The 54,839-nt window shown below is 65.2% G+C and carries 58 protein-coding genes (2 of these 58 only partly in view); 48 read left to right on the top strand and 10 right to left on the bottom strand.

All coding sequences use genetic code 11. The features are described 5' to 3' along the window. Window positions 1–165: the start of a methyl-accepting chemotaxis protein gene (locus I6F31_RS07150; protein ID WP_225146414.1), read on the bottom strand. It extends 1,584 nt beyond the left edge of the window; the window shows 165 of its 1,749 coding nt (coding positions 1–165); its start codon is at window positions 163–165; its stop codon lies off the left edge, out of view. 216 nt (window positions 166–381) lie between these two features. Between I6F31_RS07150 and I6F31_RS07145 the strand changes: the two genes are divergently transcribed. The 8 genes from I6F31_RS07145 (at window position 382) to I6F31_RS07110 (ending at window position 6,017) form a co-directional block, all read left to right on the top strand. Continuing rightward, window positions 382–1,128, top strand: a complete 747-nt coding sequence (locus tag I6F31_RS07145; protein ID WP_225146415.1) for a YebC/PmpR family DNA-binding transcriptional regulator — start codon at window positions 382–384, stop codon at window positions 1,126–1,128. Between the two features lie 124 nt (window positions 1,129–1,252). After that, window positions 1,253–1,780, top strand: a complete 528-nt coding sequence (ruvC, locus tag I6F31_RS07140; RefSeq protein WP_057028112.1) for a crossover junction endodeoxyribonuclease RuvC — start codon at window positions 1,253–1,255, stop codon at window positions 1,778–1,780. Next, a complete protein-coding gene (ruvA, locus tag I6F31_RS07135) occupies window positions 1,777–2,394 on the top strand; it encodes a Holliday junction branch migration protein RuvA (protein ID WP_035998377.1) in 618 nt (205 codons plus the stop codon). Before ruvC ends, ruvA begins: the two co-directional genes overlap by 4 nt. Continuing rightward, window positions 2,391–2,855 carry a hypothetical protein gene (locus I6F31_RS07130; protein WP_035998380.1) on the top strand — a complete coding sequence of 155 codons (465 nt, stop codon included), beginning with the start codon at window positions 2,391–2,393 and terminating at the stop codon, window positions 2,853–2,855. Before ruvA ends, I6F31_RS07130 begins: the two co-directional genes overlap by 4 nt. Then, window positions 2,852–3,904: a Holliday junction branch migration DNA helicase RuvB gene (ruvB, locus tag I6F31_RS07125; protein WP_035998383.1), complete on the top strand. Its 1,053-nt coding sequence runs from the start codon at window positions 2,852–2,854 to the stop codon at window positions 3,902–3,904. Before I6F31_RS07130 ends, ruvB begins: the two co-directional genes overlap by 4 nt. A gap of 128 nt (window positions 3,905–4,032) precedes the next feature. Continuing rightward, on the top strand, window positions 4,033–4,953 hold the full coding sequence (locus tag I6F31_RS07120; RefSeq protein ID WP_225146416.1) for a metallophosphoesterase: 921 nt from the start codon (window positions 4,033–4,035) through the stop codon (window positions 4,951–4,953). 68 nt (window positions 4,954–5,021) lie between these two features. Further along, window positions 5,022–5,471, top strand: coding sequence for a tol-pal system-associated acyl-CoA thioesterase (gene ybgC / locus I6F31_RS07115; protein ID WP_197960645.1), 450 nt, complete (start codon window positions 5,022–5,024; stop codon window positions 5,469–5,471). Between the two features lie 78 nt (window positions 5,472–5,549). After that, a complete protein-coding gene (locus I6F31_RS07110) occupies window positions 5,550–6,017 on the top strand; it encodes a nuclear transport factor 2 family protein (RefSeq protein WP_036021747.1) in 468 nt (155 codons plus the stop codon). Between the two features lie 194 nt (window positions 6,018–6,211). Here the strand turns inward: I6F31_RS07110 and I6F31_RS07105 are convergent, their stop codons facing one another. Both I6F31_RS07105 and I6F31_RS07100 read right to left on the bottom strand, forming a co-directional pair. After that, window positions 6,212–6,919: a type 1 glutamine amidotransferase gene (locus I6F31_RS07105; protein ID WP_225146417.1), complete on the bottom strand. Its 708-nt coding sequence runs from the start codon at window positions 6,917–6,919 to the stop codon at window positions 6,212–6,214. Between the two features lie 28 nt (window positions 6,920–6,947). Then, on the bottom strand, window positions 6,948–7,874 hold the full coding sequence (locus tag I6F31_RS07100; protein ID WP_225146418.1) for a LysR family transcriptional regulator: 927 nt from the start codon (window positions 7,872–7,874) through the stop codon (window positions 6,948–6,950). A 151-nt stretch (window positions 7,875–8,025) separates the two neighbouring features. On the opposite strand from I6F31_RS07100, the gene I6F31_RS07095 reads away from it, so the two are divergent. Genes I6F31_RS07095 through I6F31_RS07060 form a run of 8 tightly spaced genes read left to right on the top strand, consistent with a single transcriptional unit; the run spans window position 8,026 to window position 16,118 of the window. Beyond that, window positions 8,026–8,982, top strand: coding sequence for an N-carbamoyl-D-amino-acid hydrolase (locus I6F31_RS07095; protein WP_225146419.1), 957 nt, complete (start codon window positions 8,026–8,028; stop codon window positions 8,980–8,982). A 37-nt stretch (window positions 8,983–9,019) separates the two neighbouring features. Next, window positions 9,020–9,847, top strand: coding sequence for an ABC transporter substrate-binding protein (locus I6F31_RS07090; protein ID WP_225146420.1), 828 nt, complete (start codon window positions 9,020–9,022; stop codon window positions 9,845–9,847). Next, window positions 9,844–10,701, top strand: a complete 858-nt coding sequence (locus I6F31_RS07085) for an amino acid ABC transporter permease (protein ID WP_036041414.1) — start codon at window positions 9,844–9,846, stop codon at window positions 10,699–10,701. The genes I6F31_RS07090 and I6F31_RS07085 overlap by 4 nt, the downstream gene beginning before the upstream one ends. Further along, complete coding sequence (locus I6F31_RS07080; protein ID WP_057028105.1) at window positions 10,698–11,462, top strand: amino acid ABC transporter ATP-binding protein; 765 nt, start codon at window positions 10,698–10,700, stop codon at window positions 11,460–11,462. The genes I6F31_RS07085 and I6F31_RS07080 overlap by 4 nt, the downstream gene beginning before the upstream one ends. 16 nt (window positions 11,463–11,478) lie before the next feature. After that, the gene (locus I6F31_RS07075) at window positions 11,479–12,294 is read left to right on the top strand and encodes an ABC transporter substrate-binding protein (RefSeq protein WP_035998422.1); all 816 of its coding nucleotides are present in this window, start codon (window positions 11,479–11,481) and stop codon (window positions 12,292–12,294) included. Then, complete coding sequence (locus I6F31_RS07070) at window positions 12,281–13,165, top strand: polysaccharide deacetylase (RefSeq protein ID WP_225146421.1); 885 nt, start codon at window positions 12,281–12,283, stop codon at window positions 13,163–13,165. Before I6F31_RS07075 ends, I6F31_RS07070 begins: the two co-directional genes overlap by 14 nt. Then, complete coding sequence (locus I6F31_RS07065) at window positions 13,165–14,748, top strand: ABC transporter substrate-binding protein (protein ID WP_225146422.1); 1,584 nt, start codon at window positions 13,165–13,167, stop codon at window positions 14,746–14,748. Before I6F31_RS07070 ends, I6F31_RS07065 begins: the two co-directional genes overlap by 1 nt. Next, on the top strand, window positions 14,745–16,118 hold the full coding sequence (locus I6F31_RS07060) for an amidohydrolase family protein (RefSeq protein WP_225146423.1): 1,374 nt from the start codon (window positions 14,745–14,747) through the stop codon (window positions 16,116–16,118). Before I6F31_RS07065 ends, I6F31_RS07060 begins: the two co-directional genes overlap by 4 nt. A 189-nt stretch (window positions 16,119–16,307) precedes the next feature. Here the strand turns inward: I6F31_RS07060 and I6F31_RS07055 are convergent, their stop codons facing one another. Next, window positions 16,308–17,207, bottom strand: coding sequence for a LysR substrate-binding domain-containing protein (locus I6F31_RS07055; protein ID WP_225146424.1), 900 nt, complete (start codon window positions 17,205–17,207; stop codon window positions 16,308–16,310). A gap of 277 nt (window positions 17,208–17,484) precedes the next feature. Here I6F31_RS07055 and I6F31_RS07050 point away from each other — a divergent pair, with 277 nt between their 5' ends. From I6F31_RS07050 to I6F31_RS07005, 10 genes are all read left to right on the top strand, one after another. Further along, window positions 17,485–18,519 carry an ABC transporter substrate-binding protein gene (locus tag I6F31_RS07050; RefSeq protein WP_225185193.1) on the top strand — a complete coding sequence of 345 codons (1,035 nt, stop codon included), beginning with the start codon at window positions 17,485–17,487 and terminating at the stop codon, window positions 18,517–18,519. 23 nt (window positions 18,520–18,542) lie between these two features. After that, window positions 18,543–19,583 (top strand): ABC transporter ATP-binding protein, encoded by a 1,041-nt coding sequence (locus I6F31_RS07045; RefSeq protein ID WP_035998437.1) that lies wholly within the window; start codon window positions 18,543–18,545, stop codon window positions 19,581–19,583. After that, window positions 19,580–20,455, top strand: coding sequence for an ABC transporter permease (locus tag I6F31_RS07040; protein ID WP_225185192.1), 876 nt, complete (start codon window positions 19,580–19,582; stop codon window positions 20,453–20,455). Before I6F31_RS07045 ends, I6F31_RS07040 begins: the two co-directional genes overlap by 4 nt. Continuing rightward, the gene (locus I6F31_RS07035) at window positions 20,452–21,258 is read left to right on the top strand and encodes an ABC transporter permease (RefSeq protein WP_035998443.1); all 807 of its coding nucleotides are present in this window, start codon (window positions 20,452–20,454) and stop codon (window positions 21,256–21,258) included. The genes I6F31_RS07040 and I6F31_RS07035 overlap by 4 nt, the downstream gene beginning before the upstream one ends. Before the next feature lie 8 nt (window positions 21,259–21,266). Further along, a complete protein-coding gene (locus I6F31_RS07030) occupies window positions 21,267–22,403 on the top strand; it encodes an FAD-dependent oxidoreductase (RefSeq protein ID WP_225185191.1) in 1,137 nt (378 codons plus the stop codon). A gap of 30 nt (window positions 22,404–22,433) precedes the next feature. After that, the gene (locus I6F31_RS07025; RefSeq protein WP_225185190.1) at window positions 22,434–22,730 is read left to right on the top strand and encodes a (2Fe-2S)-binding protein; all 297 of its coding nucleotides are present in this window, start codon (window positions 22,434–22,436) and stop codon (window positions 22,728–22,730) included. Further along, entirely contained in the window at window positions 22,727–24,145 is a 1,419-nt protein-coding gene (locus tag I6F31_RS07020) for an NAD(P)/FAD-dependent oxidoreductase (RefSeq protein WP_225185189.1), read from the top strand. Before I6F31_RS07025 ends, I6F31_RS07020 begins: the two co-directional genes overlap by 4 nt. Continuing rightward, window positions 24,142–25,263 carry an FAD-dependent oxidoreductase gene (locus tag I6F31_RS07015; RefSeq protein ID WP_036021805.1) on the top strand — a complete coding sequence of 374 codons (1,122 nt, stop codon included), beginning with the start codon at window positions 24,142–24,144 and terminating at the stop codon, window positions 25,261–25,263. The genes I6F31_RS07020 and I6F31_RS07015 overlap by 4 nt, the downstream gene beginning before the upstream one ends. Window positions 25,264–25,276: 13 nt before the next feature. Next, complete coding sequence (locus I6F31_RS07010) at window positions 25,277–25,624, top strand: RidA family protein (RefSeq protein WP_028138431.1); 348 nt, start codon at window positions 25,277–25,279, stop codon at window positions 25,622–25,624. 171 nt (window positions 25,625–25,795) lie between these two features. Continuing rightward, entirely contained in the window at window positions 25,796–27,409 is a 1,614-nt protein-coding gene (locus I6F31_RS07005; RefSeq protein ID WP_225185188.1) for an ABC-F family ATP-binding cassette domain-containing protein, read from the top strand. Window positions 27,410–27,601: 192 nt separating this feature from the next. Here the strand turns inward: I6F31_RS07005 and I6F31_RS07000 are convergent, their stop codons facing one another. Beyond that, on the bottom strand, window positions 27,602–28,936 hold the full coding sequence (locus tag I6F31_RS07000) for a dicarboxylate/amino acid:cation symporter (protein ID WP_225185187.1): 1,335 nt from the start codon (window positions 28,934–28,936) through the stop codon (window positions 27,602–27,604). A 126-nt stretch (window positions 28,937–29,062) separates the two neighbouring features. Between I6F31_RS07000 and I6F31_RS06995 the strand changes: the two genes are divergently transcribed. The 12 genes from I6F31_RS06995 to I6F31_RS06940 all read left to right on the top strand — a co-directional run bounded on the left by I6F31_RS06995 (window position 29,063) and on the right by I6F31_RS06940 (window position 44,222). Continuing rightward, entirely contained in the window at window positions 29,063–30,376 is a 1,314-nt protein-coding gene (locus I6F31_RS06995; RefSeq protein WP_035998458.1) for a solute carrier family 23 protein, read from the top strand. A gap of 70 nt (window positions 30,377–30,446) precedes the next feature. Then, the gene (locus I6F31_RS06990) at window positions 30,447–31,283 is read left to right on the top strand and encodes a glucose 1-dehydrogenase (protein WP_035998460.1); all 837 of its coding nucleotides are present in this window, start codon (window positions 30,447–30,449) and stop codon (window positions 31,281–31,283) included. A 131-nt stretch (window positions 31,284–31,414) separates the two neighbouring features. After that, a complete protein-coding gene (locus tag I6F31_RS06985; protein ID WP_225146431.1) occupies window positions 31,415–33,214 on the top strand; it encodes a cation:proton antiporter in 1,800 nt (599 codons plus the stop codon). Between the two features lie 74 nt (window positions 33,215–33,288). Beyond that, window positions 33,289–34,110: an NAD-dependent protein deacetylase gene (locus I6F31_RS06980; RefSeq protein WP_035998466.1), complete on the top strand. Its 822-nt coding sequence runs from the start codon at window positions 33,289–33,291 to the stop codon at window positions 34,108–34,110. Window positions 34,111–34,250: 140 nt separating this feature from the next. Then, window positions 34,251–36,335 carry a hydantoinase/oxoprolinase family protein gene (locus I6F31_RS06975; protein WP_225174951.1) on the top strand — a complete coding sequence of 695 codons (2,085 nt, stop codon included), beginning with the start codon at window positions 34,251–34,253 and terminating at the stop codon, window positions 36,333–36,335. Window positions 36,336–36,337: 2 nt separating this feature from the next. Next, window positions 36,338–37,996: a hydantoinase B/oxoprolinase family protein gene (locus tag I6F31_RS06970; RefSeq protein ID WP_225126338.1), complete on the top strand. Its 1,659-nt coding sequence runs from the start codon at window positions 36,338–36,340 to the stop codon at window positions 37,994–37,996. Between the two features lie 33 nt (window positions 37,997–38,029). Continuing rightward, a complete protein-coding gene (locus I6F31_RS06965; protein ID WP_225146433.1) occupies window positions 38,030–39,028 on the top strand; it encodes a TRAP transporter substrate-binding protein in 999 nt (332 codons plus the stop codon). A gap of 9 nt (window positions 39,029–39,037) precedes the next feature. Next, window positions 39,038–39,631 (top strand): TRAP transporter small permease, encoded by a 594-nt coding sequence (locus I6F31_RS06960; protein ID WP_225126335.1) that lies wholly within the window; start codon window positions 39,038–39,040, stop codon window positions 39,629–39,631. A gap of 31 nt (window positions 39,632–39,662) precedes the next feature. Further along, complete coding sequence (locus tag I6F31_RS06955) at window positions 39,663–40,967, top strand: TRAP transporter large permease subunit (RefSeq protein WP_225136364.1); 1,305 nt, start codon at window positions 39,663–39,665, stop codon at window positions 40,965–40,967. Between the two features lie 322 nt (window positions 40,968–41,289). Next, window positions 41,290–43,008: a PQQ-binding-like beta-propeller repeat protein gene (locus I6F31_RS06950; protein WP_035998486.1), complete on the top strand. Its 1,719-nt coding sequence runs from the start codon at window positions 41,290–41,292 to the stop codon at window positions 43,006–43,008. A 150-nt stretch (window positions 43,009–43,158) separates the two neighbouring features. Beyond that, on the top strand, window positions 43,159–43,437 hold the full coding sequence (locus I6F31_RS06945) for a cytochrome c (RefSeq protein ID WP_225185186.1): 279 nt from the start codon (window positions 43,159–43,161) through the stop codon (window positions 43,435–43,437). A 17-nt stretch (window positions 43,438–43,454) separates the two neighbouring features. After that, window positions 43,455–44,222, top strand: coding sequence for a transporter substrate-binding domain-containing protein (locus I6F31_RS06940; protein ID WP_035998489.1), 768 nt, complete (start codon window positions 43,455–43,457; stop codon window positions 44,220–44,222). Between the two features lie 36 nt (window positions 44,223–44,258). Here I6F31_RS06940 and I6F31_RS06935 read toward each other — a convergent pair whose 3' ends face one another. Further along, window positions 44,259–44,903, bottom strand: a complete 645-nt coding sequence (locus I6F31_RS06935) for a glutathione binding-like protein (RefSeq protein ID WP_036021833.1) — start codon at window positions 44,901–44,903, stop codon at window positions 44,259–44,261. 106 nt (window positions 44,904–45,009) lie between these two features. Between I6F31_RS06935 and I6F31_RS06930 the strand changes: the two genes are divergently transcribed. Beyond that, window positions 45,010–45,690: a TetR/AcrR family transcriptional regulator gene (locus I6F31_RS06930; protein ID WP_225185185.1), complete on the top strand. Its 681-nt coding sequence runs from the start codon at window positions 45,010–45,012 to the stop codon at window positions 45,688–45,690. Window positions 45,691–45,705: 15 nt separating this feature from the next. On the opposite strand, the gene I6F31_RS06925 is transcribed toward I6F31_RS06930, so the two are convergent. Continuing rightward, complete coding sequence (locus tag I6F31_RS06925; protein WP_225185184.1) at window positions 45,706–46,671, bottom strand: glyoxylate/hydroxypyruvate reductase A; 966 nt, start codon at window positions 46,669–46,671, stop codon at window positions 45,706–45,708. 140 nt (window positions 46,672–46,811) lie between these two features. On the opposite strand from I6F31_RS06925, the gene I6F31_RS06920 reads away from it, so the two are divergent. The 4 genes from I6F31_RS06920 (at window position 46,812) to I6F31_RS06905 (ending at window position 49,565) form a co-directional block, all read left to right on the top strand. After that, entirely contained in the window at window positions 46,812–47,180 is a 369-nt protein-coding gene (locus I6F31_RS06920) for a YciI family protein (RefSeq protein WP_035998498.1), read from the top strand. Then, window positions 47,177–48,463, top strand: coding sequence for an RNA polymerase sigma factor (locus I6F31_RS06915; RefSeq protein ID WP_035998501.1), 1,287 nt, complete (start codon window positions 47,177–47,179; stop codon window positions 48,461–48,463). The genes I6F31_RS06920 and I6F31_RS06915 overlap by 4 nt, the downstream gene beginning before the upstream one ends. Window positions 48,464–48,581: 118 nt before the next feature. After that, the gene (gene kdpF / locus I6F31_RS06910; protein WP_035998503.1) at window positions 48,582–49,121 is read left to right on the top strand and encodes a K(+)-transporting ATPase subunit F; all 540 of its coding nucleotides are present in this window, start codon (window positions 48,582–48,584) and stop codon (window positions 49,119–49,121) included. 30 nt (window positions 49,122–49,151) lie between these two features. Next, a complete protein-coding gene (locus tag I6F31_RS06905; RefSeq protein WP_035998505.1) occupies window positions 49,152–49,565 on the top strand; it encodes a VOC family protein in 414 nt (137 codons plus the stop codon). Window positions 49,566–49,762: 197 nt separating this feature from the next. Here I6F31_RS06905 and I6F31_RS06900 read toward each other — a convergent pair whose 3' ends face one another. The 3 genes from I6F31_RS06900 to I6F31_RS06890 all read right to left on the bottom strand — a co-directional run bounded on the left by I6F31_RS06900 (window position 49,763) and on the right by I6F31_RS06890 (window position 51,861). Continuing rightward, entirely contained in the window at window positions 49,763–50,113 is a 351-nt protein-coding gene (locus I6F31_RS06900) for a hypothetical protein (protein ID WP_036041329.1), read from the bottom strand. A 395-nt stretch (window positions 50,114–50,508) separates the two neighbouring features. Then, the gene (locus I6F31_RS06895) at window positions 50,509–50,946 is read right to left on the bottom strand and encodes a hypothetical protein (RefSeq protein WP_225185183.1); all 438 of its coding nucleotides are present in this window, start codon (window positions 50,944–50,946) and stop codon (window positions 50,509–50,511) included. Between the two features lie 126 nt (window positions 50,947–51,072). Then, complete coding sequence (locus I6F31_RS06890; RefSeq protein ID WP_225139266.1) at window positions 51,073–51,861, bottom strand: SDR family oxidoreductase; 789 nt, start codon at window positions 51,859–51,861, stop codon at window positions 51,073–51,075. Window positions 51,862–52,125: 264 nt separating this feature from the next. Here I6F31_RS06890 and I6F31_RS06885 point away from each other — a divergent pair, with 264 nt between their 5' ends. The 5 genes from I6F31_RS06885 to I6F31_RS06865 form a co-directional block, all read left to right on the top strand. Next, complete coding sequence (locus I6F31_RS06885) at window positions 52,126–52,530, top strand: YciI family protein (RefSeq protein ID WP_035998515.1); 405 nt, start codon at window positions 52,126–52,128, stop codon at window positions 52,528–52,530. A gap of 48 nt (window positions 52,531–52,578) precedes the next feature. Then, window positions 52,579–52,944, top strand: a complete 366-nt coding sequence (locus tag I6F31_RS06880) for a YciI family protein (protein ID WP_036021849.1) — start codon at window positions 52,579–52,581, stop codon at window positions 52,942–52,944. A 212-nt stretch (window positions 52,945–53,156) separates the two neighbouring features. After that, window positions 53,157–53,897, top strand: coding sequence for a TetR/AcrR family transcriptional regulator (locus I6F31_RS06875; protein ID WP_225149241.1), 741 nt, complete (start codon window positions 53,157–53,159; stop codon window positions 53,895–53,897). A gap of 121 nt (window positions 53,898–54,018) precedes the next feature. Beyond that, on the top strand, window positions 54,019–54,510 hold the full coding sequence (locus tag I6F31_RS06870; protein WP_036041312.1) for a DUF2852 domain-containing protein: 492 nt from the start codon (window positions 54,019–54,021) through the stop codon (window positions 54,508–54,510). Between the two features lie 254 nt (window positions 54,511–54,764). Further along, a protein-coding gene (locus I6F31_RS06865; protein ID WP_057028074.1) for a hypothetical protein crosses the window boundary here: on the top strand, window positions 54,765–54,839 show its 5' end (the start). It continues 183 nt past the right edge of the window; the window shows 75 of its 258 coding nt (coding positions 1–75); it begins with the start codon at window positions 54,765–54,767; its stop codon lies off the right edge, out of view.

Genomic DNA, 54,839 nt, shown 5'->3' with positions numbered 1-54,839 from the left:
GATCATGGCGCCGAGCTCGAGTTCCAGCAATTCCAGGATTTCCCGGGCCGAATCACTTTCGGCGGTCGGGGCGGGTGCGGCAGGAGCCGCCGGCTGCGCAGCCTCCGGGGCTGCCGCGGGCGCGGCCGTGTCCGGCAGACGCTTCCGAAATAATCCGAACGCCATCGGGTCTCTCTTGTCGGGGGACGGTCGGGCGCTATTTTCGCACTCCGGAATGAAATCAGGGTTAACGGTGCCCATCTAGGCAGGCGCCGTTACGGCGGCTACCTTTACAGTGCTACCTCAGGCGCAGCCGAGCCCTTTGATTCCGGTGGGTTGGCGGCCTATAAGGCCGCGCTTCCCACGCTCATCTTTGGCTGACGATTTCTCAAGAGACCACGCATGGCCGGACATTCCCAATTCAAGAACATCATGCACCGCAAGGGGCGGCAGGATGCCCAGAAGTCGAAACTGTTCGGCAAGCTGGCGCGGGAAATCACCGTCGCTGCCAAGCTGGGCACCCCCGACCCCGCCATGAACCCGCGCCTGCGCGCCGCCGTGATCGCTGCGCGCCAGGAGAACATGCCGAAGGACAATATCGAGCGCGCCATCAAGAAGGCGCTCGGCAGCGACGGCGAGAACTATGACGAGATCCGCTACGAGGGCTACGGCCCCGGCGGCGTCGCCGTCATCGTCGAGGCACTGACCGACAATCGCAACCGCGCCGCCTCCGACATCCGCTCCTTCTTCACCAAGTCCGGCGGCAATCTCGGCGAAACCGGCTCAGTCTCCTTCATGTTCGACCGCACCGGCATCATCGAATACGACCGCAGCGTCGCCTCGGACGATGCGGTGCTGGATGCCGCAATCGAAGCCGGCGCCGACGACGTCGTGTCCGGCGAGAGCGGCCACGAGATCTACGCCTCCACCGAAAGCTATCGCGACGTCGCCAAGGCGCTGGAAGCCAAGTTCGGCGAGCCGCGCAAGGCTGCGCTGATCTGGAAGCCGCAGAACACGGTTGCGGTCGACGACGAGACCGGCGAGAAGCTCCTGAAGCTGATGGACCTGCTCAACGAGCACGACGACGTCCAGAACGTCTACGCCAATTTCGAGGTGTCGGACGCGCTTGTTGCGAAGATGGGCGGATAGGCCGCTCTCGTGTCCCGGACGCGCTGCAGCGTGAAACGCTGCGGCGCTGGGCCGGGACCCATTCCCCTGTTACTTCCGTTCTGTTTCTGTTTCGCATCCCGCAGCCAGCCGCTATCACTGGCGCATGACCGCGCTCCCGATTCGTGGCCCCGTTCGCATCATCGGCATCGACCCCGGCCTGCGCCGCACCGGCTGGGGCGTGATCGAGGCCGAGGGCAATCGCTTGGCCTACGTCGCCTGCGGCTCGGTGGAACCGCCGGACGATTTGCCGCTGGCGAGCCGCCTGCTCGCGATCCATGAGGGGCTCGCTTCCGTCTTGTCCGATCACCGGCCGGTGGAAGCGGCGGTGGAGCAGACCTTCGTCAACAAGGACGGCGTTGCGACGCTGAAGCTCGGCCAGGCCCGCGGCGTCGCCATGCTGGCGCCGGCAATGTTCGGCATCTCTGTCGCCGAATACGCGCCGAACCAGGTCAAGAAGACGGTGGTCGGCGCCGGCCACGCCGACAAGCAACAGATCGCGATGATGCTGAAGATCCTGCTGCCGAAGGCCGAGCCGCCGTCCGCGGACGCAGCCGACGCGCTCGCCATCGCCATCACCCACGCCCATCACCGCCAGAGCACCGCTCTCAGGCTGAAGGTGGTGGGGATATGATCGGCAAGCTCAAGGGCTTGATCGATTCCTACGGCGAGGATTTCGTCATCCTCGACGTTGGCGGCGTCGGCTATCAGGTACATTGCTCCTCGCGCACCTTGCAGCATCTGCCCTCGCCGGGTGAGGCCGCTGTGCTGTCGATCGAGACCTATGTCCGCGAGGACCAGATCAAGCTGTTCGGCTTCCGCACCGATCAGGAGCGCGAATGGTTTCGCCTGCTCCAGACCGTGCAGGGCGTCGGCGCCAAGGTCGCGCTGGCCGTGCTCGGCACGCTGTCGCCGGCCGATCTCGCCAATGCCATCGCGCTGCGCGACAAGGCCGCGGTGGCGCGAACGCCCGGTGTCGGCCCGAAGGTCGCCGAGCGGATCGTCACCGAATTGAAGGACAAGGCGCCGGCCTTTGCCAATGTCGATCCCGCCGTCGTGCATCTCGCCGGCGCCGTCGACGACCAGCGCGCGCCGCGCCCCGTCGCGGATGCGATCTCTGCGCTGGTCAATCTCGGCTACGGCCAGCCGCAGGCCGCCGCGGCGATTGCATCGGCCTCGCGCAGCGCGGGTGAGGGCGCCGAGACGGCGCAGCTGATTCGATTGGGTTTGAAGGAACTGGCCAAGTGAACAACGGCCAGCGCCTCTCCGAGTGGGGTCAAGGTGCGGCACGCCAGCATTTGCGGCGCCTCGGCCGTATGTTCGTCGTCGTCTTCTGCGGAACACTTTTTGCCGGGTATCTTGCAATGCTGGCGTTCTCGGCATCAGGTTGTTTTCTTAGTCGTGTCATTCGATGCTTTTCGGTCTCGCGCGACCTGATCGGGTTCAGCTGGTTTGCCGTGAAAGGCTTGTTCTTGCCTGCGGCCGTTGTGGCCTTGATGGTTGCAATCTTCCTGCAAATCCGAGGCTCCGTTGTCTGGTGGGACGTTCTCGTTGCAAGCTTGCTTTCGGCGCTGGTGATTGGCTCTGTTGGAAGAGCACTGAGTGAACCGGCTGAGGCATTTGTCTTGCTTGTGGTAAGTTTGATCTTCTTTGCAGGTGCTCAAGCTGCCCTTCTTATCGACAAGCGACTGTGCAGGACTTCCGCATGACCACTCCCCCCCGCATGGTCTCGCCGGAGCGCCGCAGCGACGATGTCGGCGACACCGCGCTGCGGCCGCAATCGCTGTCCGACTTCGTCGGTCAGGCGCAGGCGCGCAAGAATCTCTCGATCTTCATCGAAGCGGCGCGCAAGCGCGGCGAGGCGCTGGATCACGTGCTGTTCGTCGGTCCCCCCGGCCTCGGCAAGACCACGCTGGCGCAGATCGTGGCGAAGGAGCTCGGCGTCGGTTTCCGCGCCACCTCGGGGCCCGTGATCGCCAAGGCCGGCGATCTTGCCGCCCTCTTGACCAATCTCGAAGAGCGCGACGTGCTCTTCATCGACGAGATCCATCGCCTCAGCCCCGCGGTGGAAGAGGTGCTCTATCCCGCGATGGAGGACTTTCAGCTCGACCTCATCATCGGCGAGGGCCCCGCGGCGCGCTCGGTCAAGATCGAGCTGTCGAAATTCACACTGGTCGGCGCCACCACGCGCGCCGGCCTTCTCACCAATCCCTTGCGCGACCGCTTTGGCATTCCGGTCCGGCTCAACTTCTACACGATCGAGGAGTTGGAGAGCATCGTCAGCCGCGGCGCGCGCGTGCTCAACGTCGGCATGAGCGCCGATGGCGCCAATGAGATCGCGCGCCGCGCCCGCGGCACGCCGCGCATCGCCGGCCGCCTGCTCCGCCGCGTGCGCGATTTCGCCTCGGCGGCCGATGCCGACAAGATCGACCGTAAGATTGCCGACCATGCGCTGAGCGCGCTCGAGGTCGATGCCGCAGGGCTGGACGCGATGGATCGGCGCTATCTCTCGACCATCGCGCTCAACTATGGCGGCGGACCGGTCGGCGTCGAGACCATGGCTGCGGCCTTGTCGGAGCCGCGCGACGCCATCGAGGACATCATCGAGCCCTATCTGATCCAGTGCGGCTATCTGCAGCGCACGCCGCGCGGCCGCCTGCTGACCTCGCACGCCTTCCGCCATCTCGGTCTCGCCGAGCCCTCGCGCGATGCGGCGGCGCAGTTCGGCCTGTTCGGCACGGATGACAGCGACGAGTGATCTGCCGAACCTCGCGCTGTTCCGGCTTGATGAATTTCCGTTAACCTCGTGCAGACGATCTGCACGAACGCACCCCAATTCCGCTCCAATCGGATATCATCAAGGCGCCGCATCATCATCGGGCTTCCATGATCACGCGCCGTCATCTTATCCGTTCCATTGGCGGTCTGTCCGCCCTCGGCGTCTCGACCGCAGCCTACGGCGTCGGTGTCGAGCCGGTGCTGCGCCTTCGCGTCACGCGCTATCATCCGATGCCGCGGCAGTGGCCGGCGGATTTTCCGCTGAAGATTGCCGCCATCGCTGACATCCATGCCTGCGATCCCTGGATGTCGCTGGAGCGCATCGAGGGCATCGTCGACCGGACCAACGCGCTGAACGCCGATCTCATCGTGCTGCTCGGCGACTATGTCGCCGGCCTTCACCACGTCACGCGCTTCATTCCGTCGAGCGAATGGGCAAGGGTATTGGGGCGCCTGAAGGCGCCCCTCGGCGTTCATGCCGTTATGGGCAACCACGACTATTGGGATGACAGAACCGTGCAGCGGGCCGGGCACGGGACGACCATCGCACATCGGGCGCTGGAGACGGCCGGCATTCCCGTCTACGAGAACGATGCTGTGCGTCTTACCAAGGACGGCCGTCCGTTCTGGCTTGCCGGCCTCGGCGATCAACTGGCCTTCCTGCCGGCGCGGCGCTTCCGGAGCATGGCGCACTTCGGTGCCGACGATCTCAACGCCACGCTGGCCAAGATCACCGACGATGCGCCGGTCATTCTGCTCGCGCACGAGCCCAATGTCGCTCCGCTCGTGCCCGCGCGCGTCGCGCTGCAATTGTCCGGCCATACCCATGGCGGCCAGGTTCGCCTGCTCGGCTGGTCGCCGGCCGTCGCGCCCAAGAACGGTCTGCGGCTCGCCTATGGCCATTTCCGCCTGAAATGCGATCTCATCGTCTCCGGCGGCCTCGGTTGCAGCATCATGCCGCTCCGCTTCGGCGTGCCGCCTGAGATCGTCGAGGTGACGCTGGGAAGGTCAGGACCGGTCGTGTCCTAACACGCTTGCGCGTCCGGCTGTTTTTGCGCAAAACGTGCCGGTTACCGACCAGCGAAGAGGCTCCGGACGTGACAGCTCATCTCGACGGCGAGATCCGCGACGGCCGCCACCACATGCAGGTCCGGGTCTATTACGAGGACACGGATTTTTCCGGCATCGTCTATCATGCCAATTACCTGCGCTACATGGAGCGCGGACGCACCAATCATCTCAGGCTGATGGGTGCCGAGCAGCAGGTGCTGTTCGAGCAGACCGAGACGGACGGCGCGGGCTTCGCCTTCGTGGTGCGCTCGATGCATCTGGACTTCCTGAAGCCCGCGCGAATGGACGACGTGCTCGACGTCGTGACCTGGCCGGTCGCGGTGAAAGGGGCGTCAATCATGCTGGCGCAGGAGGTGCGGCGCGGTGATGACGTGCTGGTGAAAGCCGAGGTCCGCGTTGCCTTCATCAGCGGCGGCCGCGCCCAGCCGATCCCGAAATCGATCCGCCAACTGATGAAGGCCGATCTGGTTTCGTGATCGCTCGATAGCGGATCGCCTATCGACTCCGCCGATTGCGACGATACATTCGCGGTCCCGATCACCGATGAGGCCACCATGTCGCGCCCGCCGCTTCCACCCTTCACCCGCGAGACCGCCGCGCAAAAGGCCCGGATGGCCGAGGACGCCTGGAATTCACGCGATCCGGTGCGGGTCTCGCTCGCCTATACCGAGGACAGCCGCTGGCGCAACCGTTCGGAAGTGTTTCAGGGCCGCGAGGCCATCGTCGCCTTCCTCACCCGCAAATGGGAGAAGGAGCAGGATTACCGCCTGATCAAGGACCTCTGGGCCTTCGACGGCAGCCGCATCGCGGTGCGCTTCCAGTACGAATGGCACGATGCAAGCGGCCAGTGGTACCGCTCCTACGGCAACGAGCAATGGGAGTTCGACGAGCACGGCCTGATGAAGCGGCGCGAGGCCTCGATCAACGACATCGCCATTGCGGAGAAGGATCGCCGGTTTCACTGGGCGGCGCCGGGCCCGCGGCCGGCCGATGTGCCGGGGCTGGGAAGCGAGCCGTTCTGAAATTAACAAAGCGACCGCTGCTTCACCCTCTCCCCTTGCGGGAGAGGGTGGCTCGCCGCATAGCGGCGAGACGGGTGAGGGGTCTCTCTCCTCACGAGCAGTCCGGCGAATGGATAGAACCCCTCATCCGGCGCTTCGCGCCACCATCTCCCGCAAGGGGAGAAGGGAAGACGAGTGCGTCTCGAGCTTCGTAGTCAGGTGCGCTTAGCCAGAAACCGCGTAATCGCCCCGCCGAGCTTCGCATTATCCATCGGCTCCGCCAGCGACGCCCTCGCCGTGGCAACGACATCCTCAGGTGCCTTGCCATCGCGCAGATCGCAGCACACTTGCGCGAACCCGACATCGAATTCCGGATGCGGCTGCACTGTCAGCGTCGCGCCATTGGCATAGAGCAGGCCGGCATGCGGGGTGAATTCGGAGGAGAGGATCGTCAGCGCATCGCTTGGCGGCTCGATCACCTGGTCCTGATGCGAGGCGGCGACCGCGACCGCTTCACCGTCGATGACGCCGTTCTCCGGCAGCACCTGATAGACATGCCGGCCGATGCCCCAGCCCTGTTCTGATTTGCGCACGGTGCCGCCGAGCGCCTGCGCGATCAGCTGGTGGCCAAAGCAGACACCGACCATCGGTGTCTTGTTGGCGTAAGCCGTTCGCACGAAATCTTCCAGCGGCGCGATCCAGTCGAGCCCGTCATAGACCCCGGCCGCCGCGCCGGTAATGAGGATGGCCTCGAGCTTGCTCGGATCGGGCAGCGCATCGCCGCTGGGGATGCTGACGACCTCGATCGTCGCGGCCGGCTCCTCGGCGCGGATCATGCGCGCGAACATGTCCGGAAATGAACCGTGGCGCTCGCGGTATTTTTGCGGCACCTCTCCGGTCTCGATGATGGTGATGCGTGCCATGGGCCTCCCGGTCAAAAGGTTGCGAAGCTCAGCCGCTTTCTGCCCCATGTTGCTGGTGCGGCGCTGCCCGCTCGAGCAGAGCGCTCTCCTTGCGGATCTCGTTGAGAAAGGCCTTGGCCAGACGCGACAGCGGCTCGGCTTCAGACCATAGCATATAGGCGATCGCCTGCGTCGTCGGCGAGAACGGACGGACGACGAGGCCGCTGCCGCCGTTCTGCCGCGGCGAGAAAGGATCGACCACCGCCGCGCCGACGCCGGCGGCGGCCAGCACGCAGGCCGTGTTGCAGTAGCGCACCTCGATCGTCGGCCGGAACGGCGCGCCGGCGCGGGCAAAGCTGTCGCGCACGGCTTCGCCGAGCCGCGTGCCGCGTTCGAGCCCGATGAAGGGTAGGCCGGAGAGATCGGAAGCGGAGATCATCGGCCGGTCGGCGAGTGGATGCTGTGGCGGCAGCACGCAGACCATCTCGCCGGTGTGCACCACCTCATGCGCGATGCCGGGATGATGCGTGAGGCCGAGCGCGAAGCCGAGCTCGGCGACGCGGCTCAGCACACCCTCGATGATGCCCTCGTAGCGCCGTACGTCGAAGAACACCCGCGTCTCCGGGCGGCGTCGCAGGAAGCCCGACAACGCGGACGGAATGATGCTGTAGGCGAGCGGCGGCGTCGCCACGATGGCGAGATGCCCGGACCGGTTCTCGCGCAAATCGCGCATGCGGTTCTCGAGCTTGGCGTGCAGCGCGAAGATCGCCTCGCTCTCCTTGTAGAGCGCCATCGCTTCGGCGGTTGGAAACAGCCGGTTGTTGACGCGCTCGAACAGCGCAAAGCCCGCCTGCGCCTCCATCGTCTTCAGCGCGTTGCTGACCGCCGGCTGCGACAGCGCCAGCTCGTCCGCCGCCGCCACCGTGGTGCGGTGGCGGATCACGGCGCGAAGGATCTCGAGCTGACGCAGGTTCATATCACTGCCGATTATAGTCAGGGCCAAAACATCATAGCAACGCGAATTGATTTTGCAGCAGTGCTTGCCCGTAATGGCAGCCGATTTGCACGTCGCATCAAAGGGTTCGTTCGCCCATTGAGGCAGCACTGCGCACAGATTGGAGGCAATCTTGGTTCGTGTCCTTCGCGCCGCCGCCGCTCAGATGGGGCCGACGCAAAAAGCCGATACGCGCGAGCACACGTTGTCGCGGATGCTCGACATGCTGGAGGAGGCGGCCGGTCGGGGTGCGAGTCTTGTGGTGTTTCCGGAGCTCGCCTTCACCACCTTCTTCCCGCGCTGGCTGCTCGAAGGCGAGGCCCTCGACCGGTATTTCGAGCGCAGCATGCCGAACCCCCAGGTGGCAAAGCTATTCGATCGCGCACGTGCGCTCCGCGTCGGCTTCTATGTCGGCTATGCCGAGCTGACGCCGGAGGGGCGGCGCTACAATTGCTCCATCCTGGTCGATCGCGACGGCGAGGTTCTCGGCCGCTATCGCAAGGTGCATCTGCCGGGCTCGGTCGAGCCGCGTCCGGGCGCGCGCTACCAGCAACTCGAGAAGCGCTACTTCGAATATGGCGACCTCGGCTTTCCCGCCTTCCGCGCCGGCTCGTCCTGGGCCCATGCCATCATGGGCATGATGATCTGCAATGATCGTCGTTGGCCGGAATCCTGGCGCGTGCTCGGTCTGCAAGGCGTCGAGCTCGTCTGCATCGGCTACAATTCGGCGGCCTACGATCCCAACGGCGGCACGACCGAAGACGGAGCCTTGCGCACCTTCCACTCGACGCTGGTGACGCAGGCCAACGCCTACATGAACGCGACCTGGGCGATTTCGGTGGCGAAGGCGGGCGAGGAGGACGGGTCCGGCCTGATCGGCGGCTCCTGCATCGTCGATCCCAACGGCCGCATCGTCGCGCAGGCTCAGACGCTGGCCGACGAGGTGATCGTCGCTGACATCGATCTCGACCTCTGCCGCCAGGGCAAGGACAAGATGTTCAACTTCGCCGCCCACCGGCGGCCCGAGCAATACAGGGTGATCACCGAGCGTGCCGGCATCATCGAGCCGGCCGTTCTCGACGCAGATTGACCAACGGCCGGTCGCAGCATTGGCAAAAGGAGCTGACATGACACGCCTCTCGTATTTGCTTGCCTGCGCAGCGCTGGCCGCGGCGACGTCGGCGCGAGCCGCCGAGCTGCCGGCGGAGATCAAGCAGGCCGGCACGCTGAAGCTCACGGTCAACTCCACCTACGCGCCGATGGAATATCGCGATCCCGCAACCAACGAGCTGGTCGGGCTCGACATCGATCTGGCGAAAGAGCTCGCCAAGCGGCTTGGCGACCTCAAGATTGTCTGGAGCGAGACGCCGTTCGCCGAGCTGATCCCCTCGCTCCAGACCAAGCGCGCCGACTTCATCATTTCCGGCATCTCTGATCGTGCCTCGCGGCGCGAGACCGCGGATTTCGTCGATTACCTCGCAACCGGACCGCAGTTCTTCGTGACGGCGGACAGCGCGGCCAAGGACGCCACCGATCTCTGCGGCAAGAAGGTCGGCACCACCCGCAGCACCAGCTTCCCGGTCGAGATCGAGAAGTGGAGCAAGCAGAATTGCGAGCCGGCCGGCAAGCCCGCGATCCAGTACGTTCCGGGCGAGAATTCCATCGACGTCCGCAACCAGCTCAAGCAGGGCCGCATCGACGCCGCCGTGCAGGGCAGCGAGACGTTGCCTTATGCGCAGCAACAGGAGCCCGGCAAGTATCGCATCGTCGGCGAGCCCTTTGCCAGGGGCTATCAGGGCATCATGTTCCGCAAGGACGATGCCGCCTTGCGCGAAGTCGTGACCGAGAAACTCGCGGCGATGATCGCTGACGGCTCGTACAAGGCCATTCTCGACAAATGGGGCCTAGGGACAAATGCAGTCGCCCAGCCCATGCTGAACGCGGCGCCGCAATGAAGCCCGCGCCGGCACTCGCGCAAGGATTTCCCGACCTGTCAGGCCTGCGGATCGCGCGCGAGCCGCACTGGTTTCGCTGGATCAGCGCGGCCCTGATCGTCCTCGTGCTGGCGGCGATCGCGCGCGCCTTTGCGAACGGCCAGATCGAATGGTCCTATGTCAGCCGCTTCCTGACCGCAAAGGTCATCCTCGAAGGCATCGTCAACACCATGGTGATGGCGGTGCTGGCGATGATGCTCGGCATCTTCCTCGGCATCGTCGTCGCGATCATGCGGCTGTCGCCCAATCCGGTGCTGAAGTCGGTCGCCGCCGGCTACACATGGCTGTTTCGCGGCACGCCACTGATCTTGCAGCTGCTGCTGTGGTTCAACCTCGCGCTGGTGTTTCCGACCATCGGTATCCCCGGCCTGTGGTCTGCACGCGCCGTCGATGTCATGACGCCGTTCCTTGCCGCGCTGCTCGGGCTCGGCATCAACCAGGGCGCCTACACCTCCGAAGTCATGCGCGCCGGCATGCTGTCGGTCGATATCGGGCAATATGAAGCGGCGCAGGCGATCGGCATGGGACGGCTGCGCGCGTTGCGCCGGATCGTGCTGCCGCAGGCGATGCGCGTGGTGATCCCGCCGCTCGGCAACGAGTTCATCGGCATGGTGAAGGCGACTTCGCTCGCCAGCGTGATCCAGTATCCGGAGCTGCTGCACAATGCCGAGAACATTTACTACGCCAACTCGCGCGTGATCGAGCTCCTGATCGTCGCGGGGCTCTGGTACCTGCTCGCGGTCTCGATCCTGACACCGCTCCAGATGTTGCTCGAACGCCGCTTTGCGCGCGGCACATTGCGGCTGGCGCGATGACAAAGCCGCTCGTCGCGATCCGCTCCGTAGCCAAGAACTTTGGAGAGTTTCAGGCTCTCAAGAACGTCTCGCTCGACGTCTGGCCCGGCGAGGTGATGTGCCTGATCGGCGCCTCCGGCTCCGGCAAGACCACGCTGCTCCGCTGCATCAATCAGCTCGCCACGATCGATGCCGGCGGCATCTGGCTCGACGGCGAACTGCTCGGAGTGCGCGAGCAAGGCGGGAAGCTCCATCGCCTCAGCGAGCGCGAGATCGGGCGGCAGCGGCTCAAGACAGGCATGGTGTTCCAGCGCTTCAACCTGTTTCCGCACAAGACCGCGCTGGAGAACATCACGGAAGGCCCGACCCAGGTGCAGGGGCGGAAGCCGGATGAGGTGCGCGCCGAGGCGACCGAGCTGCTTCGGCGCGTCGGATTGTCGGCCAAGGCCGACTGGTATCCGGCGCAGCTCTCCGGCGGCCAGCAGCAGCGCGTCGCGATCGCGCGGGCGCTCGCCATGAAGCCGATGCTGATGTTGTTCGACGAGCCCACCAGCGCACTCGATCCCGAGCTGGTCGGCGAGGTGCTCGCGGTCATGAAGGAGCTGGCGCGAAGCGGCATGACCATGATGGTGGTGACGCACGAGCTCGGCTTCGCCCGCGAGGTCGCCGACCGCGTCGTCTACATGGACCAGGGCGCGATCGTCGAGCAGGGCCGGGCCTCCGACGTGTTGGGCGCGCCGCGCGAGGAGCGCACCAAGGCATTTCTTTCGGCAGTGATCTGACATTGGGGGTATGGTGATGAAGAGATTCTTGCTTGCGGCGGCGTTCCTGGGCGCCATGAGCGTGTCGGCAATGGCGGCCGAACTGCCGCCTGAGATCGTAAAGCGCGGCAGCATCAAGGTCGCGGTGGTGCCGAACTATCCGCCGATGGAGTTCCGCGATCCCGCCACCAACGCGCTCTCCGGCTTCGACGTCGATCTTGGCGAGGCGATCGGCCGCAAGCTCGGCGTCAAGATCGAATGGACCGAGACCAGCTTTGCCGAGTTCATGCCCTCGATCTCGACGGGGCGGGTGGATGCGATCCTGTCCGGTTTCACCGACTATGCGAGCCGGCACGAGGTCGCGACCTTCGTCGATTATTTGCGCAGCGGCCCGCAGTTCTTCGTGCAGGCGTCACGCAAGGCGGAATTCAAGGATGCGACGTCGCTGTGCGGCAAGAAGGTCGGCGCCAGCCGACGCACCATGTTCCCGGCCCAGATTGCGGCGTGGAGCGAGAAGAATTGCGGCAGCTCTCCGATCCAGTTCGTCGGCACCGACGGCTCGGCCGATGCACGCACCCAGCTGAGGCAAGGCCGCATCGATGCCGCCGCCCAGGGCAACGAGACGCTGCCCTACATCATGGACCTCGAGCCCAACACCTATGCGACCGTGGGCGCGCCCATCGCACAGCAATTTACCGGCATTGCTCTGCCGGTGAAGGAGAAGGCATTGCAGCAGGCAATGCTGGAGGCGGTCGACGCGCTGATCGCGGACGGCACCTACAAGACGCTGTTGGCGAAGTGGAAATTGAGCGACAACGCAATCGAGAAGGCGACCATCAATGCTGGACAGTAAGGCACTCCAGAGCATTCCGCTCGTTCCGGCCAACACCGCGGATCCCGCGCCCGAATATCCGTGGCCGAAGCCGTACACATCCGCGATGTTCCTGTCGTTCGACGTGGACGCCGAGAGTGCCTGGACCAGCAAGGACGCAGGTCATGCGCAGCGGCTCATCACCATGAGCTATGGCGGCTATGAGGCGCGCGTCGGCACGCCGAAACTCCTGGAGTTGCTCGACCAGCTCGATCTCAAGGCGACGTTCTTCGTCACGGGGTGGTCGGTCGATGCGCATCCGGCGATGGCGGAGTCCATCCTCAAGGCCGGTCACGAGATCGGCCATCACGGCTATCACCATCTGCTGCCAGATCCCGGCGATCCCTGGATCGAGGAGGAGCTGGAGCGCGGCTTCGAGGCGCTGAAGCGCCGGCTCGGCGTCAAGCCGACCGGCTATCGCGCGCCCTATGGCGAGTTCACGGAGGAGCTGCGCGTCGCGCTGGTGCGGCACGGCATCGTCTACACGTCTTCGTTCCGCGACGACGTCAGGCCCTATCGCCATCGCCTCGCCGACGGCAAGCCCGGCACGATCGAGCTGCCGGTGACCGCGAGCTATGACGACTGGATGCACGGCCTGTCCGCGCGCTTCAGTCCGCGCTCGATCTTTCCGAAGGAGCACGTGCTCTCGATGTGGAAGGACGAGCTGGATGAGGTCCGCGACTGGGGCGCGATGGTGACGACGGTGCTGCACCCCCAATGCAGCGGCCGCCCGATGCGGCTGCGCCTGCTGCGCGAATTCCTGACCTACGCAAAATCGTGCCCTGATGTCTGGATCACCACTGGCGAGAACATCGCGGAGAACTTCCTGCGCCACGAAGCGGGTCACCGCTAATGTCGATCTCCCGCCGTTCGCTCCTCAAGGCCGGCGCGGCGCTGCCGGCGCTGTCGCTGCCGGGCATCGTCCGCGCTGAATCGCAATCCACGCTGCGCTTCATCCCCGTCATCGATCTCGCCTTCGTCGATCCCATCTATTCGACGGCACAGGTGTCGCGAAACCACGGCTTCATGGTCTACGACACGCTGTACGGCATGAGCTCCTCGCTCCAGGTCTCGCCGCAGATGCTGTCGGGCCACGCCATCTCCGCCGACCAGCTGCAGTGGGACCTCACGCTTCGTGATGGTCTGTTCTGGCACGACGGCGAGCGTGTGCTCGCCCGCGATTGCGTTGCCAGCATCCGCCGCTGGGCCGCGCGCGACGGCTTTGGCGGCGAGCTGATGGAGGCGACCGCCGAGCTCTCGGCTGCCAACGACCGCACCATCCGTTTCCGTCTGAAGCGTCCTTTTCCGCTGCTGCCGCAGGCGCTCGGCAAGGCCGCGATCAATGCCTGCTTCATGATGCCGGAGCGGCTGGCGAGCCAGGATCCGTTCAAGCCGCTCACCGAGGTGATCGGCAGCGGCCCGTTCCGCTATCTCGCCGACGAGCGCGTACAGGGCGCGCGCAACGCCTATGCCAAATTCGAGCGCTATCAGCCGCGCACCGACGGCAAGCCGGACTGGACCGCGGGGCCGAAGATCGTGCACTACGATCGCGTGGTCTGGACGACGACGCCCGATGCCGGCACCGGCGTCGCCGCGCTCCAGACCGGCGAGCAGGATTGGCAGGAGACTACGCCGCACGATCTGCTTCCGGTGATCAAGGCGGCCGGCGATATCGAGACGCGCATCCTCGATCCCCGAGGCTACGCCTGCATGCTGCGCCTCAACCACCTGCAGCCGCCGTTCGACAATCCCGCCATCCGCCGCGCGCTCCTGGGTGCGATCGACCAGTCCGCATTCATGACCGCCGTCGCCGGCACCGATCCGGCGTTCCAGGTCTCACCGGTCGGCTATTTCGCACCCGGCACCCCGATGGCAAATGAGGTCGGCCTCGACGTGTTCCGCGGCCCGCGCGACTACGCCAAGGTGAAGGCCGACCTGAAAGCCGCGGGCTACAACGGCGAGAAGATCGTGCTGCTCGTTCCGACCAACTCGCTGGCGCAAAAGCCGCTTGGCGAGATCGCGGTGGACTCGTTGCGCAAGGCCGGCATGAACGTCGAATATGCCGGCCTCGATTTCGCCGTGGTGCTGCAGCGCCAGCTGAAGAAGGATCCGCTTCCGCAGGGCGGCTGGAGCGCCGCGGTCGGCAACTGGCAGGGCATCGACTGGCTCAACCCGGCCGGCAACACCAACATTCGCGGCGAAGGCAAGGTCGCCGGCTGGTACGCGAGCACGAAGATGGGCGAGTTGCGCAGCCAGTGGCTGGCGGCCTCCGAACTCGCCGAACAGCAGCGCATCTGCCGCGAAGTCCAGAGGGTGGCGTTCGAGGAAATCCCCTATATTCCGATCGGCCTCTACAAGCAGCCGACGGCCTATCGCAAGGCCATCACCGGCATTCTCGACGGCACCGCCGTGTTCTGGAACGTGCGCCCCGCATGAGCACCACAGCAATCTTCGGCAGCTATGTGCTGTCACGGAAAGACGGCGCGCAGGACGTGCTGCGCGACCGCTGGGTTCTGGTCGAAGGCAAGAAGATTGCAGCGATCACACGCGACAAGCCGCGCGCCGATCGGGTCTATGATCGTCCGGGCCGCTTCGTCCTGCCGGGCCTGCTCAACCTGCACAATCATTGCTTCTCGGAAGCGGTGGCGCGCAGCCACACCGAGGACGGCAATGGCCGCAAGAACAACCAGAGCATCGTCTACACGGTGCTGCTGCCGCTGACCAAGCGCGGCGCCGATATCCTGTCGGCGGAAGAGCGCCTTGCGGTGGCGCGGCTCGGCATCCTCCAGCTGCTCAAGGGCGGCGCCACCACGGTGATGGAGCCGTTCCGCAACTCGATCCCCGAGATGTTCGACGCGGCGGAAAAGATGGGCATCCGCTTCTACGGCGCGCCCTATCTGTTCTCGACCTCCGACGCCAAGGCCGGGCCTGACGGTGTGGTCCAATATTCCGGCGATGACGGCGCTGCGGATATGGCGGCGTGGGACGCGCTCTATCAGCGCTGGAATAATCGCGGCGACGGCCGCATCAGTCTTGCGATGAGCCCGCACGCCACCGACACCTGCGGCCCCGATCTCTTGAAAGCCTGCGCCACGCGGGCGCGCGAGCTCGGCGTTCCCATCACCACGCACATGGCGCAGAGCCGCGCCGAGGTCGAGACCATCGGCAAGCGCTATGGCGGCCGCACGCCGGCAGAATATCTGGACTGGCTCGGCCTGCTCGCGCCGGATCTGATGGCGGCGCACTGCATGTTCAGCAGCGATGACGATCTCAAGCTGATGGCCGCGCGCGGCATGACCGTCTTGAACTGCCCGCGCGTGTTCGCGCGTGCCGGCATCACCGCGGCGTTCAGCCGCTTCGCCGCGCACGGCGTGCGCACCGTGGTCGGCACCGACGGCTACAACATGGATCTGCTCGGCGAGCTCAATGCGGCGTCGCTGATCTCCAAGATCATTTCGGCGCGCCCTGACGTCGCGAACTCACCCGAGCTGATCGAGGCGAACACGACGGTCGCCGCCGACGTCATCAAGCGGCCCGATCTCGGCCGCATCGAGCCGGGCGCGACCGCAGATCTCACCGTCGTCGATCTCACCCATCCGCATCTGCAGCCGCTGTTCGACCCGCGCCGCGCGCTGATCGCACTCGCCAACCGCGCCAATATCGATCAGGTCATGGTCGATGGCCGCGTGCTGGTCGATGAGGGGCGCTATCTCGGCGCGGATGAAGCTGCGATCATTGCGGCGGGCACCGCCGCGATCGGCAAGATCTGGGATCTGCCGGAGGCGCAGGCCGCGTTCAGTGGTTGAGTGCCGCTGGTGCCACGAAGACGGTGCGCTCCCTCTCCCCGCTTGCGGGAGAGGGCAGGGGAGAGGGCTCTCTCCAATCGGGGACACTCCCCGTGTTGAGAGAACCCTCTCCCGGCGCTACGCGCCGACCTCTCCCGCAAGCGGGAGAGGTTGAAGCGAGCCTGTAGCTGCACTGTTCGAACCGAAGCCCTAATCCTCAAACTCCACCAGCGCCTTGCGCATGGTCTCGACCAGGTCCAGCGCCACCGGGGACGGGCTGCGCTGCGCCGGAAAGACCGCGGAGAATTCGAAATCGATGCGCGGCAGGAAGCGGCGCACGACGACGCCGCGCGTTGCAAATTCCTGCGCCGTGAAGGGATCGCAGATCGCGACGCCGAGGCCTGACGACACCATGCCGCACATGATTTCCGACAGCGTGGTCTCAACCCGCAGCACGCGGCGGACATCGTGGCGGTGGAAGACCTGGTCGACGAGATGCCGACTCGACGATCCCGCCGACAGCGAGATGAAGGTCTCGCCCTCGAAATCGCGCGGCTCCAGCACTTCCTTCTCCGCGAGGCGATGACCGGTCGGCAGCACTGCGACGCGCGCCGGCGCCGGCAGTCTCTGGCTCGGCAGACCGGAATGCGCGATCGGCACCTCGGCAAAGCCGACGTCACATTGATTGTTCAGCACCCAGTCGACCACGATCGGCGAGATGACACCGAAGAAGGCGAGGTTGAGGTTTGGCCGCTCCTTCAGGAAGTGACCGGTGAGCCGCGGCAGATAGCCGTTCGACAGCGCCGGCAGTGCTGCGATGCGTAGGGAGCCCGTGCGCCGGCCGCGGATTTCTTCCGCCGCCGCAGTGATGCGTTCCAGCCCGACGAAGGAGCGCTCGACTTCGGTATAGAGCGCCATCGCCGCGGCGGTCGGCACCAGGCCGGTGCCGCGCCGTTCGAACAGCTCCATTTTGAGCAGGGCCTGGAGGTCGCGCAGCAAGCGGCTGACGGCCGGCTGCGTCACCTTCATCAGCGCCGCCGCCTCGGTCACACTGCCGGTCAGCATCATCGCGCGGAAGGCCTCCACCTGCCGCGAATTGATCCGCGCCATTCCACCACCCAATCATAACATTTCGGCATGCAGAGGGTGCCATTATTCATTGGACGATGGAAGCTTGGGTCTGCGATCTTTTTCATCAGGACTGGAGACAGCCCGCTTTTTCGGCAGATTGGAGGTGTTCAACCCTCCAGATCGCGCCAAAACCCGCCGAATGGGGGCCGGAGCCCTGATCGGAGAGTGATTCGCGCGGAAGGAAATGCGGCAACGCGCTTCAGCCAGCGAGACTCGTCGGCACGTCACCTCATTCCGGTATTGGAGATCGGTCCACATGAAGACTCTTCGCCTTCTGACCGCGGTCAGCATCGCAGCGCTCATTGCCGTCCCCTCGGTCGCCTCGGCCCAGCAGAAAACGCTCTACGTCGCCGGCTATGGCGGCTCGTTTGAGAAGACCATCCGCGACGAGGTGATCCCGGCCTTCGAGAAGGAGAACGGCGTCAAGGTCGAATACGTCGCCGGCAATTCCACCGACACGCTGGCCAAGCTCCAGGCGCAGAAAGGCAACCAGCAGATCGACGTTGCCATCGTCGATGATGGCCCGATGTACCAGGCCATCCAGCTCGGCTTCTGCGGCAAGCTCGACGGCTTGCCCGCCGATCTCTACGACACTGCACGCTTCAAGGACGATCGCGCGGTTGCGATCGGCATCGTCGCCACCGGGCTGATGTACAACACGAAGGTGTTCAAGGAGAAAGGCTGGGCGCCGCCGACCTCGTGGAACGACCTGAAGGACACGAAATACGCAAAACAGCTCGTGATTCCACCGATCAACAACACCTACGGTCTCGAAGCGCTGGTGATGCTGTCGAAGATGAACGGCGGCGGCGAGACCAACGTCGAGTCCGGCTTCAAGATCTTCAAGGAGCAGATCAATCCGAACGTGCTGGCCTATGAGCCGTCGCCGGGCAAGATGACCGAGCTGTTCCAGTCCGGCCAGGCCGTGATCGCGGTATGGGGCACCGGCCGCGTGCAGAGCTTCGCCAATACCGGCTTCCCCGTCGACTTCGTCTACCCGAAGGAAGGCGCAGCGACGCTGCTGACCACGGCGTGCCCGATCAACAAGCCCAATGCTTCGCCGCTGGCTGCGAGCTTCGTCAAGATGCTGCTCGATCCGAAAACCCAGCTCGTGATGCTGAAGGACTACGGCTACGGCCCGGTGCTGAAATCGCTGGTGATCCCGCCCGAGCTCGGCAAGATGGCGCCGATCGGCGAGCGCGCGGCCAAGCTCTACAATCCGGACTGGACCGTGATCAACGAGAAGCGCGAGGAGTGGACCAAGCGCTGGAATCGCGAGGTCGAACGCTGATCGGTCGCCGCGGAGACAGCGTCATGGCCTATCTCGAGCTCGATCGGGTCGCAAAGCAGTTCGGCACGCAGACTGTGGTCGATGACTTCAGCCTGTCGGTGGGGAAGGGGGAGTTCATCTCCTTCCTCGGCCCGTCCGGCTGCGGCAAGACCACGACGCTGCAGATGATCGCGGGCTTCCTCGATCCGACGCGCGGCGCGATCCGCCTTGAGGGCAAGGACCTGACCGCGATCCATCCGGCAAAGCGCGGCCTCGGCATCGTGTTCCAGAGCTACGCGCTGTTTCCGCACATGACCGCGGCGGAGAACGTCGCCTTCGGCCTGGAGATGCGTGGCGTGCCGCGCGCTGAAAGGTCCGAACGCGTCCGCGCCGCACTCGCGATGGTGGGCCTCGCCGGATACGAGGATCGCCATCCGCGCCGCATGTCCGGCGGCCAGCAGCAGCGCGTGGCACTGGCGCGTGCGCTGGTGATCAAGCCCAGCGTGCTGCTGCTCGACGAGCCGCTGTCGAACCTCGACGCCAAGCTGCGCGAGGAGATGCAGATCGAGCTGCGCCAGATCCAGCGCACCGTCGGCACCACCACGATCCTGGTCACGCATGACCAGAACGAGGCGATGTCGCTGTCGGATCGCATCGTGGTCATGAGCCAGGGCAAGATCGAGCAGATCGGCACGCCACAAGAGACCTATGAAAGGCCGGCCTCGGCCTTCGTCTCGCAATTCCTCGGCAAGACCAACGATTTTGCCGGAACGATCGACCGGACCGTCGCGCCGACGCAGTTGGTGGCCGGCTCCTGGCGCGCACCGGCGCCGGCTGGGCTCGGCGGTCCCGTCACCGTCAGCGTTCGCCCCGAAAGAATCGGCTTTGGCGATACAGGGCTCAGCGCAAAAATCATCACGCGCATCTTCCAGGGCAATCACTGGCTGTTCCAGTGCGACAGTGAATGCGGCCCGGCGATCGTGATCCGCCAGAACGACGGCAAAGCGCAGCCGGCCGAAGGGGACGCGGTTCGCCTCACCTGGCGGCCCGAAGACATGAGCGTTCGCGTGAGGGCCGGCGCATGAGCATGGCGGCCGAGGAGCGCAGCCTGCGCGCGCCGTGGGTGCTGACCGCACCCGCCTTGATGCTGTTCGTCGGCGTGCTGCTGATTCCGCTGGCGATGACGGTAATGCTGTCATTCCACGATTGGGGCCAGTACAAGGGCATCGAGCCGGTCTTCATCTTCAAGAACTGGCACGAGATCGCGACCGATCCCTATTACGCCGAGATGTTCTGGCGGACCTTTCGCATCGCGATTCTGACCACGCTGCTCACCGCGCTGCTCGGCGCGCCCGAAGCCTATATCCTCAACCGCATGAGCAGCCGCTGGAAGAGTTTTTTCCTACTGGTCATTCTCGGGCCGCTCTTGATCTCAGTGGTGGCGCGAACGCTGGGCTGGGCCCTGCTGTTCGGTGGCAACAACGGCCTCGTCAACAAGCTGCTGATGTCGCTCGGGCTGATCGGCTCCCCCATTCCCTTCATGTTCACCGAAACAGGCGTGGTGATCGCGCTCGCGCATGTGATGATGCCGTTCATGGTGCTGTCGGTATGGGCCGCCCTCCAGCGGCTCGATCCGCAGATCGAGAATGCTGCGATGTCGCTCGGCGCGGGCCCTGCGACCATCATCCGCCGCATCATCATGCCCCAGATCATGCCGGGCGTGCTGTCGGGCGCCATCATCGTGTTCTCGCTCTCGGCCAGCGCCTTCGCAACGCCGGCGATCATCGGCGGCCGCCGGCTCAAGGTCGCGGCAACGCTCGCCTATGACGAATTCCTCAACACGCTGAACTGGCCGCTGGGCGCTGCGGTCGCAACGCTGCTGCTGGCCGCATTGGTGCTGATCGTCGTCGGCAGCAACGCACTGATCGAACGCCGCTATGCGGAGGTGTTCCGATGAGCCGGAACGGTCCGCTCGCGCTGATCTTTCACACCATCTTCGTCATCGTCATGGTGGCGCCGATCCTGGTGGTCTGCCTCGTCGCCTTCACGCCTGAGGGATACCTGTCGCTGCCGACCAACGGCTTCTCGCTGCGCTGGTTCAGGACCATTGCGAACTACCCCGAATTCATTCACGCCTTCTGGGTCAGCCTCGGCCTTGGCGCGTTGTCCTCCCTCGTGGCACTGCTGTTCGCGGTGCCGGCGGCGCTGGCGATCTCGCGCTATCGCTTCCGTGGTCGTGATGTGCTGGCGGCGCTGTTCCTGTCGCCGCTGATGATCCCGCATGTGGTGCTCGGCATCGCCTTCCTGCGCTTCTTCACTTCGGCCGGTCTCGGCGGTAGCTTCGCGGCGCTGATCGTCGCGCATGTCATCATCGTGTTCCCGTTCGCGCTGCGGCTGACGCTGGCGGCGGCGACCGGCATGGACCGCACGGTCGAGATGGCGGCGGTCTCGCTCGGCGCCGGCGGCTGGACGCTGTTCCGCCGCGTGACCTTGCCGCTGATCCTGCCCGGCGTGATTAGCGGTTGGGCGCTCGCCTTCATCCAGTCCTTCGACGATCTCACCATGACCGTCTTCCTTGCTGCGCCCGGGACCGAGACGTTGCCGGTCCGCATGTTCCTTTACATCCAGGACAACATCGATCCGCTCGTGACGTCGGTCTCGGCCTGCGTGATCGCAATCACCATGGCCGCCCTCATTTTGCTCGACCGCTTCTACGGGCTCGACCGTGTGCTCGCTGGCAAGGGCGATACGGGACGATAGGAGAACTCATGTCAGGAGATTACGACGTCGCCGTCGTCGGCGGCGGACTGCTCGGCTCCGCCATTGCCTGGGGCCTCGGCCGGCTCGGCAAGAAGGTCGCCGTGCTCGACGAAGGCGACATCACCAAGCGCGCCTCGCGCGCGAACTTCGCATTGGTGTGGGTGCAGAGCAAAGGGCTCGGCATGCCGGCCTATACGCGGTGGACCGTGCAGGCCTCGCAGGCGTGGGGCCGGCTGGCCTCCGAGCTGAAGCAGCAGACCGGCCTCGACGTCGCCCTGCAGCAGAACGGCGGTTTTCATCTCACGCTCGGCGAGGACGAATTCGGCCAGCGCACCGAGCTCGTCAAGCGCATGCACAACCAGGTCGGCGCGGCCGACTACAAGATGGAGATGCTGCGGCCGTCCGAGGTGAAGGAGGCGCTGCCGCTGATCGGCCCCGAGGTCTCCGGCGGCAGCTATTGTCCGCTCGACGGCCACGTCAATTCGCTGCGCACCTTCCGCGCCTTCCACACCGGCTTCATTGCGTTCGGCATCGACTATTTTCCGGAGCGTCCGGTCTCGGCGATCAGCAAGAGTGGGGGCGAATTTCGACTGATCACGCCGCAGGGCGAGCTGCGCGCCGCGAAGATCGTGCTCGCCGCCGGCAACGCCAACCAGACGCTGGCGCCGATGGTCGGCCTCTTTGCGCCGATGGGCCCGACTCGCGGCCAGGTCGTCGTGACCGAGCGCACCATGCCGTTCCTGCCGCATCCGCTGACCACGATCCGCCAGACCGACGAGGGCACGGTGATGATCGGCGACAGCAAGGAGGACGAGCTCGATGATCGCACGCTGAAGCCGTCGATCAGCGGCGTCATGGCCGATCGCGCGCAGCGCATGTTTCCGCATCTGGCGCGGCTCAACGTGGTCAGGAGCTGGTCCGGAATCCGCGTCATGCCGCAGGACGGCTTTCCGATCTACGATCAGTCGGAGACGCATCCCGGTGCCTTCGTCGCCTGCTGCCATTCCGGCGTGACGCTCGCCTCCAACCACGCCTTCGAGATCGCGCGCATGGTGGCGCAGGGCGCGCTCGAGCCGGAGCTGGTCGGCGCGTTCTCGGCCAGCCGCTTTGGCGGCGCAGGTGCTGCCAACAGCCGCGGCTATTGAAGATTTTGAGAAGGAGCCAAGAGGCATCCCATGTTCAAGCGATCCGAACAGGACAAGCGGCCACAGGTGCAGATCTTCGTCGACGGCATCGCCGCCGCGGCGCGCCAGGGTGACACCGTTTCTGCCGCGCTGTTGGCCTCCGGCGTTGACGCACGGCGTTCCACCGCTGTCAGCGGCGCGCCGCGTCTGCCTTATTGCATGATGGGCGTGTGCTTCGACTGCCTCGTCACCATCGACGGCGTCGGCAACCGGCAAGGGTGCCTCGTCCCCGTCGCCGAGGGCATGCAGATCGAAATCCAGAAGGGCAAGCGGGAGATCGGAAAATGAGCGTGGCTCCCAAGCGCGGAAACTATGACGTCGTGGTGATCGGCGCCGGGCCCGCGGGCCTTGCTGCTGCCGCAACATCCGCCGAGGCCGGCCTCTCGACGCTGCTGCTCGACGAGAACATCGGCCCCGGTGGCCAGGTGTTTCGCGCCATCGCCTCGACGCCGGTTACCGAGCGCAATCAGCTCGGCGCCGATTATTGGGTCGGGGCCGATCTCGTGCAGTCGCTGCGCGCGAGCAATGCGGAGGTCATTCACCGCGCCACCGTCTGGAGCCTCGACCGCAATCTCGATATCGCCGTCTCGATCGGCGGCGCCTCGGCCTTCGTCAAGGCGAAACGCGTGATTCTCGCGACCGGTGCGCTGGAGCGGCCGTTCCCAATTCCCGGCTGGACGCTGCCGGGCGTGATGACCGCCGGCGCGGCGCAGACCATGCTGAAGTCCTCGGCCCTGGTGCCCGACGGACGCACGGTGATCGCAGGGCAGGGGCCGCTGCTCTGGCTGCTCGCCGCGCAGATACTGCGGCTTGGCGGCCGCATCGATCGCATCCTCGACACCACCCAGCGCGGCAATTATTTCGCCGCGCTCCCGCACGCTTTCGCCTTCCTCACCTCGCCCTATTTCGCCAAGGGCCTGTCGATGATGCGCGAGGTGAGGGCGAAGGTGCAGGTCGTCTCCGGCGTCACCGAGCTTGCGGCTTCCGGTGATGGCCAGCTTGCCAGCGTGAGCTACGTCGCCGGCGGCAAGCGCGAGACCATCGCTGCGGACCTGTTGCTGCTGCATCAGGGCGTCGTGCCCAACGTCAATCTGGCGATGTCAGCCGGCATCGAGCATCGCTGGGATGATCTGCAATTGTGCTGGTCGCCAGTGCTCGACGCGAGCGGCAATTCGTCGGTCGCCGGCATCGCGATCGCCGGTGACGGGGCCGGCATCGGCGGCGCGAGTGCAGCCGTGGTGCGCGGTCGCATTGCCGCGCGCGCCGCCGTCGAAGCACTGGCGCCCGCTTCTGCCGCAAAACTTCCCGCAATGGCGACGCTCCGTTCCGACCTCGCCAAGGCTGAGCGTGGTCGCCTGTTCCTCGACACGCTGTTCCGCCCAGCGCCGCAGTTCCGGATTCCTTCAGGCGATACCATCGTCTGTCGTTGCGAAGAGGTCACGGCAAAGGACGTTCTCGATTCCGTCGCGATCGGCGCGACCGGGCCGAATCAGCTCAAGGCCTATCGCCGCACCGGCATGGGCCCGTGCCAGGGCCGGCTCTGCGGCCTCACCGTCACCGAGCTGATGGCGGGGGCGCGCGGCAAGACCCCGCAGGAGATCGGTTACTACCGGCTGCGCGCGCCGGTGAAGCCGATCACGCTGGCCGAACTCGCCGCCGTTCCCAAGAGCGAGGCCGACGTCAAGGCTGTGGTGCGCGGATGAGCACAAATGTGGATGCGATCGTCATTGGCGGCGGCATCCACGGGTGCTCGACCACGCTGCATCTGTGTCTCGCCGGCCTGAAGCCGGTGCTGATCGAGAAGGACTATGCCGGCCGTCACGCCTCGGGCGTCAATGCCGGCGGCGTCCGGCAGCTCGCGCGGCACATTCCCGAGATTCCGCTGTCGATCCGCTCGATGGACATCTGGGAGAAGATCACGGATCTCGTCGACGACGATTGCAGCTTCGAGAGCTACGGCCAGGTGCTGGTCGCCGAGAACGAGGAAGAACTCGCCCTCTGCCGCGCGCGCGTCGCCGAGCTCAATGCGCTGGGCTTCACCCACGAGGAGCTGATCGACGCCGCCGAACTGCGCCGGCTGGTGCCGGCGGTGGCCGAGACCTGTCCCGGCGGTGTGGTTTCTCGGCGTGACGGTGCGGCCAATCCGGCGCAGACGACGACGGCGTTCCGCCGCAAGGCCGAGCAATTGGGCGCAACTGTGCGCGAAGGCGTAGCTGCCGGCAGCATCCGGCACCGTGACGGCCTCTGGCACGTCGATGCCGGGTCGGAGAGCTTTGCCGCGCCGGTGCTGGTGAATGCTGCCGGCGCCTGGGCCGGCAGGATCGCGGCTCATCTCGGCGAGCCCGTCCCGGTCGAAACCGTGGCGCCGATGCTGATGATCACCTCGCGCGTGCCGCACTTCATCGACCCCGTCGTGATCCTGCGTGGTCGAAAGCTGTCCTTCAAGCAGTTCAAGAACGGCACCGTGCTGATCGGCGGCGGCCATCTGGCGACGCCCTATCAGGATCGCAACGAGACGGTGCTGGACTGGAAGAGCCTTGCGACCAGTGCGCAGACCGTGTTCGAGCTGTTTCCGGTGATGCGCAGCGCCAACATCGTCCGTGCCTGGGCCGGCATTGAAGCCAAGATGAAGGACGACATTCCCGTGTTCGGGCCGAGCTCGCGTCACAAGGGCCTCTATCACCAGTTCGGCTTCTCGCTGCACGGTTTCCAGCTCGGCCCTGGCGCCGGCGCCGTGATGGCGGAACTGATCGTCAACGGCGGCACCCAGACCCGTATCGGCGAACTCGGCATCGACCGCTTCCACCCTTCCACGCTCTAAACAAGAGGATATCATGAGCATCACCCGCAGCATCCGCACGCCCATCATGCACCGCGCCGTCGAAGCCAATGGCTTCGTCTTCCTCGGCGGCACGATCGCCGACGACACCTCGGTCTCGATGGGCGAGCAGACCCGCAACATCCTCGGCAAGATCGCCGGCTATCTGAAAGAGGCGGGAACCGACAAGAGCCGCGTGGTCAGCGCCTCGATCTTCGTCACCGATCTCTCCAAGAAGAAAGAGATGGACGCGGCCTGGACCGAATTCTTCGGCGACAACCTGCCGACCCGCGCCACCGTCGGCGTCGCCGATCTCGGCGGCGGCGCGCTAATCGAGGTGGTGGTGACCGCGCTCAAGGGCTGATGGCGCACGGCGAGGAAGGACGACAGCGCCAATCACGCTGTTGTCTCCTCGAGCCGCGCCTTGATCTCGCCTTTTGATGGGACTAGTTAGAGAGTTCCTCAATCAGGATCTTCGCAGCCATGGATTTCTCCCCGACCGCAACGCCCATCCGCCTTGCTCACGGGGAATTCCATGCCTGCTTCAATCATCCTGTCGAACCTGTCGCTGTCCACGCCTGACGGGCGCTCTCTCTTCTCAAACCTCGATCTGACATTCGGCGCCGAGCGAACTGGTCTCGTCGGCCGTAACGGCGTTGGCAAGACGACGCTGCTTGCGTCGATGCTCGGCGAACATATTCCTCAGTCGGGACGCGTTCTGATCAACGGCACTATCGGCTTGTTGCGCCAGGACGTGCAGGTTCTTGCCGGCGCGACCGTGGCGGATCTGTTCGGCGTGCGGCCGGCGCTCGAGTTGATGCGCCGTGCCGAGCGGGGCGACGCCTCCGCCGACGAGGCCGCTGCGGTCGACTGGACGCTCGAGACGCGGCTTGAGGCCGCGTTGGCGCGCCTCGGGTTCGATCCGTCTCCCGATACGGCGCTGTCGTGCCTGTCCGGTGGCCAGATCACGCGGGTTCGTCTCGCCGCGCTGGTGTTCGCTGCGCCTGACTTCCTGCTGCTGGACGAGCCCACCAACAATCTCGACCAGGACGGACGCAAGGCCGTCACCGATCTGCTGGCGGCCTGGCGCGGCGGCGCGATTATCGTCAGCCACGACCGGACACTGCTCGACACCATGGATGCGATCGTCGAACTGACGTCGCTCGGCGCGACGCGATATGGTGGCAATTGGAGCAGCTTTCGAACGCAGAAGGCCATCGAGCTCGCGGCTGTGAGGCACGATCTCGCGCTTGCCGAGAACCGGCTGTCCGAGATCGACGGGAGGGCGCGGGAGGCCGCGGAGAAGAAAGCGCGCAAGGACAGCGGCGGCAGAAAGAAGCGCGCCAAGGGCGACATGCCGCGCATCCTGGCCGGCGCCCGCAAGGATCGCAGCGAGGACACCGGCGGCAAGAATGCGCAAATCGCCGAGCGGCAGCGCGCGGAAGCGCTTCAAGCCATCGACACGGCGCGCCGGCGCGTCGAGGTTCTTCAGCCGCTCTCGGTCAAATTGCCCGCAACCGACCTGCCGGCGGGGAGGGAGGTGCTTTGGCTTGACGGTGTCAGCGCTGGCTTTTGGCCGGAGCAGCCAGTCGTGCGCGACCTCTCATTTGCGGTGGTCGGGCCGGAGCGCGTCGCGCTGGTCGGGCCCAATGGCTCCGGCAAGACGACGCTGCTGAAGCTCATCGTGGGCGAGCTGCGTCCGCTTGCGGGCATCGTGCGGCTCAGGCCGGATTTCGCGTTGTTCGACCAGAAGGTCAGCCTGCTCGACCCGGCGCGCTCCATCCTGGACAATTTTCGGCGTCTCAATCCGAAGGCCGGTGCGAACGAGTGCCACGCCGCGCTGGCCCGGTTCATGTTTCGCGCCGATGCCGCCTTGCAAATCGCCGGGAGCCTGAGCGGCGGGCAAATCTTCCGCGCGGGCCTCGCTTGCGTGCTGGGCGGGCAGCCGCCGCCGTCGCTGCTGATCCTGGACGAGCCGACCAATCATCTCGACTTCGAGTCCATCGAAGCCGTCGAGGCCGGCTTGCGGGCCTATGACGGCGCACTGCTGGTCGTCAGCCATGACGAGGCGTTCCTGCAGGCGATCGGGATCACGCGGCGGATCGAAATTGCCGCCAATTTGCCGCGCATCGATGGCGGGATCGTCTGATCCCGCTTGGCGCTCTGGATCTGGCTGTGATTTTCAAAAGCCCGACGCCCTGCCCCCAGCGCGTCGGGCGGAAAAAAATGAGTATAAATCCGTGATCCCAACGCCATTGTTGTGACGCGGGCCGCATCGATTTTCTACTCCGGGAAACTACCGCATCGGAACCAGGCTTCGTCTGCCCACCGATTGCGCGGCCTAGGATGCCGCGCCTCCACCCGGCTCCAGCGCCTCGCCGATCTCCAGCGGATGCGCCATGGTCTCGTGCAGCGCGTCGCGGTCGAGCTCGCCTTCGGAGATGCTGATGACCACGCAGGCAACGCCATTGCCGATCAGGTTGGTGAGCGCGCGGCATTCACTCATGAACTTGTCGATGCCGACCAGGATCGCGATCGACTGGATCGGGATATCAGGCACGATCGACAGGGTCGCAGCGAGCGTGATGAAGCCGGCGCCGGTCACGCCCGAGGCCCCCTTGGAGGTGATCATGGCGATGCCCAAAATGCCGAGCTCCTGCCAGATGGTCAGATGGGTGTTGGTCGCCTGCGCCAGGAACAGCGTCGCCAGCGTCATGTAGATGTTGGTCCCGTCGAGGTTGAAGCTGTAGCCGGTCGGGATGACGAGGCCGACCACGGAGCGTGAGGCGCCGAGATGCTCCATCTTCTGGATCATCTGCGGCAGCACGGTCTCGGAGGACGAGGTGCCGAGCACGATCAAGAGTTCGTCCTTGATATAGGCGATGAAGCGCAGGATCGAGAAGCCGGCGAGCCGGGCGATCGAACCCAGCACGATCAGCACGAACAGGATACTGGTCAGATAGAACGTGCCGATCAGCGCGGCGAGATTGAGCAGCGAGCCGAGGCCGTAGGCGCCGACGGTGAACGCCATGGCGCCGAAGGCGCCGATCGGCGCGACGCGCACGATGATGCGGATGATGCCGAAGAACATCTTCGCCGCCTTGTCGATCGCGTCCGCGATGGGCTCGCCGGCCTTGCCGAGAAAGGCGATGGCGAAGCCGGAGAGAATCGAGATCAGCAGCACCTGCAAGAGGTCGCCGCGCGCGATCGCCCCGAGATAGCTGTCGGGAATGATCGCCATCAGGTGGGCGACGATGCCCTCTTCCTTGGCCTTGGCGACGTAGGTCGCCACCGAATTCGGGTCGATCGTGGCTGGATCGATGTTGAAGCCGTGCCCGGGCTGGAGAATCTCCCCGACCAGAAGGCCGACCGCGAGGGCCACGGTCGAGACCGTCTCGAAATAGATCAGCGATTTCAGCCCGACCCGGCCGACCCGCTTCAGATCGCCCATCGAGGAGATGCCGTGCACCACGGTGCAGAAGATCACGGGCGCGATCATCATCTTGATCAGCGCGATGAAGCCGTCGCCGAGCGGCTTCAAGGCCTTGCCGAGATCGGGATAGACATAGCCGATGAGCACGCCGAGTGCGATCGCGATCAGCACCTGGACGTAGAGGATCTTGTACCAGGGCTGGTGCCGGCGCTGGATGGCTGACGGGATCGCAATCTGTGTCATAATGTAGGCTCGGGAACGGATTGATCGTGGATGATTTGCATCATGTGATGGGCGCCGCAGAAGCGACAATCACATTTTTGTCTGTTGGCACGACCATCGGTCGTTGCGTCGAACTTGGGTGGGAACATGACGATCGCAACAGGCTCGGACGAGCAGAGCTATTTTCCACGTTGGAAGCTCAAGACCTCGGGCGTGATCATGCCGGAGGAGCGGCTGTCCTGGGGCCAGACCATCGTCTCGGGTCTTCAACATTGCGTCGCGATGTCCGGTGCGACGATCATCGCGCCGCTGTTGATGGGGTTCGATCCCAACGTTGCAGTTCTGTTCTCCGGCGTCGGCACGCTGATCTTCTTCGTCATCGTCGCCGGGCGCGTGCCGAGCTATCTCGGCTCGAGCTTCGCCTTCATCGCCGTCGTCATCGCCGCCACCGGCTATGCCGGGCAGGGGCCGAACCCGAACCTGTCGGTTGCGCTCGGCGGCATCGTCGGCGCCGGAGTGCTGTATGGCCTGATTTCGCTGGTCGTGATGTGGTCCGGTGTCGGCTGGATCGAGCGGCTGCTGCCGCCGGCCGTTACCGGCGCTGTCGTCGCCGCGATCGGTCTCAATCTCGCGCCGGTGGCGGTCAAGGCAGTGAGCGCCAATGCCTTCGACACCTGGATCGGGCTCGCCACCGTGCTGATCATCGGCGTGGTGGCCGTTGCAGCGCCAGGCCTGTGGCGCCGCCTGCCGATCATCCTCGGCGCTGTCGGCGGCTATCTCTTGTACCTGCTTTTCGCGAACGGCCTCGGTTTCAGCAAGCCCATCGATTTCACGCAATTGTCGGCCGCGCCGTGGCTCGGGCTGCCGAACTTCACTGCGCCGAGCTTCCATGCCGATGCGATCTTCCTCATCGCGCCGGTTGCGGTCATTCTCGTTGCCGAGAATCTCGGGCACATCAAGGCCGTTGGCGCCATGACCGGCCGAAGCCTCGATTCTTATCTTGGCCGCGCCCTATTCGCCGACAGCTTAGCTACCATCGTGGCAGCGTGCGGCGGTGGTACCGGCGTCACCACCTATGCCGAGAACATCGGCGTGATGGCGGCGACCAAGGTCTATTCGACCCTGCTGTTTGCGTTCGCAGCCTTGGTGTCGATCCTGCTCGGCTTCTCGCCGAAATTCGGCGCGCTCATCCTGTCCATCCCGGGTCCCGTCATCGGGGGGCTTTCGATCGTGCTGTTCGGATTGATCGCGGCGATGGCCGGACGAATCTGGGTCGAGAACAAGGTCGACTTCGCTAATCCTGCGAACCTCATCACGGTCGCGGTGGCGCTGATCGCAGGGGCCGGCGATCTCACGCTCAAATTCGGTGCATTCACGATCGGCGGCATCGGCACCGCGACCTTCGGCGCGATCATCCTCTATCAGATCTTGACCTCGCCGCGCGCGCAGCGAGCCGACTAGATCCCGGCATCTGCGAGGGATGGAACAAAACGCCGGTTCCATCCATGATGATGCATCCCGGAGAAAACACATGCCGCAAACCGAACGCTCGACCCCGTTTCCCTCGCGCCTCGTCGGCCAGTACGCGCTGGTGACCGGCGCCTCACAAGGCATCGGCCGTGCCGTCGCCATCCGGCTCGCCCAGGAAGGCGCGACCGTCGCCATCAATTATTTCGGCAGTCCCGAGGGGGCGGACGAGACGCTCGCGCTCGCACGAACCGCATCGAGCGATCGCGGCCACGGCAGGCTCGACCATATCGTCGTCAAGGCCGATATCGGCAATGAGCAGGACATCGCCGCGATGTTCGAGACGGTCCTGGCGCGTTTCAAGCGCCTCGACTGTCTCGTCAACAATGCTGGCTTCCAGCGGGAATCGCCGAGCGAGGCGCTCGACGTCGAAACCTATCGCCGCATCATCGACGTCAACCTGAACGGCGCCGTGCTGTGTGCGCAGAAGGCGCTGGCGCATTTCGTCGCGCGCGGGGCAGGCGGCAGCATCATCAACTGCTCCAGCGTCCACCAGATCATCCCCAAACCCGGCTATCTCGCTTACTCGATCAGCAAGGGCGGCATGGCCAATCTGACGCGCACGCTGGCGCTGGAATTCGCCGGCCAGCGCATCCGCGTCAATGCGGTTGGTCCCGGCGCGATCGACACGCCGATCAATGCGGCCTGGACCGGCGATCCGGAGAAGCGCGGCGTCGTCACCTCCCACATTCCGATGGGGCGCGTCGGCACGCCGGAAGAGATCGCCGCGGTGTTCGCCTTCCTCGCCTCGGACGACGCCAGCTACATCACCGGGCAGACTATCTATGCCTGCGGGGGCCTGACGCTGTTTCCAGAGTTTCGGGAGAACTGGGCAAGCTGAAAACCGGCTTGGGGTTGCGCGCGCCTCGCGTGGGATAGAGGGGCGCGACCGGTTGGGGATCTGCGGCGCCGTGTGCTATCGACCGTGGATGGCGCTGCCGCTATTGGCGGGCGCCGACACGTGAAGGGCCCGTGACCACAACCATCAACATCAATGCCTATAGTGACGCGCTGGTGGTGCTCGGGACTGCCGGCGTGGTGGTGCCAATGGTCCGGCATTGGGGCATCAATCCCGTGCTGGGCTATCTCGGGGCCGGCGCCATTCTCGGTCCGCTCGGGCTCGGCTCGCTCGTCAAGGACGTCCCGGTCCTGTACTGGTTCACCGTGACGGACGCCCAGAACGTCGAGGGTATCGCCAATCTCGGCATCGTGTTCCTGCTATTCCTGATCGGGCTCGAGCTGTCTTTCAGACGGCTCATGACGATGCGGCGTCTGGTGTTCGGGCTCGGCGGCCTGCAAGTCCTCGCGACGTCGGCCATGATTTTCGGCGTGGCGCTTCTCTTCGGGCAGAGCTCCGATACGGCCGTGATCCTCGGCGCGAGCCTTGCGCTGTCCTCGACGGCGATCGTGCTCGAGCTCCTGTCCGCCGAGAGGCGGCTTTCCACCTCGGCCGGGCGCGCCAGCTTCTCGGTGCTGCTGGCTCAAGACCTCGCAGTCGTCCCCATTCTGGTTTTCGTCTCGGTGCTCGGCGCGGGAAGCGGTGGCTCGGTCGTGGCGCACATCTCCAGTGCGGTCCTGAAGGCTGTGCTGGCGGTAGCCTTCCTCACTCTGGTCGGACGGCTGCTGATGCGTCCGCTCTTCCAGATGGTCGCAGGCACCCATTCGACGGAGTTGTTCGTTGCCGCGACCTTGTTCGTCATCGTCGGCGCAGGCCTTGCCGCCCACCAGGCTGGCCTGTCGATGGCGCTCGGAGCCTTCGTTGCAGGACTGATGCTGGCGGAAACCGAATATGGCAAGGCCATCGAGGCCACCGTCGAGCCGTTCAAGGGCCTGCTGCTGGGCATCTTCTTCTTCACAGTCGGGATGGCGATCGACGTCCGTGTGTTCCTGCGCGAGCCCGGCTGGCTGTTGGCCGCCGTCGTCGGCATTCTCGTCGGCAAGGCGATCGTGCTCATCATCCTGGGACGCCTCTTCAGGCTGTCATGGCCGGCGGCGATCGAGATCGGCTTCCTGCTGGGCCCCGTCGGCGAATTTGCCTTCGTCAGCATCGGAATGGCGGCGGCCGGAGGCATGATCGAGCCCCCCGTGTCGAGCTTTGCCGTCGCCGTCACCGCCGTGACGATGGCCCTGACGCCGCTTCTGGGCATGCTCGGGCGACGATTGGCCGCGAAGCTGAGCAGCGAACGCACGCCCGATCCCGAGCTCGCGGTCCGGCCGCCCGGCGACCGGGCGCAAGCCATCGTGGTCGGCTATGGCCGTGTTGGAAAGGTGGTCTGCTCCCTGCTGACCAGCCATGGCCTGAACTACATCGCGGTCGATCACGCGGCCGTCGACGTGGCGCGTGATCGCCGCGGCGGTCACAAGGTCTATTTTGGCGATGCGACAGAGCCGGGTTTCCTCGAAGCCTGCGGCTTGATGCAGACGACCGGCGTGATCATCACCATCCAGTCGCGGCCGGCGATCGATGCCGTCGTCGAGCGGATCCGGGCGGTGCGGCCGGACGTGCTGATCGTCTCGCGTGCGCGAGACGCCGATCATGCCCGGCACCTCTACGCGATCGGCGCAACCGATGCGGTGCCGGAAACCATCGAGGCGAGCCTGCAGCTCTCCGAAGCCGCACTGGTCGGCCTCGGCGTTGCAGTCGGGCATGCGATCGCCTCGGTGCACGAGAAGCGGGACGAGTTCAGGCTGACGCTGCAGCAGGCCGCGCGGATCGCGGGACAAGAGAAAGCTCGTCCGCTCGATCTCACGGGACGGCGGTCGCCGCGATAGCGGCTATGCGGCCGCCATGCGCCGGGATTGTCGTCATCTGGCAAAACGGGCCGGCGCGAACTACATCATGCGCCATGACGAATGCCCCTCCGGCAAAACCTCCGCTCCAGGATTTCATCGGCCGGCACGAACGCCTGTTCGTGCTGACGGGCGCCGGCTGCAGCACCAATTCCGGGATTCCCGACTATCGCGACAGCCAGGGCAATTGGAAGCGGACCCAGCCCGTCAACTTCCAGGCCTTCATGTCGGACGAGCAGACCCGCCGGCGCTATTGGGCGCGCAGCCTGATCGGCTGGCGGCGGTTCGGCCGGGCGAGGCCCAACGATGCGCATCGCGCGCTGGCCCGGCTCGAGGCGAACGGCCGGTGCGGGATGCTGCTGACCCAGAACGTCGACCGGCTGCATCAGTCGGCCGGCCATCGGCAGGTGATCGACCTGCACGGCCGGCTCGATCTGGTCCGCTGCATGGGCTGCGGGGCGAAGACGTCGCGCGAGGAGTTTCAGCACGCGCTCGGCCGCGCCAATGCGGCATGGCTGACGCTCGATGCCGCGGATGCACCCGACGGCGACGCCGATCTGGAGCACGAGGATTTTTCCTCCTTCGAGGTGCCACCTTGCCAAGCCTGCGGCGGCATCCTCAAGCCCGACGTGGTGTTCTTCGGTGAGAACGTGCCGCGCGAGGTGGTGGCCACGGCGCAGGATCATCTGGCAGAAGCCGATGCCATGCTGATCGTCGGCTCGTCACTGATGGTCTATTCCGGCTTCCGCTTCGTCCAAGCCGCCGCGCGGCGCAATATCCCCATCGCCGCGGTCAATCTCGGCCGCACGCGCGCCGACGATCTCCTGACGCTGAAGGTTGAGGAGCGCTGTGAAGCGGCGCTTGCATTCCTGCTCTGATCGCTCAGGCGCGAACACGCCTTGCCTATTGCATAGGTGCCGCGCAAAATAGCCGGGCACAGCGTTGCAGGCATGCCTCATGGCACGGGAATTGCTGTGCTTTTGGACCCGAACTTGACGATCAGCACGGAGAAATTGGAATGCTCGAGGGAGCCGAGGTGCGGCTTGCCGTTGATATCGGTGGCACGTTCACCGACATCGTGCTGGACGTGGGACAAGACCGCAAAACCCGCAAGGTGCTGACGACGCCGCAGCGGCCCGAGCAGGCGGTGCTGGGCGGCATGCGGCTCATTCTTGCCGATGCACGCGCGCATATCAGCGATATCGACGTCTTCATCCACGGCACTACGCTTGCGACCAACGCGATCATCGAGCGGCGCGGCGCCAAGACGGCGCTGATCGCAACCGAAGGCTTTCGCGACGTGCTCGATATCGGCACCGAGAGCCGCTACGACCAGTACGATCTCAGCATCGACAAGCCGAAGCCGCTGGCGCCGCGCGGCCTCCGCTTCACCGTGCCCGAGCGCATCGACGCCCACGGCGCCGTCCGCCTCCCGCTCGACGAGACGGCCGTGCGCGCGCTCGCGCCGAAATTGCGTGAACTCGGCGTCGAGAGCGTCGCGGTCGCCTTCCTACACTCCTACGCCAATCCCGAGCACGAGCGACGCGCAGCGGCGATCATGGCCGAGGAGATGCCCGGCATCTCCGTCACATTGTCTTCCGCCGTCTGTCCCGAAATTCGCGAGTATGAGCGCACATCGACTGCGGTCGCGAACGCCTATGTGCAACCCCTGATCGACGGTTATCTCGCCCGCATGGCCGACGCCCTGCAGGTCGAGCAGTTCCGCGGCGCGATCTACCTCGTCACGTCAGGCGGCGGCGTCACCTCGATCGAGACCGCGCGGCGCTTTCCAGTGCGTCTCGTCGAATCCGGTCCGGCCGGCGGCGCGATCTTCGCGGCGCAGATCGCGGCGAGGCTTGGCGAGAGCAAGGTGCTGTCCTTCGACATGGGCGGCACCACCGCAAAAATCTGCCTGATCGAGAAATACCAGCCCGAGACCTCGCGCGTGTTCGAGGTCGATCGCGCCGCGCGCTTCCTCAAGGGCTCCGGCCTGCCGGTGCGCATCCCCGTGATCGAGATGGTCGAGATCGGCGCCGGCGGCGGTTCGATCGCCCATGTCGACGCGATGAAGCGCGTCACCGTCGGCCCGGAGAGCGCCTCGTCGGAGCCGGGACCGGCCTGCTATGGCCGCGGCGGTCAGCGCCCCGCGGTGACGGATGCCGACGTTGCGCTCGGAATGATCGATCCTGACGCCTTTGCGGCCGGCACGATCAAGCTCGATCCGGAGCTGTCGAAACAGGCGCTGCTGCGCGATGTCGGTGCGCCGCTCGGCCTGTCGGCGGAAACAGCGGCTTATGCCGTGCACGAGGTGGTCTGCGAGAACATGGCGAGCGCCGCGCGCGTGCACGCTGTCGAGCGCGGCGCGGTGGTCGGCCAGCACACGCTGATCGCCTTCGGCGGCGCCGCGCCGCTGCATGCGGCGCGCGTTGCCGAGAAGATCGGCGTCTCCCGCGTGATCGTGCCCTCGAACGCCGGCGTCGGCTCGGCGGTCGGATTTCTGGCGGCTCCCATCGCGTATGAATTGGTGCGCAGCCGTCACGTCCGGCTCGATGATTTCGATACCGAGGCGGTCTCTGACTTGCTTCAGGAGATGGCGACCGAAGCGCGTGCGCTGGTCGAGCCTGGAGCTGCCGGCGCACCGGTGCGCGAGCGCCGCGCGGCCTTCATGCGCTATGTCGGCCAGGGCCACGAGATCACCGTCGAGCTGCCGAACCGGCCGCTGACGACGGCCGATCTCGCCGGTCTGCGGCAGCAGTTCGAGGCCGACTATTCGGCGATGTTCGAGCGACCGATCCCGGGCGCGGCGATCGAGGTGTTGAGCTGGTCGGTGCTCGCGACCACCGAGGCGCGCAATCCGCCCGCCGTCGCTTCCGTGGCGCGCCAGCCCGCGGCCAAGGCGTCCGGCAGCCGAAAATTCTTCGACGGCCGGGCCGGCGAAGTGATCGAGATCCCGCTCTATCGGCGCGAGGACATGGCGCCAGGGGCGACCATCGCAGGCCCCGCCGTGATCGCGGAAGACGAAACCTCGACCTTCGTCTCCACCAGTTTCGACGCCCATATCGACGGTGCCGGCAGCATCGTCATGGAACGAAAGGCGGCCTGATCATGAGCAAGGCAAATGGCGCGAGCCTGATCGACCTTCAGATCATGTGGCACCGGCTGATCGCCGTGGTCGAGGAGCAGGCGCAGGTGCTCTTGCGCACCGCCTTCAGCCCGATCGTGCGCGAATGCGGCGACCTCTCCGCCGGCGTGTTCGACCTCAGGGGGCGGATGCTGGCGCAGGCGGTGACCGGCACACCCGGCCACGTCAACTCGATGGCGGAATCGGTCAAGCACTTCATCGCTCACTTCCCGATCGAGACGATGAAGCAGGGCGATGCCTACATCACCAACGATCCCTGGATGGGGACCGGTCATCTCAACGATTTCGTCGTCACCACGCCCTGCTTCAAGGACGGCAAGGTCGTCGCACTGTTCTCCTGCACCAGCCATCTCATGGACATCGGCGGCATCGGCTTCGGGCCCGATGCCACCGACGTGTTCATGGAGGGGCTCTACATCCCCATGCTGAAGCTGATCGACCAGGGCGTCGTCAACGAGACGCTGATGGCGATGATCCGCACCAATACGCGGCTTCCGATCGACACCGAGGGCGACACCTATTCGCTCGCCGGCTGCAACGACGTTGGCTGCGAGCGCCTGGTCGAGATGATGAGCGAGTTCGGCATCGAGACGCTCGACGAGCTCGGCGACTACATCTGCGACCGCTCGCGCGAGGCCGTGCTGGCCGAGATCGCAAAGCTGCCGAAGGGCAGCTGGCGCAACACCATGGTGGTCGACGGATATGATGCCCCGGTGACGCTGGCGGCGACGCTGACGATCTCGGATACCGGCATCCACGTCGATTTCGACGGCACGTCCGCCGCGTCAAAATTCGGCATCAACGTGCCGCTGTCCTACACCACCGCCTATACCGTGTTCGGCCTCGGCTGCGTCGTCGCCTCGCAGATCCCGAACAATGCCGGCTCGCTCTCGCCGCTGACGGTGTCGGCGCCGGCCGGTGCCATCCTCAATGCGCCGAAGCCGGCGCCCGTGGCGTCGCGCCACGTCATCGGCCAGATGCTGCCGGACGTCGTGTTCGGCTGCCTGCGCCAGATCATTCCCGAGCGCGTGCCTGCGGAAGGCACCTCCTGCCTGTGGAATCTCAACGTGCGCGGCCAGACCCGCTCCGGCGCCGGCGGCAATTACGGGTTCTCGATGGCAGTCACCTCCAACGGCGGCACCGGTGCGCGCTTCGGCAAGGACGGGCTGTCGGCGACCGCTTACCCAAGCGGCGTGCGCGGCACGCCGGTCGAGATCGCGGAGACGCAGACGCCGCTGATCTTCTGGCGCAAGGAGCTGCGCCCGGATTCCGGTGGGGCAGGGCGCACCCGCGGCGGCCTCGGCCAGATCATCGAAGTCGGCAGCGGGGTCGATGCGCCGTTCGACATCCTCGCCGCGTTCGACCGCATCGACCACCCGCCGCGCGGGCGGGACGGCGGCCAGAACGGCGAGGCCGGCTATGTCGGTCTCAAATCCGGCAAGAAGCTGCGCGGCAAGGGCTTTCAGCAGGTGCCGCCGGACGATCGGCTGGTCGTGCTGACGCCCGGCGGTGCCGGCATCGGCGATCCCAGGGAGCGCGATCGCGCGGCCGTCAACGACGACGTCGCAAGCGGTCTCGTGTCTTCGGAGAACGCAGTCAAGGTCTATGGGTACGCGCGTTGATGCATCGGCGCGCTTGGTAAACGGAGGGGAGCAATGATTACGCGACGGAACTTCACTGTGGGCGCAGCAACGCTGCTCGCCGCCGGCCACATCTCGACTCGCGCACGGGCGGCAACGAGCTGGGATATGTCGACGGTCTGGCCCGACGGCAATTTCCACACCCAGAACGCGATGTCCTTCGCGGAGGAAGTGAAGAAGCAAAGCAATGGTGCGGTCGCCATCACCGTGAAGGCCGGCGGCCAGCTCGGCTTCAAGGGGCCCGAGCACTTGCGGGCCGTGCGCGACGGCCTGGTGCCGCTCGCCGACGTCCTCAACATCCAGCAGGTCGGCGACGAGCCCTTCATGGGCGTCGAGAGCATCCCCTTCCTCTGCGGCTCCGTGGACGAGCTCAAGGTGCTGCACAAATATGTGCGGCCCGAATATGAGAAGATCGCCGCGCGTAACAATCAGAAGATCCTCTACATCGTGCCGTGGCCGACGCAATATCTGCATCTGAAGGCGAAGGTCGCCGACGTCGAGGGCCTCAAGAACATCAAGATCCGCGTGCCCGACAAGAACGCGGTCGAGATGCTCAATGCCATCGGTATGGCGGCGGTGATGATCCCTTGGGGCGAAACGATTCCCGCACTCGCCTCCGGCGCGGTGGCCGGGGTGTCCACCTCGTCGGTGTCCGGCGTCGACGGCAAGTTCTGGGAGTTCCTGAAATACGTCTACCCGACCAACCATGTCTGGTCGTCGCAGATGCTCACCGTCAATCTCGATGCCTGGAAGGCGCTCGGCGCCGATCAACAGAAGCTGGTCGCTGACATCGCGGCGAAGATGGAGCCCGGCTTCTGGGCCAATTCGCTCAAGGCCGATGTCGACAGCCTCAACCGCCTCAAGGAGGGCGGCATGGAGGTGGTGCCGGTCTCGGACGCCATGATGAAGGACATCCGGGCCAAGACCGCGCCGCAGTTGGATGCCTTCCTCAAGCGCGTGCCGGCAGCGGACAAGCCGGTGCGGGCCTATCTCGCCGAAATCAAGCGCGGCTGAGGGCGAGGCGTGGTGAGCCTTTCGCCCGAAGCATCGCAAAGCCTCAACGCAGCGGCGCCCGCGCCGCTGCGCATCGTCCTCGACGCCATCGATCGCCTCGGCCGGCTCGACGGCTGGATCGGCGGCTTCTGTCTCTTGATGCTGACGCTGTTGATGCTGTGCGAGGTCGCAACCCGCTTCCTCTCGAACTTCCTGCCGTTCTTCCCGCCGACCATCTCGATCGCGTGGGAATATTCCTCCTATCTGATGGCGGCGGCCTTCACTTTCGGTGCCGCCATGACGCTGCGCGTCGGCGGCCACATCCGCGTCGTGCTGCTCCTGAAGAACGCACCCGTGCCGGTGCAGCGCGCGCTCGAGATCCTCTCGGCGGCGGCCGGCTTCGCCTTCATGGCGTTCCTGACCATGGCCATGGCGAAATTCGCCTGGAGCGCCTTCGTGCGCGGCCAGGTCTCGACCTCGAGCGACACGCCGCTGTGGTTTCCGCAAGCGATCGTCACCTTCGGCATGTTGCTGCTGACGCTGCAGTTCCTCGCGCGTGCGATCCAGGCCGCGCTCGGTCTGCCGCTGGAGGACCATCGCATGAAGGCCTCGCCCGTCGAATGACCGCCTTGCCCGCATCCGGATCCAAGATCGCATGACCATCGAAGTCGTCGCCCTGTTCGCGATCCTGTTTGTGCTGCTAGCTTGCGGCGTCTGGATCGGCCTCACGCTTGCGCTGACCGCGACGCTGCTGCTCGCGATGTTCCGTTCGGTCCCGCTCGACAAGCTGCTGCCGCAATACGCCTGGAACATCCTGACCACGCAGGAGCTGCTGGCGCTGCCGCTGTTCATCCTGATGGGTGAGCTGCTGTTTCGCACCCGCCTGTCGCGCTCGCTGTTCCAGGGCCTCGCGCCCTGGGCGGGCCTACTGCCCGGGCGCCTGCTGCATGTGAACGTGATCGGCTGCACCATCTTCGCGGCGATCTCGGGCTCGTCGGCCGCGACGACGCAGGTGATCGGCCGCATGTCGCTCAACGAGCTCACGCGCCGCGGTTATTCCCGTGACATCGCGATCGGCTCGCTCGCCGGCGCCGGCACGCTGGGCTTCTTGATCCCGCCCTCCAACATCATGATCATCTACGGCGTGCTTGGCGACGTCTCGATCCTGAAGCTGTTCACCGCCGGCGTGCTGCCGGGCTTCCTGCTGGCCGCGACGTTCATGGCCTGGGTGATGCTGCACACCACCCTCAAACCCGCGATGGTGCCCGAGACCGAAGCCAAGCTCTCGCAGGTGCCGTGGAGCGAGCGCTTTGCCGCACTGAAGGATCTCGCGCCGGCGCTGTTCCTGATCGCATGCGTGCTCGGCTCGATGTATGGCGGGCTCGCAACGCCCTCGGAAGCTGCCGCCGTCGGCGTGCTCGGCGCGGCCCTGGTTGCCTGGGCGCAAGGCGCAATGTCGCAGCAGGTGATCCGCGACGTCTTGATCGGCTCGGTCGTCACCTGTTCGATGATCGCGCTGATCGTGCTGGGAGCCTCGATCCTCGGCAATGCCGCGGCCTTCCTCGGCATCCCGCAGGCGGTGGCCGCGTTCGTCAAGAGCCTCGGCCTGTCGCCCTTCATGCTGATCGTGGCGCTGATCGTCTTCTATCTCGTGCTCGGCTGTTTCCTCGACGGCTTCTCGATGATCGTGATGACGCTGCCGATCGTGCTGCCGATCGTGAAGGGTGCCGGCTTCGACGAGGTCTGGTTCGGCGTCTTCCTTGTGCTCGCCGTGGAGATGGCGCAGATCACGCCGCCCGTCGGCTTCAACCTGTTCGTGATCCAGGGGCTGACCGACGACGGTCTCGGCTATATCGCCCGCGTCACGATGCCGTACCTCATGATCATGATCGGATTCGTGCTGCTGCTGACGCTGTGGCCGGGCATCGTCACGATTCTGCCGAAGGTGCTTTACGGATAAGACGACTTGTTCCGGGATCGGCGGATCGAAAGCAAAACGGTCAGCGCCGCTGCCGTTTCAAGTCCCCCTGCATCGAAGCGACTTCGGCGCGCATTCCATATTTGCAGGCCCTGTGATCCGTCGTACAGTGTGACGGCAAGCAGAAGTACAACAGCAACCACTCCGGTGAACGTGGCTCCTCAGCGCGATGCGCCGAGGAGGGGACGTCTGTTGACGATTCGGTCCGATGGAGGACGATCGACGCACACTGAACTGCAAATACCCCTCGCAAGCCGCATTCACGAGACGCAATCAACAAACACAAGAGCGGGAGGAAGTGCAAATGAGGAAACAGTGGCTCAGCTCGGCCTTGGCTGTCGTTGTCGTTGCGACACTTGCAGCGACGGCGGCATTGGCTCAGTCCGTGGATACGGCCCGGATCGAGGCCGCCGGCCAGAACGATTGGCTCACCTATCACGGTTCGTACAAATCCCATCACTACAGCCCGCTTACACAGATCAATACGAGCAATGTCGGCAATCTGGGCGTGGCATGGATGCACATTCCCGGGCGATCGACGCGCGGCCTGCAGTCGATGCCGCTCGTCGCCGACGGCGTGCTGTACTATTCGGGCTCTTACAGCCGGGTCTTCGCGCTGAACGGCGCCAGCGGCGAGGTGATCTGGTCGTTCTTTCCGGAGCTGGATGAAGCGCTGATCAGCCGCCAGACCCACTCGCCCTATAACCGCGGCGTCGCTCTCGGCGAAGGCAAGGTCTTCGTCGGCACCATGGACGGTCGTGTCTTCGGGCTGGACGCCAAGACCGGAAAGGTTCTCTGGGAGACCAGGCTGATCGACTCGCAGAAGCTGACGGTCGGCTTCACCGGCGCGCCGCTCTACGCCAAGGGCAGCGTGATCATCGGCGCGCAAGGCGGCGAATGGCCGGGCCGCGGCCCGATCTTCGCGCTCGATGCCGCAACCGGAAAGAAGAAGTGGGAGTTCCTCACGGTCGCAGGCACCGAAGAGGCGATGAAGACCTGGGGCAACGAGTCCTGGCGCACCGGCGGTGGTGGCGGCTGGATGCCGGGCACCTACGATTCCGAGACCAACACTGTCCTGTGGGGCACTGCGAATCCGGCGCCGCTCTACGATTGGTCGGGTCCGGACTACAAGACCCAGGGGGCGCGTCCCGGCGATAACCTCTATACGAGCTCGGTGATCGGGCTCGACATCGATACCGGCAAGCTGAAATTCTACCATCAGGAACTGCCGCACGATGCCTGGGACTTCGACAGCTCGGTCGGCGAATTCGTGATGCTCGAGCGTGACGGCCAGAAATACGTCGTCCATCCAAACAAGGGCGGCTTCGTCTTCGTCTACGACCGCAATCTCAAAGTGAAGAACGTCTGGCGCCTGGTCGAGAACATCAACTTCGTCAAGGACATCGATCCCAAGACCGGCGCCCTGATCGGCCGTCGCGATTTCCCGGTCGGCAAGGTCACCGAACCGCCGCTGTGTCCGTTCATCGGCGGCGGCATCAGCTGGAACGCCGGCTCCTACAGCCCCAAGACCGGTCTCTATTACAAGATCGGACAGGAATGGTGCATGACGCTGGATATCCAGAAGACGACGCCGGTCACCACGCCGCAGGTCCAGCTCAACATCGGTGCCGATTTCAAGATGGTGCCTCCTCCGGGTGGCGAGATCTACGGACATCTCGACGCGCGCGATCCCATCACGGGCGCGAAGAAATGGGAGGTTCGCTATCCCGAGCCTCCGCTCGGAAGCGTGCTGTCGACCGCAGGCAACCTCGTCTTCGTGCCTGATTCGCGTGGCGTGCTGCACGCCTATGATGCCGAAACTGGCGCCGAGCTATGGAGGCACAACAACGGCACCGGCCATCAGGGCGGCATCGTCAGCTACTCCGTCGGCGGCAAGCAATATATCGCGGTGACGGCGGGCTTCGGCGGGATGCTGGCGGACGAATATGCGCCGAACTTCGGCGGCGTCTACAAGAGCATGCCGCGTGACGACGGCGCCCTGGTCGTCTTCAGCCTGAAATAGTCTGCCGCAGATGTTCTGATCATGGAGCGGGCGCAAGCCCGCTCCTCGATCGATGTCGCGGCCGCGTGGCTCAGGAATGGAGCGTAGCTGTTGAGACTGTCTTGCAAGACGATTTTGGCGGGGCTGGGCGCCTCGTTGCTGTGGGCTGCGATGGCCCAAGCCCAATCCGCCACACCCGCGCCGGAGAACACGGCGTTCGAGGTCGAGCAGGTGTTTGCGGGGACTTGCGGCTTCTGTCACTCCGACGGTGGCCGGGCCGCTGGGAAGGGGCCGCAACTGATGAATTCGCCGCGCGACGACGACTATATCCGCAGTCGCATCAAGCTCGGCAAGCAAGGAGCGATGCCGGCCTTTGACGGCGCCTTCACCGACGCCCAGATCGACCAGATGGTCAAGTACATCCGCGCCCTGAAACCGCGCGACGGCTGACTAGCATAGAGTGTGGAATGAAGACATTTGCCCCGGTCATCGTCGCTGCCGCCATCGTCCTGTCGGGGCAGGCGGCGGCGCGCCCCCTGGAGGCGATCCGCTCCAGCGGCGTGATCGGGCTCTGCGCACATCCCAATTCGCTTCCCTTCGCGCACAAGACCGGCGATCCGCCCGGCTTCCAGGTCGAACTCGGTCGGGTGCTGGCACGCGAGCTCGGTGTCTCGCTGCGGCTCGACTGGATCATCACGCAGTACCAGATGCGCAGCGCCGGCTGCGACATTCTCCTGGACGTCATCGCCGATCGCGAAGCGCAAGGCGAAACCCGTCTGAGAATCTCCAAGCCTTATTATCGCACAGGCGTCGCGCTCGCCGTGCCGTCATCCAGCACGCTCACGTCCTTCGCCAGCCTCAACGAATCGACCAAGGTGGGCGTGCAGGTTGGATCGATCGCAGCCATGATCATCGGTCAGCGGCGCGTGCCGATATCGACCTTCGGCTTCGAGAGCGACAGCCTGGAGGCCGTGTCGAACCGCGAGATCGACGCCGCCGCGGTCACGCCCACCGCCGCCAGCTATTTCAATCTGACCCATCCGGACAAACCGCTCCGGATCCTCGATCGCGACGAGAGCACGGCCGATCTGAACTGGAATGTCGGCGTCGGCATGGTCCGCCCGGACGATGCGTTGCGCGAAGCCATCGACGCAGCCGTGGAGCGGCTGCGCAGCGACGGCACGATCGACCGGATCTACCGCCGCTACGGCATCGCGCTGCAGGCGCCGAGATAGCGCGCTGCTGCGCGATTGCGGAGCTCGCGTGCGGCCTCAGGCCGCGGCCTTCTTCCGCGCGAGCTCGGCCTTGTACAGCTCGAACTCCTCCGCGATCGCCTTGGCAATCGAAGGTCGCTGACGCAGCCGTTCGTGATACGCCTTCAGGTTCGGCCATTTCGCAAGCTCGATCGGCGGCGTCGCCATGGTCCAGTTGATGACCGTGACGAGATAGGCATCGGCCACGCTGAAATGGTCGAGCAGGAACTCGCGTCCCTTCAGGTAATTGTCGAGATAGTCGAGCCGCGACAGGTTCTTTTCCAGGGCATAGGCCTTGACTTCCTGCGGCGCCTTGCGGTCGAGCATGGGGATGAAGAGACCCTTGTGCAGCTCGGTGCCGATGAAGCAGAGCCATTGATGCAGCCGCGTGCGCTCGATGCCGGCGCTCGCGCCGAGGCCGGCTTGCGGGAAACGGTCCGCGACATATTGCAGGATCGCAGCGTTCTCGGTCAGCACCATGCCTTCATCGGTGCGCAACGTCGGCACGAGGCCGATCGGATTCACGGTGCGAAAGTCGGAGCCGTCGCTCAAGACCTTCTTGGTCGGCGGATCGACTTCGAGGTAGTTCGCCTCGGCGCCTGCTTCATACAGCGCGACGCGTGTCGCCATCGAGCAGGCAAGCGGCGAGAAATAGAGATCCATCTGTAGCCTCCTTGGGCAATTCCTCTTTGGGTGTCGCTCAACCTGGCCAGATTGATTTTTGTACCATCTTGCATAATATGGGTGAGGTCAAGGAATAACTTGCGGAATGGTACAAAAATCTAAGCCGCCAGCTGCTGCCAATCAGCCCGAGCGTCGCGGCGAGTCCGAGCGTCGCGGTGGGCCTAAGCGCCGCGGCCGTCCGCGCGCCTACGAGCCCGATATCGCGCTCGGCAAGGCGCTCGATCTGTTCCGCAAGCAGGGTTTCGCGGCCACCTCGCTCGACGATCTCAGCGCCGCCACCGGCATGAATCGGCCGAGCCTCTACGGCGCCTTCGGCGACAAGCGCCAGCTCTACATCAAAAGCTACCAGCGTTATCGCGACGAGGCGGGCGCGGCGATGGTCGCGATCTTCCGCGAGGAGATGCCGCTGCGCCAGCGGCTGGAGCGCATCTACGCAGCCGCGCTGGACATCTATCTGTCCGGCGACACCGGACCGCGCGGTTGCTTCACGGTCGTGACCGCGGCCTCCGAGGCGGTCGGCGATCCCGATATCCGCGCCATGGTGCTGGACGGCCTCACCGGGCTCGACAAGGCCTTTGCCAGTTGCTTCCGCCGCGCCAAGGAGAAAGGCGAGCTGCCGGAGAGCGCCGATCCGTTCGCGCTGGCACAGATCGCATCGGCCACCATCCACACCATCGCCATCCGCTCCCGCGCCCGCGTGCCGCGCAAGGAGCTGGAGGCGATCGTCAAGTGCGCGATCGACGTGATGATCGGCGCCAAAGGATAAGCTGGAAGCGAAGCTTCAATATCCCCGCGTTCGATCCACCACGTTCTCCAGCGCGCCGCCCGCCTCAAACCGGGCGATCTGCTCGGCGACATAGGCCGAGATCGCATCCGCGTCGGTGTCGGCGGCATTGTGCGGCGTCAACACCACCTTGGGGTGGGTCCAGAACCGGCTGTCCTTCGGCTGCGGCTCCTGCACGAAGACGTCGAGCGAGGCGGCGCCGAGCGTGCCGTCGTCGAGGCAGGCGAGAATATCGGCCTCGTTCTGCAGGCCGCCGCGGCCGGCATTGATCAGCACCGGCGCGCCGAGCGGGCTGGTGCGATTGAGCTTGGCGAAGACCTCGCGGTTGAGGATGCCGTGCGTGTCTGATGTCAGCGGCAGCAGGCAGACCAGGATATCGGTCTTGCGCAGGAACGCGTCCATTCCGGCGGCGCCATGGAAGCATTCGACGCCCTCGATCGTGCGCAGGCTGCGGCTCCAGCCGGCGACGCGGAAGCCGAGCCTCCGCAGCACGTCGGCCGCATCGGCGCCGAGCGTGCCCAGCCCCATGACGCCGACCGTGATCGCGCTCGCCGGCCACTGATATCTGGGCTCCCAGCGCTTCTCGCGCTGCGATTGCCGCAGGTAAAGCTCCTGGCGGTGATGCATCAGAACGTGCAGCACGACATATTCGGTCATGCGATTGGTGAGATCGGGCACGGCGACGCGCACCAGCGGCACTTCGGGCAGGCTCTTGTCCGCCATCAGCGCGTCAACGCCGGCGCCAAGGTTGAAGATCGCCCGCAGATTGGGGAACGCACCGAGATCGCCGGGCACCGGCTTCCACACCGCCGCATAATGCACCTCCGCCGGATCGAGCCCGGCGTCCGGCAGCAGCACCACGCGGCGGTTGCCGCAGACCGCGTCGAAACGGGCCTTCCACCGCTCCGGCAGCCAGTTCTGTTGCGTGCTGTTGATCAGGACGGCCAGGGTACCAATGGTCATTCGAAGTGCCTCTTCGGGTTCCGCTCGAGAAGGCCCTCCTTGGCACGATCTGCCGGATTTTTCTTGCAAATTTTTTCCGCAGCGCTGTCGGCGCGGGGCATATTGGCGCGTCTTCAGAACAGACGAGGGAAGTGCTGCCCATGCTTTACGCCATTCTTTGCTATCACGATGAGGATTTCGTCGGCTCCTGGAGCAAGGAGCAGGACGAGGCCGTGATGAAGAAGCTCACCGTGGTGCAGGAGAAGCTCACCAGGCAGGGTCGGCTCGGGCCGGTGGCGCGGCTGTTGCCGACGACCGCGGCGGCGACGCTGCGCAAGGAGGATCCGCCGCTGGTGCTCGACGGCCCCTATGCCGAGACCAAGGAGCAGCTGCTCGGCTTCTACATCGTCGACTGCAAGAATCTCGACGACGCGCTCGACGTCGCACGCGAGCTGGGTGCCGCCAATCCCGGCGGCGCCTATGAGGTGCGTCCCGTCGGCGTGTTCCGGCCCGGAGGAAACCTGACGTGAGCGAGGCCGATACCGCCTGGATCGAGACTGCGCTGACTTCGGCGCGACCGCAGGCGGTCGGCGCGCTGTTGCGCTATTTCCGCGATCTCGACACCGCCGAGGAGGCGTTTCAGAACGCCTGCCTGCGCGCGCTCAAGACCTGGCCGCAGAATGGGCCGCCGCGCGATCCCGCGGCCTGGCTGATCATGGTCGGCCGCAACGTCGCGATCGACGAAGTGCGACGCGCGCGCAGGCAGCAGCCGCTGCCTGAGGACGACCAGGCGATCTCCGATCTCGACGACGCCGAAGGCGAGCTGGCCGAGCGGCTCGACGGCTCGCATTATCGCGACGACATCTTGCGGCTGATGTTCATCTGCTGCCATCCAGGACTGCCGGCGACGCAGCAGATCGCGCTGGCGCTGCGCATCGTCTCGGGCCTCACGGTGAAGCAGATCGCCCGCGCGTTCCTGGTCTCGGAAGCGGCGATGGAGCAGCGCATCACGCGCGCCAAGGCAAAGGTGGCCGAGGCCGGGACGCCGTTCGAGGCGCCGGGCGCGGTCGAGCGCTCTGAACGGCTCGCCGGCGTCGCGGCGATGATCTACCTGATCTTCAATGAAGGCTATTCGGCGAGCGGTGACACCGCGGAGATCAGGAAGCCGCTGTGCGAGGAGGCGATCCGGCTGGCGCGGCTGCTGCTGCGGCTGTTTCCGAGCGAGCCGGAGATCATGGGCCTGACCGCGCTGATCCTGTTGCAGCACGCGCGCAGCGCGGCGCGCTTTGCCGCGGACGGGTCACTGATCCTGCTGGATGATCAGGATCGTTCCTTGTGGAACGGCACCATGATCGCGGAGGGCCTCGCGCTGATCGACAAGGCGATGCGCCACCGCCGCAGCGGGCCCTACCAGATCCAGGCCGCGATCGCCGCCCTGCATGCGCGCGCGGCGACGCCGGAGGAGACCGACTGGACGGAGATCGACCTGCTCTACGGCGCGCTCGAAGTGGTGCAGCCCTCGCCGGTGGTGACGCTCAACCGGGCGGTCGCGGTCTCCAAGGTGCGCGGGCCGCAGGCCGCGCTCGAGCTGATCGAGCCGCTGGCGCCGAAGCTCGCCAATTATTTCCATTTCTACGGCGTGCGCGGCGCCTTCCTGATGCAGCTCGGCCGCAACGACGAAGCCCGAATCGCCTTCGATCGCGCCATCGCGCTCGCCAACACCTCGGCCGAAGCCGCCCACATCCGCATGCATCTCGATCGCCTGATCCGGGACAGCCAGCCGAAGGCAAAGGAAAGCGCCAAGGCGAAGTAGGCCCGTCTGTTTCCACGCCATGACGTGGGGTGCGCAGTGCGCCAAAGAATTTCTGTCCCATTGTCGGGCCGGGGCCTCCCCCGTTCGTCCTAGGCTCCGTATCCACGGAGAGCCATCCATGCTGAAAGCCATTGCCGTCATCGCCATCGTTCTCGCCGCCGGCCTTGCCGCGGTCCTCGTCTTCGCCCTGACGAAACCCGACACGTTCCGTGTGGAACGCTCGCTCGCCGTCAAGGCACCGGCCGCTGCGATCTATCCGCTGGTTGCCGATTTCCATCGCTGGACCGCCTGGTCGCCGTATGAGACCCGCGATCCCGCCATGAAGCGGACGTTCGGCGGAACCGCGGCAGGGAAGGGTGCGACCTATGCCTGGGAGGGCAACAACAAGGTCGGCGCCGGCCATATGGAGATCCTGGAGGCGAACGGGCCCTCCAAGCTCCGGATCAAGCTTGATTTCGAGCGGCCGTTCGAAGGCCACAACACCGCCGAGTTCACCTTTGTGCCGCAAGGCGATGCCACACTCGTCACATGGGTAATGTACGGTCCGGCCCCGTTCCTGTCCAAGCTGATGCAGGTGTTCTTCAACATGGACAGCATGATCGGCAAGGATTTCGAGACCGGCCTCGCCGGCCTGAAGAAGCTCACCGAGAAGCAATAAGCCTCACTGCAAACGAAGAGGAGAGAAACGATGCTCAATCCCTATCTGTTCTACCAGGACAATTGCGAAGCAGCGTTCAACTATTACGCCAAGGTTCTCGGCGGCAAGATCGACGCGATGATGCGCGCATCGGATGCGCCGCCGGAGGTGCCGGCTACGCCCGGGCGCGAGAAGATGATCATGCATGCGCGGATGTCACTGCCGGACGGCACGGTATTGATGGCCTCCGACTCGCCGGCCGAGCATTTCCAGAAGCCGCAGGGCTTTGCAATCTCGCTTACGGTCAAGGACCCCGCGGATGGTGAGCGCAAGTTCAACGCGCTTGCCGACGGCGGCAGCGTCACCATGCCCTTCAGCAAGACGTTCTGGGCCAAGGGCTTCGGCATGTGTGTCGACAAGTTCGGCATTCCCTGGATGGTGAATTGCCCGGCCGAGGGCATGTGATAGGAGCATGATCCGGAAAAGTGTGAAGCGGTTTTCCGAAAAGATCATGCTCAAACAACAACCTAAAGCGCGATGACGATTTATCCTATCGCATCGCGCTTTGGGCGCGACCGTCACGTTGCGATCCCCTCTCTCCAATGCTGCGGGAGAGGGGACGTACGTTTCGTTACGTCAGGCGCCGATCAGCCGTTGTCCTTTCACCGGATTGATCCGGTGACGTCCTCGGGCGGCGGCGACGATTCCACGCAGCGAGGACAGATCACGAGCTTGGCGCCCAGCTTCCTGTCGTTCTCCGCCTGTATCTCGTCCTGGACCGCCCACCACGCCTCGGAATAGGGGCGCAATGTGCCGAGCACTTTTTCGCGCTCCTGATTGGGATCACTTGCAGCCGGCGCGCCGGTCGTGACGCGCCGCTTGGCCACATGCGGACGGTTCGGATCCTTGCCGAGGCCATCCCATGCAATGGCGCGGCGTTCCTGCGCTGGCGCCTCTGCGCATCCGATCAGCGCTGTGCAAAAAGTGAGCACGATCAAGCCGTGTCGAATCATGCCGGGCTTTTGCCTCCACAATCGGCGCGCAGAATCTGCGTGAGACACGCGCATCGTCGGTTCAATGGAACTCAAGGCAAAACAAACTTGCCGGCATGGCCGAATATGAGTCGTGCTTTCGCATCACTTTGCGGACGCAGTGAGGCCGCTTCGTGAAGCGAGCTGCATCGCACAACAATTGGCGCAAGATTGGGCTGTGCTCTGCACGTCAGAATCGTTATTGGTGAGTCATAAAAGCTACAAACTGGGATGGACGTCACTTGCAAGGGGAGCGACCGATGGCGGCGGCGCTACAGATCAACTTTGCTCTTTGGGGAATGCTCATTTGCGCCAGCGCGAAGCTGGCGCCAGTGATCCAGACGCTGTTTTGAAAGCGGTGGCGGCTGCCGGCTGTATCAGCGGCAACGCGGATAGATCGCGGCGAGATCGCGCCCCTTCAACAGCAGCAACCGCGAGGTCAGACCGCCACGTCGGCTGATCCAGTCGCGCACCGGACCGGGATAGGCGGCAAGCACCGCGACCGATGCTTCCGGCTCGGCATAGAAGCGGCCGCGCCGGTCAACCGAGCGTGCGGCATGGAAGCCGAGCACGGCGCGCTTGGTGACGCAGATGCGCTCGCCCGGCACGATGCTCAGCACCAGCGTGCAGGCGGACAGGCAGGGGCCGTCGATCACCACGCGCTCGCCACTGTCGCGGACCTTTTCGAACAGATCGAGGAACGGCCCGACCTGTCCGCCCGGGGACTGGATGATGCGGATCTCGGCCGCTGCGGGCGCGGCGGCGAGCAGCGCGGATGCAAGCATCAGAGCTTTGAGGAAGGCGATGCGTTGCATGAACTCTCCACCAACTCGCTTTCGAGGGTGGGCAAAGCGTAGCGTGCCCACCATCCGCACCGCAAATTTGGGATCGATGGTGGGCACGGCGCGTTGCGCCTTTGCCCACCCTACGAAATCTTGTTCCTACCCGTTGCGCCTTTGCCCGCGCAGCGTCGGCAGGCCGATGCCCGCCGCATCGAAGCCGCCGTCCACGGCCAAAATTTGGCCGGTGATGTAGCTCGCGCGGCCCGAGCACAGGAAATAGATCGCTTCCGCGAGTTCCTCTTCCAGGCCGTAGCGGTTGAGCGGAATGGCGTCGTGATAGTCGGCGCGGATCTCCTTGGTGTGCACCTGCTTCGCCATCGCGGTGTCGACCGGCCCCGGTGCGACCGCGTTGACGCGGATGTTGAGGGAGGCGAGCTCGACCGCGAGCTGCTTGGTAAGGTGTGCAAGGCCTGCTTTGCTGGTGCCGTAGGCCGAGCGCAGTGTCGAAGCGCGCACGGCTGAGATCGAGGTGATGTTGACGATGGCGCCGCCACCACCGTCGCGCATCAGGGGCACCGCGGCCTTGGTGCAGAGGAACGGTCCGGTGAGGTTGACCTCGAGCACGCGGCGCCAGTCGGCACCCGACGTCTCCATCAGCGGCGCGAACACCGCGATGCCGGCATTGTTGACCAGCGCGTCCAGCCGGCCGAACCGCCGCTCGATCGTCGTCATTGCGGTGCTGACTGCGGCCGCGTCGGCGACATCGCAGGTCAGCGCCAGCGTCGCCTCGCTCTGGCCGATGTCCGCGACCGCGCGGCCGAGCAGTTCGTGCTCGATGTCGAGCAGGGCCACGCGCCAGCCCTCGGCCAAGAATTTCTTCGCGGTCGCAAGCCCGATGCCGCGGGCGGCACCGGTGACGAGGGCGACTTTTTGCGGGGCTTGCGGCATTGGCTGATCTGTCCTGTGTCCGGGAGCAGCGCGCGAAGCGCCGGTTCCTTTTACTGCGCTTTCGTTCCGGCATGAAAGGCCTCGCCGAGCCGATCGAGCCCAATGTGGCCCAGAATGCGCCAGCCGCGGCTGCGCTGCGGCCTCTAAATAATTTCTGTCCCGCTGTCGGCCCGGCAGAAGGCCGTTCGTCTTGGAGGGGAGCGCGGGCCAGCCGTTTCCGCCCGCAGGACATATCGGAGCGACTGAGAGCAGCAAGGAACTCCCATGCGATTCATGATGCTGATGATCCCGCTCGGCTACGAGAACGCGCCGCCGGAGCTGCAGCTCGATCCCGAGCGCGTCGCCGCGATGATGCGCTACAACGAGGCGCTGAAGGACGCAGGCGTGCTGATCACGCTCGATGGGCTGCACCCGCCGTCGACCGGGGCACGCGTCTCGTTTGCGACCGGCCAGCCCATCGTCACCGACGGGCCCTTCGCGGAAGCCAAGGAAGTCCTGGGCGGCTATTGGATGATCGAGGTCGCCTCGCGCGCCGAGGCGATCGCCTGGGCCAAGAAATGTCCCGCTTCAGCCAACGAGATCATCGAGGTCCGCCAGGTGCAGGAGATGGCCGATTACTCGCCCGAAGTGCAAGAGATCGTCGCCGGGTTTGGCGACCTGAAGACGTAGACGAGACGGCGGCTGCGCGATTCCCAATCAACCCTGAGGAGAAAACCCATGAGCACCGAACACAAATTTCTCGCCGTCTATCTCGGCAGCACGAGCGGATCGAAAATGGCGGCGTGGCGCGCGCTGCCCGAGGCCGAGCGGAAGGCGAAGGAGCAGGAGGGCATGGCCGCCTGGCACGGCTGGGTCGAGAAGCACAAATCCGTGATCGTCGAGATGGGGGGCCCGCTCGGCAAGACCCGCAGGATCGACGGGAGCGGAATCACCGAGGTCAGCAACGCGCTGACCGGTTTCACGGTGGTGCGTGCCGCCTCGCAGGAGGACGCTGCAAAGCTGTTCGAGAACCATCCGCATTTTGCGATCTTCCCGGGCGAGGCGATCGAAGTCATGCCCGTGCTGCCGATTCCGGAGATGTAGCCCTGAACGAATAGGTATCCGGGCGGCCAAGTGGGCCGTCATTCCGGGGCGGTCCGCAGGACCGAACCCGGAATCTCGACATTCTCAGGTGCGCAAGCGCGCACCATAGATCGGCTCTATGAGCCGCCCGGAATGACTGCGGAGAATACGGGTTAATCACGAGCGATTCCCGCTAGTGACCTTGAAGCCCGGCTCATGTAAAGCTCGTTCACATGAGCTGGCGCAAGGAGCAGCGCCGCGCCGAGCGCGGCTATCACCACGGCAATCTAAAGGAAGCCCTGTTGCAGGCGGCCCTCGGGCTGATCGCCGAGAAGGGGGCGGCCGGCTTCACCTTCGCCGATGCCGCGCGCATGGCCGGAGTCAGTGCGGCGGCGCCCTACCGGCATTTCCGCGACCGTGACGAGCTGCTGTCCTCGATCGCCCAGCGCGGTTTCGAGCAGTTCGAGGCGCGCCTGTCGGCGGCCTGGGACGACGGGCGGCCCGACACCGTCACCGCCTTCGAGCGCGTCGGCAAGGCCTATCTCGCCTTTGCCCGCGCGGAGCCGGCCTTCTACAACGCGATGTTCGAATCGGGCGTGCCGGTCGATGCCAATCCCGCACTTCAGGCGGCCAGCGAACGCGCCTTCAACATCATTCGAGCCGCAGCCGAGCGGCTCGCCGCACTGACGCCGCCCGGCACACCCCGCCCGCCGGCGATGATGATGGCGCTGCACATCTGGTCGATGTCGCATGGCGTGGCCTCGCTGTTTTCCCGCGGCGATGCTGCGCGACGCAAGCTGCCGATGTCGCCGGACGAGCTGCTGGAGGCCGAGGTGCTGATCTATCTGCGCGGCCTCGGTTTCCCGATCGACCGCCGTCCTCCGGCCAGGGGCGCCGAGCCGCCGCCGGTGCCGCCGGAGGCTCCCTCCGGTTCGAGCCTGCCGCCCGGCAGCCCCTGGGGCAAGCCGAAATAAGATTGCGATAATAATCACGCGGCCGTGTCGTGCTGCCAGCTTGACAAAATCGCGGGATGGTCTAGCTATGTAAATGTTATTTACATTCACAACGGCGCTGGTGCCGTGATGGAGAAGGGAAATGGCCTACACCGCTGATGTCAATCGCTGGCGCGGCCCGTCGAACCAACAGCAATATTACGAGCGCCCCCGCATGCTGGACACGCCCTGGCATCCCGGCTGGATCGCCGTGACCATTCTCGGCTTCATCATCTGGTGGCCGATCGGACTTGCCCTTCTCTTTTTCACACTCGGGAGCAGAAGAATGTCGTGCTGGAGCAATCAGGATCGCTGGCAGAACAAGATGGAAAAGATGCAGTACAAGATGGATCGCATGCGCGACCGCATGGAGCGCCGCGGCTTCGGTTTTGGCTTCGGCCCGCCGTCCTCCGGCAACCGCGCCTTCGACGAGTATCGCAGTGAGACGCTGCGCCGGCTCGAGGAAGAGCAGGTCGAGTTCAAGAACTTCCTCGACCGCCTGCGTCACGCCAAGGACAAGGAAGAGTTCGACCAGTTCATGGCGCAGCACAAGACGCGTCCGACCCCGCCGCCGACCGATCAGCAGCAGGGCTGATCCGAAGAATTGCACCTCTCAAAGCCTTCAGGCGCATGCCCCCAAAGTCCTGATGGCCCCGAGCCGCCCGTCTGCGCAACCCGCAGGCGGGCGGTTTGGCTTATGTCACACTTCGATGGTCGTCCTGGCGATGCGAAGCGCCTGCGAGGGCTTTGCGAGGCCCATCACGCAGATGTGCAGGATCGATAGAACCCGGACCGCGCGAGCACCGACCAAGCCTTGACTGCGCCTCCGCGGCGCCGACGGGCACGATCATGACCAATATTGAACGCAAACAAATCAGCCAGCGCCTCGCATTGTTCGAGCGCGCGGCCGTGTTGTTCGAGCGC

It is taken from the genome of Bradyrhizobium sp. NBAIM01 (genome assembly GCF_020194115.1).
In the GTDB taxonomy this organism is placed as follows: domain Bacteria; phylum Pseudomonadota; class Alphaproteobacteria; order Rhizobiales; family Xanthobacteraceae; genus Bradyrhizobium; species Bradyrhizobium yuanmingense.
Note: the sequence above shows the minus strand (reverse complement) of the source record. Positions and strands in the feature narration are given on the sequence as shown.

What these genes read in the sequence shown, in the direction of transcription:
- I6F31_RS06880 (WP_036021849.1), top strand. Translation starts at nt 52,579, where the DNA reads ATGAGCACCGAACACAAATTTCTCGCCGTCTATCTCGGCAGCACGAGC.
- I6F31_RS06930 (WP_225185185.1), top strand. Translation starts at nt 45,010, where the DNA reads ATGGTACAAAAATCTAAGCCGCCAGCTGCTGCCAATCAGCCCGAGCGT.
- I6F31_RS07035 (WP_035998443.1), top strand. Translation starts at nt 20,452, where the DNA reads ATGAGCCGGAACGGTCCGCTCGCGCTGATCTTTCACACCATCTTCGTC.
- I6F31_RS06900 (WP_036041329.1), bottom strand. Translation starts at nt 50,113, where the DNA reads ATGATTCGACACGGCTTGATCGTGCTCACTTTTTGCACAGCGCTGATC.
- I6F31_RS07085 (WP_036041414.1), top strand. Translation starts at nt 9,844, where the DNA reads ATGAAGCCCGCGCCGGCACTCGCGCAAGGATTTCCCGACCTGTCAGGC.
- I6F31_RS07060 (WP_225146423.1), top strand. Translation starts at nt 14,745, where the DNA reads ATGAGCACCACAGCAATCTTCGGCAGCTATGTGCTGTCACGGAAAGAC.
- I6F31_RS06970 (WP_225126338.1), top strand. Translation starts at nt 36,338, where the DNA reads ATGAGCAAGGCAAATGGCGCGAGCCTGATCGACCTTCAGATCATGTGG.
- I6F31_RS06980 (WP_035998466.1), top strand. Translation starts at nt 33,289, where the DNA reads ATGACGAATGCCCCTCCGGCAAAACCTCCGCTCCAGGATTTCATCGGC.
- I6F31_RS06925 (WP_225185184.1), bottom strand. Translation starts at nt 46,671, where the DNA reads ATGACCATTGGTACCCTGGCCGTCCTGATCAACAGCACGCAACAGAAC.
- I6F31_RS07050 (WP_225185193.1), top strand. Translation starts at nt 17,485, where the DNA reads ATGAAGACTCTTCGCCTTCTGACCGCGGTCAGCATCGCAGCGCTCATT.
- I6F31_RS07110 (WP_036021747.1), top strand. Translation starts at nt 5,550, where the DNA reads ATGTCGCGCCCGCCGCTTCCACCCTTCACCCGCGAGACCGCCGCGCAA.
- ruvA (WP_035998377.1), top strand. Translation starts at nt 1,777, where the DNA reads ATGATCGGCAAGCTCAAGGGCTTGATCGATTCCTACGGCGAGGATTTC.
- ruvB (WP_035998383.1), top strand. Translation starts at nt 2,852, where the DNA reads ATGACCACTCCCCCCCGCATGGTCTCGCCGGAGCGCCGCAGCGACGAT.
- I6F31_RS06870 (WP_036041312.1), top strand. Translation starts at nt 54,019, where the DNA reads ATGGCCTACACCGCTGATGTCAATCGCTGGCGCGGCCCGTCGAACCAA.
- I6F31_RS06885 (WP_035998515.1), top strand. Translation starts at nt 52,126, where the DNA reads ATGCGATTCATGATGCTGATGATCCCGCTCGGCTACGAGAACGCGCCG.
- I6F31_RS07025 (WP_225185190.1), top strand. Translation starts at nt 22,434, where the DNA reads ATGTTCAAGCGATCCGAACAGGACAAGCGGCCACAGGTGCAGATCTTC.
- I6F31_RS06895 (WP_225185183.1), bottom strand. Translation starts at nt 50,946, where the DNA reads ATGCAACGCATCGCCTTCCTCAAAGCTCTGATGCTTGCATCCGCGCTG.
- I6F31_RS07015 (WP_036021805.1), top strand. Translation starts at nt 24,142, where the DNA reads ATGAGCACAAATGTGGATGCGATCGTCATTGGCGGCGGCATCCACGGG.
- I6F31_RS07005 (WP_225185188.1), top strand. Translation starts at nt 25,796, where the DNA reads ATGCCTGCTTCAATCATCCTGTCGAACCTGTCGCTGTCCACGCCTGAC.
- I6F31_RS07065 (WP_225146422.1), top strand. Translation starts at nt 13,165, where the DNA reads ATGTCGATCTCCCGCCGTTCGCTCCTCAAGGCCGGCGCGGCGCTGCCG.
- I6F31_RS07090 (WP_225146420.1), top strand. Translation starts at nt 9,020, where the DNA reads ATGACACGCCTCTCGTATTTGCTTGCCTGCGCAGCGCTGGCCGCGGCG.
- I6F31_RS07120 (WP_225146416.1), top strand. Translation starts at nt 4,033, where the DNA reads ATGATCACGCGCCGTCATCTTATCCGTTCCATTGGCGGTCTGTCCGCC.
- I6F31_RS06990 (WP_035998460.1), top strand. Translation starts at nt 30,447, where the DNA reads ATGCCGCAAACCGAACGCTCGACCCCGTTTCCCTCGCGCCTCGTCGGC.
- I6F31_RS06890 (WP_225139266.1), bottom strand. Translation starts at nt 51,861, where the DNA reads ATGCCGCAAGCCCCGCAAAAAGTCGCCCTCGTCACCGGTGCCGCCCGC.
- I6F31_RS07080 (WP_057028105.1), top strand. Translation starts at nt 10,698, where the DNA reads ATGACAAAGCCGCTCGTCGCGATCCGCTCCGTAGCCAAGAACTTTGGA.
- I6F31_RS06935 (WP_036021833.1), bottom strand. Translation starts at nt 44,903, where the DNA reads ATGGATCTCTATTTCTCGCCGCTTGCCTGCTCGATGGCGACACGCGTC.
- I6F31_RS06950 (WP_035998486.1), top strand. Translation starts at nt 41,290, where the DNA reads ATGAGGAAACAGTGGCTCAGCTCGGCCTTGGCTGTCGTTGTCGTTGCG.
- I6F31_RS07030 (WP_225185191.1), top strand. Translation starts at nt 21,267, where the DNA reads ATGTCAGGAGATTACGACGTCGCCGTCGTCGGCGGCGGACTGCTCGGC.
- I6F31_RS07100 (WP_225146418.1), bottom strand. Translation starts at nt 7,874, where the DNA reads ATGAACCTGCGTCAGCTCGAGATCCTTCGCGCCGTGATCCGCCACCGC.
- I6F31_RS07070 (WP_225146421.1), top strand. Translation starts at nt 12,281, where the DNA reads ATGCTGGACAGTAAGGCACTCCAGAGCATTCCGCTCGTTCCGGCCAAC.
- I6F31_RS06955 (WP_225136364.1), top strand. Translation starts at nt 39,663, where the DNA reads ATGACCATCGAAGTCGTCGCCCTGTTCGCGATCCTGTTTGTGCTGCTA.
- I6F31_RS07010 (WP_028138431.1), top strand. Translation starts at nt 25,277, where the DNA reads ATGAGCATCACCCGCAGCATCCGCACGCCCATCATGCACCGCGCCGTC.
- I6F31_RS06905 (WP_035998505.1), top strand. Translation starts at nt 49,152, where the DNA reads ATGCTCAATCCCTATCTGTTCTACCAGGACAATTGCGAAGCAGCGTTC.
- I6F31_RS07045 (WP_035998437.1), top strand. Translation starts at nt 18,543, where the DNA reads ATGGCCTATCTCGAGCTCGATCGGGTCGCAAAGCAGTTCGGCACGCAG.
- I6F31_RS07075 (WP_035998422.1), top strand. Translation starts at nt 11,479, where the DNA reads ATGAAGAGATTCTTGCTTGCGGCGGCGTTCCTGGGCGCCATGAGCGTG.
- I6F31_RS06920 (WP_035998498.1), top strand. Translation starts at nt 46,812, where the DNA reads ATGCTTTACGCCATTCTTTGCTATCACGATGAGGATTTCGTCGGCTCC.
- I6F31_RS07145 (WP_225146415.1), top strand. Translation starts at nt 382, where the DNA reads ATGGCCGGACATTCCCAATTCAAGAACATCATGCACCGCAAGGGGCGG.
- I6F31_RS07020 (WP_225185189.1), top strand. Translation starts at nt 22,727, where the DNA reads ATGAGCGTGGCTCCCAAGCGCGGAAACTATGACGTCGTGGTGATCGGC.
- I6F31_RS06995 (WP_035998458.1), top strand. Translation starts at nt 29,063, where the DNA reads ATGACGATCGCAACAGGCTCGGACGAGCAGAGCTATTTTCCACGTTGG.
- I6F31_RS06965 (WP_225146433.1), top strand. Translation starts at nt 38,030, where the DNA reads ATGATTACGCGACGGAACTTCACTGTGGGCGCAGCAACGCTGCTCGCC.
- kdpF (WP_035998503.1), top strand. Translation starts at nt 48,582, where the DNA reads ATGCTGAAAGCCATTGCCGTCATCGCCATCGTTCTCGCCGCCGGCCTT.
- I6F31_RS07040 (WP_225185192.1), top strand. Translation starts at nt 19,580, where the DNA reads ATGAGCATGGCGGCCGAGGAGCGCAGCCTGCGCGCGCCGTGGGTGCTG.
- I6F31_RS06945 (WP_225185186.1), top strand. Translation starts at nt 43,159, where the DNA reads ATGGCCCAAGCCCAATCCGCCACACCCGCGCCGGAGAACACGGCGTTC.
- I6F31_RS07105 (WP_225146417.1), bottom strand. Translation starts at nt 6,919, where the DNA reads ATGGCACGCATCACCATCATCGAGACCGGAGAGGTGCCGCAAAAATAC.
- I6F31_RS06940 (WP_035998489.1), top strand. Translation starts at nt 43,455, where the DNA reads ATGAAGACATTTGCCCCGGTCATCGTCGCTGCCGCCATCGTCCTGTCG.
- I6F31_RS07055 (WP_225146424.1), bottom strand. Translation starts at nt 17,207, where the DNA reads ATGGCGCGGATCAATTCGCGGCAGGTGGAGGCCTTCCGCGCGATGATG.
- ruvC (WP_057028112.1), top strand. Translation starts at nt 1,253, where the DNA reads ATGACCGCGCTCCCGATTCGTGGCCCCGTTCGCATCATCGGCATCGAC.
- I6F31_RS06975 (WP_225174951.1), top strand. Translation starts at nt 34,251, where the DNA reads ATGCTCGAGGGAGCCGAGGTGCGGCTTGCCGTTGATATCGGTGGCACG.
- I6F31_RS07000 (WP_225185187.1), bottom strand. Translation starts at nt 28,936, where the DNA reads ATGACACAGATTGCGATCCCGTCAGCCATCCAGCGCCGGCACCAGCCC.
- I6F31_RS06875 (WP_225149241.1), top strand. Translation starts at nt 53,157, where the DNA reads ATGAGCTGGCGCAAGGAGCAGCGCCGCGCCGAGCGCGGCTATCACCAC.